The organism is Kluyvera sichuanensis, from assembly GCF_014218705.1.
In the GTDB taxonomy this organism is placed as follows: Bacteria; Pseudomonadota; Gammaproteobacteria; order Enterobacterales; family Enterobacteriaceae; genus Kluyvera; species Kluyvera sichuanensis.
This window is the reverse complement of record NZ_JABBJF010000028.1, coordinates 1-56019: the sequence shown is the minus strand read 5'-3', so window position 1 is coordinate 56019 and position 56019 is coordinate 1. Positions and strand designations below refer to the sequence as shown.

The window sequence follows — 56019 nt, the reverse complement described above, 5'->3', positions numbered from 1 at the left end:
ACGAACTGCCGCCGGTAGCGGCTGCGAAGAAATACGTGGAGTATATGGGCGGTGCCGATGCCATTATGCAAAAAGCAGAAGCTGACTTTGTGAAGGGTAACTACCGCTGGGTAGCACAGGTGACCAATCAGGTGGTGTTCGCCGATCCGAACAATAAAGCTGCGCGTAGTCTGGAAGCCGATGCGCTTGAGCAGATGGGCTATCAGGCCGAGTCGGGCCCGTGGCGTAACTTCTACCTGACCGGTGCGCAGGAGTTGCGTAACGGCGTGGTGAAAGGACCAACGCCGAACACCGCCAGCCCGGATACGGTGAAGGCGATGTCGCCGGAGATGTTCTTTGACTATCTGGCGGTTCACATTAATGGTGAAAAAGCGGCGAATGCCAAAGCGGTCTTCAATGTCGATTTAGGCAGCGATGGCGGCAAGTATAAGCTGGAGCTGGAAAACGGTGTACTGAACCACAGCGCGAACGCGCAGGCCAGCAATGCCGATGCCTCTATTACGCTTAACCGCGCGACTTTGAACAAGATTATCCTTAAGGAAGAGACGCTGAAGCAGGCGGAAAACCAGGGCGATGTGCGCATCTCCGGTAACCATGCCAAAGTGGATGAGCTGTTGAGCTATATGGATAAGTTCGAGTTCTGGTTCAATATCGTGACGCCATAATCGTCTGCCTTCCCGGCGCGCTACGCTTTGCCCGGGCTACAGGATAAGTAGCCCGGGCGAGGCGTTCACGCCGACCCCGGGATCAGGCACCAGAGCTACCTCGCACCACCAATTCCACCGGCAACATCACGTTTGCCTCCACTCGTTCACTGAGCAAAATATCCAGCGCTTCCAGCGCTAGCCTCTGTTTATCCACCGACAGCGTGGTCAACGGCGGCTGCGACCAGGCCGCAGGCTCAATATCATCAAACCCCACCACCGCGACATCTTCCGGCACCCGCAGACCGCGTTCTGCACACACCTGTAATACCAGCAGCGCAGTGGCATCGTTGTAGGCAAAAAGGGCATCCGGCGGTTCAGCAAGGTCGAACAGTTCGTTTATCGCCCGCAGCAGCGACTGCTCGGTATCCAGCTGCGGTAAGGCGATGGCTTCATACTCCGGCGGCATCAGCAGCTTTGCATCGTACAGCGCCTGACGATACCCTTTTTCTCGCTGACGGATACTGTAATGGCCCAGCGTACTGGCCAAAAACGCGATACGCGTGCGCCCTTGTTCCAGCAAATGTCGAGTGGCGAGATAGCCGCCCTGTAGGTTATCCGGGTTGACGCAGGGCAGGCCAGGCGACCAGAGATCGACCAGCACCAGCGGCAGCTTCAACTGTTCGAGCACCGCCAGCAGCTCCGGCTCAAAGAACCCCGCGCAGATTAATGCATCCGGCTGGTGGAGCATCACCTGTTCGGCGACGGCATCACCGGGGCCAACGGACAAAAAGCTCAGCGCGATGCTCTGTTCACGGCAGGCGGACTCCAGCCCCAAAAACAGCGGCGAGTAGAACGGCAGCGCGCGGCTGATATTGTGCTGACGGTGCAACAAAAACAGCACCCGTTTGATCTTCTCGCTGCGCAGGCGGCCAAAGTCGTAGCCCTGCTGCTCCGCCGCCGCAATAATGCGCTGCCGCGTCTCTTCCCGCAGGCCTGGCTGGCCCTTTAATGCGCGGGAGACCGCACCCGGCGACACGCCGCAGGCGGCGGCGATATCTCTGATTCTGACGGCTTTCACCTGTTCATATCCTGTCTTTATGCTTTACGTTGGGCACCGAGCCAGGCCGCGCCGCGGACGCCGCTGCTGTCGCCGTGGCGCGCCTGTAGAATTGGGGTGCAGCACTGTTTACCGAAGACATACTGTGCAATACGCGCCTGTAGCCCGTCATAGAGTTGCGGGATATTCGAAACGCCGCCGCCGATGACAATCGCATCCGGGTCGAGGGTATTAACGACGCCCGCCAGCGCCCGGGCAACCTGATCCTGATAGCGTTCCCATAGTGCAGCAACCGGTTCTTCACCTGCGTTCAGTCGGGCAACGATCTGCGGGACTTTATCATGTTTACTAAACAATTGAGCATGTTGACGTTCAAGGCCGCTGCCGGAGATAAAGCTCTCGATGCAGTTGGTTTGGCCGCAGTAGCACTGCGCCGACTCGCCGTCTTTCGCAGGATGATAGTGTGGCAGTACGTTATGCCCCCACTCACCGGCGCAGGCGTTCGGCCCCGTGATCAGCCGATTATCTACGCACAACCCGCCGCCGCAGCCGGTGCCGAGGATCACGCCAAACACCACGCCATAGCCTTTCCCCGCACCGTCGATGGCTTCTGACAAGGTGAAACAATTGGCGTCGTTGGTCACCGCAACGGGCATATTGAAATGCTGTTCAAGCTGTTGCACAAAGGGTTGCTGGTTCAATACCAGAATATTGGAATTCTTGATAAGCCCGTCGGTGGCAGAGGCGCCAGGTATGCCAAGCCCAATGGATAGTGAGTAAGTGGTTGCCGCTCTAGCGGCGTCAATTGCCGTGATAACCGAGTGGAAAAAAGCATCGTAGCTCTGTTTTTGCGTACTGTAGCGCTGGCGGTAAAGCGTCTCGCCCTGGTCATCTAATACTACAGCCTCAATTTTGGTCCCGCCAATATCCAGCCCTAATCGCATTGCCGTCTTCCCGATAGTCAGTAGGTTAATGGCAACGCAGTGTAGGTATTTTGTTTACTATACAAAAGGGGCGGGCGGTAATTTTGTGACGGCGTCTGGCAAAATTCACCGTGACGGAGGCTGGCGGCTTCTCACCCGCAAGAGTAAGAAGCCGCACGGCAGAGTGGCTTAGAAACGATAGCCGACCCCGATGTTGAAACCGTTGATCTGGTATTTGTCTTCGATATCGGCGGTGGTGCCTTCGTAGCCAACGTTTACCGTCAAGTTTTCGATTGGGTTGATGATGATCCCTGCGCCGTAGGCGAAGGAGGTGGAATGGCGAGACTCGCTCTCACGATAAATTTCGTTATTGCTCGACTCCAGCCATTTCACATCGATATCGGCTTTGGTTCGTGCCGCGCCGCCCAACGCATAAAGGGAGACGTACTCGTTGATGCGGTAGGCCGGGCCGACCATCAGTGAATAATATTTAACGTCAATATTGGTGTTAACCGAATCAGAATCAACATAATAATTACGGTCTTCGCTGCCACTCATATAGGTAAATGAGCCGACAACGCTGAACGGAGAATCAAATTCGTAGCGATATTGTAGGTTAACGCCACGGATATTCTTGAAGTCTTTAACGTCGGCCTGGGCATAACCAATCGAAACGCTTTGGCTATCCGCAATAGCCATTCCACTTGTCAGGACTCCCATAACCAAAACTGCCAGAGATAGTTTTTTCACTTTAAAAATCCTATAAAAATTATTGTGTTGTGTTTATCGATGAGTTTAAAAATCGAGGGGAGTATATCGGCAATGATATTTCTGATGAACTACCTGAATTTATGGGAACAAGAGTGGAATATTGTTTCGGAGACGGTGTTGTGCAGGGATTAGCTAATTTATATTTGTGTTAAGAAAAGTCCTAAAATAAATCCCCCCGCAATCGCGGGGGGGGGGGGGTAAATTTAACGCTGAGGACACCCTGCGCACTGCTTATTCTGAATTTGCTGGAAGAAGTCGTTCCCTTTATCGTCAACCAGAATAAAGGCCGGGAAGTTTTCCACTTCGATTTTCCAGATAGCCTCCATCCCCAGTTCAGGGTAGGCCACACATTCCAGGCTCTTGATGCTGTTCTGTGCCAGAACGGCCGCCGGGCCGCCAATGCTGCCAAGATAGAAACCGCCATGTTGATGGCAGGCATCGGTCACCTGCTGGCTGCGGTTGCCTTTCGCCAGCATCACCATGCTGGCGCCATGGGACTGCAGCAGGTCAACGTAGGAGTCCATACGTCCAGCGGTAGTTGGGCCTAAAGAACCTGAGGCATAACCTTCCGGCGTTTTGGCTGGGCCTGCGTAGTAGATTGGGTGATCTTTTACGTACTGCGGCAACTCTTCGCCGTTATCCAGCAGCTCTTTCAGTTTGGCGTGGGCGATGTCGCGGGCAACGATAATGGTACCGTTCAGCGACAGGCGGGTGGACACCGGGTGAGCGGAAAGCTGAGCCAGGATGTCACTCATCGGTTGATTGAGGTTGATGCTGACCGCCGCGCCTTCACCCTGCTCACGCAGCGCTTCCGGAATGTACTGCGCCGGGTTATGTTCCAGCTTCTCAATCCAGATACCGTCGCGGTTGATTTTGGCTTTAATGTTACGGTCGGCGGAGCAGGAGACGCCCATGCCGATCGGGCAGGAAGCACCGTGACGCGGCAGACGGACAACGCGGATATCGTGGGCGAAGTATTTGCCGCCGAACTGTGCACCCAGGCCCAGATTCTGCGCCTCGATCATCAGCTCTTTTTCCAGATTCATGTCGCGGAACGCCTGGCCGTGCTCGTTGCCTTCGGTTGGCAGACCGTCGTAATAACGGGTTGAAGCCAGTTTGACTGTTTTCAGCGTCACTTCCGCTGAGGTACCACCAATCACGAAAGCGATGTGGTACGGCGGGCAGGCCGCGGTACCAAGGGTGCGCATTTTTTCCACCAGATAGTTTTTCAACTTCGCTGGGGTGATCAGCGCTTTGGTTTCCTGGTAGAGATAGGTTTTGTTGGCTGAACCGCCGCCTTTGGCGATGCACAGGAACTTGTATTCGTCACCGTCGACGCTGTAGAGGTCAATCTGCGCCGGCAGGTTAGTACCGGTGTTCACCTCTTTATACATATCCAGCGCCGCGTTCTGCGAGTAGCGCAGGTTGTCGGAGATATAGGTGTTGTATACGCCTTGAGACAGCGCCGCTTCATCGCCGCCGCCGGTCCAGACGCGCTGGCCTTTTTTCCCCATGATGATCGCCGTGCCGGTATCCTGACAGGTTGGCAGCACGCCTTTGGCGGCAATTTCGGAGTTACGCAGGAACTGCAGGGCAACGTATTTATCGTTTTCGCTGGCTTGTGGGTCACTCAGAATGGCAGCAACCTGCTTCTGGTGGGAAGGGCGCAACATAAAGGCGGCGTCGTGGAAAGCCTGCTGGGCAAGCAGCGTCAGGGCTTCAGGTTCCACTTTTAACACGTCCTGGCCGTCAAACTGACTTACTGAGACGTGCTCACGGCTGAGCAGGTAGTATTCGGTATCGTCGTGAGACAGCGGGAAGGGATTCTGATAGTAAAATGATTTGTTCGACATAGCGCTTCACTCCATAAAAATAAAACCGCCGGAGGTTGCCCCCCGACGGTTATGAATCAGAACATCATAGACATCCATGGGTAGCCGATGACCAGCAGCGCTACCAGGAAGATGCCCCCAAAGATGGTGCCAAGGCGCCAGTAGTCTTTGGTCGGCAGATATCCGCTGCCGTAGTAGATAGGGCTTGGGCCGGTGCCGTACGGGGTGATGATCCCCATGATACCCAGCGAGGTCACCATCAGCAGCACGAAGACGTTCATGTTCATCCCTGGGATGGTTGAGGCGATGGTCAGCATCGCTGGCAGCAGCGCGGTGGTGTGCGCGGTGGTGCTGGCAAACAGGTAGTGCAGCAGGTAGAACGCCAGCAGCAGCACGATGGTTGCCACGCCTGGAGAGATACCGCTCATCAGCATGCCGCCTTCTTTGCCCAACCAGCCGATAAAGCCGGTAGAGGAGAGGCCGTCGGCGAGAGCAACCAGGGTGGCGAACCACACGAAGGTGTTCCACGCGGCCTTGTTACCGGTGATGTCGCTCCACTCCAGCACGCCAGTCCACAGCATCAGGCCGATAATCAGCAGCGCAGCCATTGCCGGTTCAATCCACTGAGCGGCAAAGATCCACATCATCAATGCACAGCACACGAAGACCAGCAGCAGGATTTCGTTACGGGACAGCTTGCCCAGTTTTTCCAGCTCACGGGCAGCCCACAGCGGCACTTCATCGTTCACCTTCACTTCTGGTGGATAGAACCAGTAGGCCAGCAGCGGCATGGTCAGAATTAACAGCAGGCCCAGCGGCAGGAAGGCGATAAACCAGGTGCCCCAGGAGATGTTGATACCGACGATGCTTTTCACCAATGCCAGCGCCAGCAGGTTAGGGGCCAGGGCGGAAAGGAACATAGAACTGGTGATACAGGCGGCGGTAATCGCCACCCACATCAGATAAGAGCCAATTTTACGCGCGCTTGGGTCGTTTGGTTTTGAGCCGTACAGCGGCGGCAGGTTGGCGATAATCGGGTAGATAGTCCCGCCGCTACGCGCCGTGTTGGACGGGGTAAACGGTGCCAGCAGCAGGTCGGCCAGCGTGATAGCGTAGCCGAGCGTCAGGCTGCGACGGCCCAGATATTTCACCAGAATCAGCGCCAGACGGCGGCCGAATCGGGTTTTATCGTAACCGGCGGCGAACATAAACGCACCGAAGATAAGCCAGACGGTAGAGTTGCCGAAGCCGCTGACCGCCCATTTAAAGGAGGCACCCGCCAGTTGGAACTTTGGTGCTGCCATCTGTTCAGGGCTGAACAGCACCCACTGGCTGCACAGGGCAATGGCAACCACCCCGGTCAGGCCGATAACGGCGCCCGGCAGTGGTTCAAAGATAAGGCCGACAATCACGCCGACGAAGATAGCGAAATAGTGCCATGCATACGGTGGAAGCCCGTCAGGAACCGGGACAAAGAGGAGCAGCACGGCCACGATAATAGGCAGTGCCATCATCAGAAGACGGTTTTTCTTACCGTCCTTTGGTTTACTCACCGGAGTCGGCGAGTGCGATGTCGCAGATTTCTCGTTCATATTACGCTTCTATAAGTAGTTAATAATTCGGTTCGCTAAAACTGCCGCTTTGCTTTTTTTAGTTTTTTTACTTTATTTAGATTTCAAAAGTACGGCTGGCAATTTCGTATATAAGGTCGATGTCGCTATATTATTTAGCGCCAGGTTTAAAAAATCTTATATTCATATAATGCGCTTTTGGAGACTATTACAATTGATCGCGATCAAAAAAGCACAACCACAACATTATTTTTATACTTTAATTAATAACCCTATTAGGTTATGGGGTATTAATGGTGTTAGGTTAAATTAATTTCTAAATAAAATGTTATTAATCGTACGCGATATTGCGATAACGCGTTGATTTTGTTGTTGTTTTAAATAATGAAACACTGGTTCGACCACTGTTAAGGAAGTTATAATTGTACTCATATATATTAAATAATTGTGAATAAAACGGAATTAAATTAGTAACACCATAGGAGTATGTGTGTTATTTAAGGGATTAAATAGTTTTATAACTAACGTAATAACTTTAGTAACTAAAATTATCGCTATATTAATATCATGATATCGGCATAACAAATAACTCAAATGCAGCCCGATCCCGAATTCTTAAATTTTAATTTTTAAAAGTTTGGAGTTAACCCTTATGAACAATCATCATCGCGTACTGAGCTCTTGTACCTTACCGAATGGTACCGAGCTTAAAAACCGTCTGTTTATGGCGCCAATGACAACCTGCTCTGGCTATTATGATGGCTCGGTCAGTAGCGAGCTGGTGGAATACTACCGCGCGCGTGCCGGTTTGATTGGCACCATCATCGTAGAATGTTGTTTTGTTGACGACTTAGGTCTGGCGTTCCCCGGTGCGCTCGGCATCGACAGTGATGACAAAATCGCCGGGCTGGCGAAAATCGCTGAGGCGATTCAATCAAAAGGCTCCAAAGCGCTGCTGCAGATTTATCACGGTGGCCGTATGGTCGACCCGAAACTGATCGGTGGCCGTACACCGGTTGGCCCAAGCGCCGTCGCGGCACCGCGTGATGGCGCGGCAACGCCGGTGGCCCTGACTGCTGAAGAAGTAGAAGGGATGGTCGGTAAATTCGGCGATGCCGTACGCCGCGCGATTCAGGCAGGTTTTGATGGCGTCGAGATTCACGGCGCAAATACTTATCTTATCCAACAGTTCTACTCACCAAACTCCAACCAGCGTGATGACGAGTGGGGCGGCAGCCGCGATAACCGCGCGAAATTCCCGCTGGCGGTACTGGATATCACCCACAAAATGGTTCGCCAGTATGCGGACGACGCCTTCATCATCGGCTATCGTTTCTCGCCGGAAGAGATGGAAGTGCCGGGGATCCGCTTTGACGACACCCTGTATCTGCTGGAAAAACTGGCCGCGCGCGGGCTGGACTATCTGCACTTCTCCGTCGGTGCTTCGCTGCGTTCGTCTATCGTGGACACCACCGACCCAACGCCGCTGATTGAAAAATACGTTGCCCAGCGTTCCGAAACGCTGGCGCAGGTGCCGGTGATGGGCGTGGGCGGCGTGGTAAACGATAGCGATATTGATAGCGCAATGGCACACGGCTACGACCTGATTGCAGTTGGTCGCGCTTGCATCGCGTATCCGGACTGGGCCGAACGTATTGCCGACGGCCAGACGCTGGATCTGTTTATCGACAGCACCCAGCGTGAAGCGCTGAACATCCCTGAGCCGCTGTGGCGTTTCTCGCTGGTGGAAGCGATGATTCGCGATATGAGCATGTCAGTGTCTAAATTCAAACCGGGCGTGTTCGTTGAAACCGTACAGGATGAAGCCGGTGAGCTGGTTATTAACGTCAGCCTTGAAACCGACCGCATCGCCGACATTGAACTGACCGGCGGCGTGGATCAGGACGTAGAGTTCGTCACCAGCTTTGAAGAAATTCGTTCACGCATCCTGGATGCTAATACTCCACACGTTGATGCCATTTCCGGGGCAACCAGCCAGAGCGAAGCGGTGAAAAAAGCGGTCTCCAAAGCGATGGTGAAATCCAGCAAAGCGTTGGTGGCAGAAGAGGGTGGTGATACCGCTGCACCGAAATCTTATGATGTAGTGGTGGTCGGGAGCGGCGGTGCCGGTCTGGCCGCGGCTATCCAGGCGCACGATGACGGTGCTCGCGTGCTGATCGTCGAAAAAATGCCGACCATTGGCGGGAACACCATTAAAGCGTCAGCTGGGATGAACGCGGCGGAAACGCGCTTCCAGCGGGTGAAAGGGATTCAGGACAGCAAAGAGCTGTTCTATGAAGAGACCCTGAAAGGCGGCAAAAATAAGAATAACCCAGCGCTGCTGCGCCGCTTCGTGGAAACGGCCCCGCAGGCGATCGAATGGCTGGCGGATCGCGGCATTATGCTGAACGACATCACCACCACCGGGGGCATGAGCATTGACCGTACGCACCGTCCGAAAGATGGCTCTGCGGTAGGCGGCTATCTGATCAGCGGCCTTGTGCGTAACGTCACAAAACGTCAGATTGATGTCATGCTCGATACCTCCGTGGTCGATATTGTCATGGATGGGGGCGAAGTTTCTGCCGTACGCCTGCTAACCGACGAGCAGGAAACGATCACCATTCAGACTCGCAGTATCATCATGGCGACCGGCGGCTTTAGCGCCAACAGCGAAATGGTGGTGAAATACCGTCCGGACCTGGCGGGCTTCGTCACCACCAACCATAAAGGGGCGACCGGCGGCGGTATCGCACTGCTGGAACGCATTGGTGCCGGTACGGTAGATATGGGCGAGATCCAGATTCACCCAACCGTTGAGCAGAAAACTTCTTATCTGGTTTCTGAGTCGATTCGTGGCGGCGGGGCAATTCTGGTTAACCAGCAGGGTAACCGCTTCTTCAATGAGATGGAGACCCGTGACAAAGTGTCTGCGGCGATTATTGCGCTGCCGGAGCACTATGCTTACATCGTATTTGACGAACATGTTCGTACGAAAAACAAAGCGGCGGATGAGTACATCGCCAAAGGGCTGGTGACCAGCGCCAGCACGCCGGCTGAGCTGGCGGCTAAACTGGGTCTGGATGAACAGGCCTTCCAGGCGACGCTTACCCGCTACAACGGCTTTGTCGAAAAACAGGATGACGAAGAGTTTGGACGTAAAACCGCGCTGCGCGCACCGCTGAATGAAGGGCCGTATCACGCCATTCAGATTGCGCCGGGCGTACACCACACCATGGGCGGGGTCACCATCAATACCGATACCTGTGTGCTGAACGTCAACAAACAGGTGATCCCTGGTGCGTATGCCGCCGGTGAAGTGGTTGGCGGTATCCACGGCGGTAACCGTATTGGCGGGAACGCGGTGGCTGATATTATTATCTTTGGTACGCTTGCCGGTCGTCAGGCCGCACAGCGTGCGCAGCAGGTACCCTGGGCGATGCTTGAGTCCGCGTAATTAACCCATGGCACCATCCCGTAGCCCGGCCGAGCGTAGCGACGCCGGGTTGTTACCATCAGCAGAGGGGATATCGATGTCAGACAGTACAAGGGTATACAGCTATTCTGCCGTACTGATGGGGTCACCCATCCTGCTCAAGCTTTTCGCGCATAACGAGGCGCTCGCCTCACGCGTTTTCCGCCTTATCAAACAGTATGAAGACCTGCTTACCGTCAACCGCGCCCAGTCGCAGGTGATGGATATCAACCACGCTGCGGGCCAGCACCCGGTCGTCGTGAGCGCCCCCGTTTATGCTTTGATCAAATGCGCCAAATCGGCGAGCCTGCTGCCGCAAAGCGCATTTAACCTCGCCATTGGCCCGTTGGTGAAGCGCTGGCGTATTGGCTTTAAAGGCGACAGCGTCCCGCCGGCGGACGAAATTTCACACCTGCTGACGCTCACCAATCCTGAGCAGGTGGTGCTGAACGACGACGATAACAGCGTGTACCTGGCGCAAATGGGCATGGAAATTGATCTTGGCGCGATTGCCAAGGGCTATATTGCCGACCGCGTACGCGACTATCTGCGTCAGGAAGGGGTGGAGCAGGGGCTGATTAATCTTGGCGGTAACGTGCAGACGCTGGGCACGCCGGAAGGCGGCTGGTCAATTGGCCTGAAAAAACCGTTCTCCACCTCAGGGGCGATGATTGGCACGCTGGAAATTGAGAATAAATCGGTGGTGACCTCCGGCGTGTACGAGCGCTTCTTTGAGCAAAATGGTCAGCTTTATCACCATATTCTCGACCCGCGTACCGGCTATCCGCTGGATAATGAACTGGACAGCGTGACGATTATCAGCGCCGACTCGATTGACGGCGATATCTGGACCACGCTGATGTACGGCATGGGCGTGGAAAAAGGGTGCGCTGCGCTGCGTTCACGCCCGGATATTGAAGCTATTTTTGTGACTAAAAACAAAGAGGTGGTGCTCTCTTCATCCCACCTCTATCGTTTTACGCTGCTGGACCGCGAGTACCGTCTTACTGGCAGTACTGCTTGAGCAGACCATACTGCTCCTGCAGCAAGCGGTAGCGATAAACCGGGCGGCCGGTCGCACCGTAGTGAATGCTGGTGAACAGAATATTAATCTGCGCCAGCCAGATAAGATATTTACGGCAGGATACGCGAGAGATATTGACCGCCTGGGCCAGATCGTCGGTGGAGAATTCGGTCTCAGGATGCGCATCTATCCACTGACACAGCGTGCGCAGCGTCTGCGGCGTGAGCCCCTTTGGCAGCCGCTTCGTGTCCGCTAATTCTGGCGAACCGCCATGCAGCAGGCGATCGACGTCAGCCTGCTCGTAGTAGGCGTGGCTGCCCATCAACTGCTTTTTCTCACGCCAGCTCAGCAGCGCCTCTTCAAAGCGCGGAAACTGGAACGGCTTGATGAGATAGTCCACCACGCCATAGCGCAGCGACGTCTGCACGGTGGCGGCGTCCGAGGCGGATGAAATCATAATCACGTCGATGGCGCGGCCAGAGTCGCGCACGATAGGCAGCAGATCCAGACCGTTGTCCTGCTGCATGTAGACATCCAGTAAAATCAGGTCGATGGCCTGGGAAGCATCCTGCACTTTATCTTTCGCCTGCTGGAGCGTGGAGGCGATACCACAGCAGACAAACCCATCAACGCGCTCAATGTAGCAGCGGTTCAGGTCGGCCACCATGGCATCATCATCGACAATTAAAACATTTATCACGCGCTTGTCCTCTCGCTATCCCAGGGAATTTGAACAAAAAATTGGGTGAACACGCCCGGCTCGGACTCGACGGAAAGTGTCCCGCCGAGATTCTCCGTCTGCTGACGGGCTAAAAATAGCCCGACACCGCGGTTTTCGCCTTTGGTGGAAAATCCTTTATTAAAGATGGCATCGATGCGGTTTGCCGCAATACCCGGGCCATCGTCGCTAACCTCACCGCTGAGCCAGCCGTTCTGGTAGTGCAGCAACAGGCCAATTTCGCCTTCACCCTGATCTGCCATTGCATCCAGCGCGTTCTCAATCAGGTTACCTAGCACCGTGACCAGCACCGCAACCTGCTCTTCATTTGGGTTGTCCGGGATCAGGCTCTCATCGGCCAGGGTTAGCGCGATCCCGGCATCGCTGGCTCGGTTGATTTTACCGAGCAGGAAGCCGGCAATGATCGGTGATTTGATCTTATGCTGCAAGGTGCCAATGTCGGTCTGGTAGTTTTGCGCGGTCTGCAGGATGTAACCTTCCAGCTTATCGTAGCGCTTCATGTGCAGCAGTCCCAGAATCACATGCAGCTTGTTCATAAACTCATGGGAGTGGCTGCGCAGGGCATCGACGTAGTTGACCAGCCCGTCCATTCGCTGCATCAACTGGCTGATTTCAGTTTTATCGCGGAAGGTGGTGATCGCGCCAATAACGCGACGGTTGTTGAGCACCGGTACGGTGTTGCACAGCAGCAGACGACCGTTACAGCCGATTTCGCGGTTTTCGACGGGCGTACCACTGTCCAGCACCTCTTTCAGACTCGACAGCAGCGGCGCATGCTGGACTGCGCCCAAAGCCGGTGCCTGAGGTGAAAACAGGATCTGCCGTGCGGCCTGGTTAATCAACGTGACCCGGCCTTTGGCATCGACGGCAATGACCCCTTCGCGAATCGATTGCAGCATTGCCTGGCGTTGCTCGAACAGGCTGGAGATTTCGTGGGGTTCGAGACCAAACAGGATGTTTTTAAGCACCCGCACCAGCCCCCAGATGCCCAGAACGCCGACGATGGCGCTAAACAGCACGAATCCAATCGCATTCCAGCGGGCGGCGTTAATCTGCTCATCCACTTTTTGCAACGAAATGCCGACAATCACCACGCCAATCTGCTGCTGGCGGTCGTTATAAATAGGCGTGAACACGCGTACGGCTTCGGCCAATACACCGTGGTTAATCGAGAGGTTCTCTTTGCCTTTCAGCGCAGGCTGGAGATCGGTACCGATAAAATGCTGGCCTATCAGATGCGCGTTCGGGTGCGAATAGCGAACGCCGTCCATATTGGTGACTACGGCGTAAAGTAGGCCGTTGTGCTGCTGCACGGCGCTGGCGATAGGCTGAATGCTATTGTGGTCCGGCGGTTCGCTCAGACCGCGCTTGATATCCGGGGAGTTGGCCAGCGTACGAGCAATAGCAAAGGCGGTATCTTCCACACCGGAGCGGGTGGCTTTGGTTATCTGCACAAAATAGAAGGCGTAAACCACCAGTAATACGGAAATGATGACGCTGCAGACCATCAGCGTCACCAGCGTACTGAGCTTCATCGGGCGCTTCGGTTGGGGCTGAGTTTGCTGCATACCGCGCATTAACACCTTTTATTATCGGAGGTCAAAAACTCATTATCGCCGATGTGCCTGATTTCATAAAGCTATCCTCCCTTACAAAACCAAACCTCTCTTTGTGACCGTTCTCGCAGAGCAATCCATACAAAACACTTTAGTATTGCTTCAGAACCCATAATAAGGAGTCCGTTTATGAGCATTAAGCTTGCCGGTTCAGTCATGGAACGACGCAATTCAACGACGGCTGAGATTGATAGACTGTCCACCCGCGATATGTTGAACGTGATTAATCAAGAAGATAAACGCATTGCTGATGCGATAACTCCTTGTCTCGACGACATTACCCTGCTGATTGATAATGCGGTGGCCACCCTTAGCCACGGCGGGCGCGTGGTGATGGTTGGTGCCGGTGCTTCCGGGCGTAATGCGGTGATGACCGCCAACGAATTCTCCCCGGATGAAAAACACCCGGTCATGGGATTGATTGCCGGTGGGGCGTTGGCGATGCTGCACGATATGACGGGGGCTGCACAGGACTACGATCGTGGGGTGCTGGATCTTCAGGCTATTGGGTTCACGCAAAAAGATATGCTGGTGGCATTAAGCGTCAGCGGCAAAACGCCGTGGCTGTGGGGCGCGCTGCGCCATGCGTGGTCTCTGGGGGCAACACGCGCGCTGATAACCCGTAATCCGCAAAGCGAAGCAACCGATCTTGCCAGTATCGTTATTGCGCCGCAAACCGGCGCTGAAGCGGTGGCAGGTTACGGCAATCCAAAGGCGATTGCCGCGCAAAAAATGGTGCTCTCCATGTTAACGACCGGGCTCGCCATTCGCACCGGACGAGTCTATAGCAATATGCGCGTAGACATCCGCGATACCGGTACGCATATGGTTGAGCGTCAAATCGCGATAGTGATGGAAGCGGGCGGGTGCAGCCGGGCGGTAGCAAAAGCAGCGCTGGAAAGCTGCGATCACCAATGTAAGACGGCGGTGTTGATGGTGCTCACCGGGTTGGATGCCTGGAAAGCGCACGACCTTCTGGCGCAGAACAAGGGTTTTGTGCGGATGGCGCTACAAGAGGCGCCGTAGTTGGCAGCATAAAAAAAGCCCGCTACGCGGGCTTTTTTACACCGGTCGATTAGAACTGATAAACCAGGCCGATAGCCAGGATATCGTCAGTGGCGATACCGTTATCTTTGTAGAACTGTACGTCATCGTCCAGCATGTTGATTTTGTAATCAATGTAGGTGGACATGTTTTTGTTGAAGTAGTAGGTGGCGCCGACATCAATATAGTTCACCAGCGCTTTGTCGGTGTACTCAATGCCGTGACGGCCATCGTAACCGCCCATATCTTTGCCCTTGGAATAAACCCAGGCTAAAGATGGACGCAGGCCGAAGTCAAATTGATACTGTGCCACGGCTTCGAAGTTCTGCGTTTTGTTGGCAATGTCGCCGTTGCCATAACCGGTCATGTTGTTGGTTTCGGCATACATCATCGCCAGATAGACGTCATTAGCGTCGTATTTGGTACCAATGGTCCAGGCTTCAGCGGTATCACCACCGGCGGATTTGCTGTAGCGGTTATGGATTCCGCCAGCAACCACCTGATCGTTGGTACGGTCAGAGCTGGAATAGGCTGCACCCACGCTTAAGCCTGGCAGGAAATCGGTAAAGTTGTAGGTGGTGGACATTGCGAAGCCGTCGCCGTTGCCTTTTGCCAGTTTGCCGCCCGCGCCGTTTACGGTGCCTTCGCCGGAACCACCGTCTTCATTTTTGCCCTGATACTGCAGCGCAAAGTTCAGGCCATCCACCAGGCCGAAGAAATCGTTGTTACGATAGCTGGCAATACCGTTTGCACGACCGGTGAAATAGACGTCGGTCTGGGTGTAGCTGTCACCGCCGAACTCCGGCAGCATATCGGTCCAGGCTTCGATGTCGTAGATGGCGCCGTAGTTACGGCCGTAATCGAATGAACCGAAGTCGCCAAATTTCAGACCGGCGAAGCCAAGACGGGTCCAGGAGTCGTTACCGCTGTCGCTTTCCGGGGTGTTGGCCTGAATGTTGTATTCCCACTGACCGTAGCCGATCAGCTGTTCGGTGATTTGGGTTTCTCCCTTGAAGCCCAGACGCGCGTAGGACTTATCGCCGTTATCACCGCTGTGGTCTGAGAAATAGTGCAGGCCAACCACTTTGCCGTACAGATCCAGCTTATTGCCGTCTTTGTTATAAACTTCAGCAGCATTCGCTGCACCAGCCATCAGTAAAGCTGGAACTAACAGTGCCAGAGCTTTTATTTTCATTATGTTTTCCTTTGCATTATTGCGCATATGAATATAAGTAATGCCATCCGGTGTTACTGTTCTGGATGGTATAGGTAGAGTTCATTTTTATTAAAAATATAAATGTAATAAAATTATATAAAACATTTCAAAATATTTCTTTTATATTTAATTTGATATGTATTTCATCGATTCATTTTGTTTTGTTGTTGTTTTTAATGTAATTATTGTGTTTTGTCATCTTTTCCTCCTTACCATTGATAGGATGGATGTATCTGGTAAAGGCAAAAAAAATCCCGACCGTACTGGCATACGATCGGGAAGGTCAAAAACATAAATATATTGATGCATAACAAAAGGCTAATAACGGAATGGATAATGGCATGGTTGTCATGAAAAATAAAGATACAGAAAAAGACTTTATTATTATTTATTATGTGAATTTAAATTGGTAATTATTATAATATTTTTATTGTTAAAATCGCATGGTTGAGGCGATTCCGCAGAGAAGGGGGCGAAAGATCGCTGCCGCATATCATGAGTACCTCCGTTGGCGTAGATGTCATCTGACAAAATTGCTGGAGATCAAGCTAATGGCAAATTGTTACCGGTAACGTAGAGGTGGACTACCTTGCACCATTTTAATCGTTATAATGTGAGCGATATCACATCAATTGCCAGCGTGATGTCGTGGCAGTGAACATGAATAGCGTAATGAGAGTGTTTTTATGCAAGAGCAAATGGAGCGTGGCCCAGGCGGCAAACTGGCGCTGTGGGTGTTTTACGCGTTTTGCGGTTACTTTGTCTGGGCGATGGCGCGCTACCTGTGGGTCATCAGCGATGTACAGAGTATTCCCGGCGCGACGAACGATGGTGAAATCGGTTCGTCCATGGGGAAATGGATTGGCGCGCTGCTGGGATTTCTGGTGCTGAGTATCGTCGGCGCGCTGCTTGGCGGAATAGCCTGGTATACTCGTCCTCGCCGTCTGGAACAGGAAGAACAGCGCTAAAATTGCTATGCTGGGGGTCAATGTACTCTTATCCGCGGTGAAGTAATGGATATAGCAGCATGGCAGCAGGACGTTGAACGTTGGTTTGAAACCCATTATGTCGGCAGCGATGCGGCGCATGATATTGCCCATTTTCGCCGGGTCTGGCGCACCGCCAGGCGCATTGCTGCCGATGATCCCGTCGACCTCACGGTGATTCTGCTGGCGAGCTATTTTCACGATCTCGTCAGCCTGCCGAAGAATCATCCCGATCGCGCCCGTTCCTCTTTATTATCCGCGCAGCAAACGCTGCTGATTCTACAGCGCGATTTCCCGCAGTTTCCCGTTGAACGCTATGGCGCCGTTGCCCACGCCATTGAAGCGCACAGCTTTAGCGCGCGCATCACGCCGAATACCCCAGAGGCTAAAATCGTTCAGGATGCCGACCGACTGGAAGCGCTGGGCGCAATCGGCCTGGCGCGAGTGTTTGCCGTCTCCGGGGCGATGAACGCGGCGCTGTTTGATGCCGACGATCCCTTTGCCGATAACCGTGAGCTGGACGACAAAACCTACGCGCTTGACCATTTCCAGACCAAACTGTTGCGGCTACCTGAGACGATGCAAACCGAAAAAGGACGCGAGATAGCGCAGCATAATGCCGATTTTCTGGCGCACTTTATGGCGAAACTGAGTGCCGAACTGGCGGGCGACCCGCTCGCCGTGGACGCACAGGTGCTGCAGAGATTCGCGACGCCAGACCCTGGCAACTTATGGTAACCTCAGGTTTATTTTTCTTTTTCTGTATCTGGTCAAATTTATGCAACAACGAGTCTTATCACACGAGGGCGCGCCGTTAGACGCACCGGATGCTCAGACGCTGCTTGAGCATATTCTGGAGATTTACGATTTAAAGACCGTTGTCGCTGAGCTTAGCGCTGTGGGGGAACAGCACTGGAGCCCGGCTATTGTGAAACGCGTGGTGACCCTGTCGCGCGCCAACACGCGTCTGAGTGAAAATGAGTGCACCCATCTGGCCTCTTTGCTGCCGAAGCCGTCGCAGCATCATCCGAAGTATGCATTTCGCTTTGTCGATCTTTTTGCGGGGATCGGTGGCATTCGTCACGGCTTTGAAGCCATTGGCGGGCAATGCGTGTTTACCAGCGAGTGGAACAAACACGCGGTGCGCACCTACAAAGCTAACTGGTACTGCGACCCGGCAGAACATCGGTTTAATGCCGATATTCGCGATGTGACGCTAAGCCATCAGCCTGACATCAGCGACCGTGAAGCTCAGGAACATATCCGGGCGTCAATTCCTCAGCATGACGTGCTGCTGGCGGGCTTCCCGTGTCAGCCGTTCTCGCTGGCGGGGGTGTCAAAAAAGAATGCATTGGGCCGGGCGCACGGCTTTGCCTGCGACACTCAGGGCACGCTGTTTTTTGACGTGGTGCGCATTATTGATGCCCGCAGGCCGCCTATCTTTGTGCTGGAAAACGTTAAAAACCTAAAGAGCCACGATAACGGCAAGACTTTCCGCATCATCATGCAGACACTAGATGAGTTGGGTTATGAAGTTTCTGACGCCGCCGATATGGGGGCCGATGACCCGAAGATCATCGATGGCCAGCATTTCTTACCCCAACACCGCGAGCGTATTGTGCTGGTCGGTTTTCGCCGTGATTTAGGGTTGCACGAGGGCTTTACCCTGCGTGATATCCCGTCGCTCTATCCGGCGCAGCGGCCGACCTTTGGCGAACTGCTGGAGCCGAACGTTAACCCGAAATTTATCCTCACCCCGGTGCTGTGGAAATATCTCTACCGCTATGCGCGCAAGCACCAGGAGAAGGGCAACGGGTTCGGTTACGGTCTGGTGGATCCCACGCGCGCCAGCAGCGTCGCGAGGACGCTATCGGCGCGCTATTACAAAGACGGTGCCGAGATCCTTATCGACCGTGGCTGGGATCGCGCGCTGGGTGAAAAGCACTTTGACGATCCGCAAAACCAGCTGCATCGCCCACGTCGCCTGACGCCGCGCGAGTGTGCTCGCCTGATGGGTTTTGAATCACCGCAGGGCTACGGTTTTCGTATTCCGGTGTCGGATACTCAGGCGTACCGGCAGTTTGGCAACTCGGTGATTGTGCCGGTGTTTGCCGCCGTTGCGCGCCTTTTGCAGTCGCGCATTTTGCAGGCGGTGGCGCTGCGTGATTCGGAAAACGGCGATGGCGGACGTTCACGATAAGGCCACTCGCAGTAAGAATATTCGCGCCATCGGCGCGCAGAATACCGCCATTGAAAAACGGATGGCCGCGCTGCTGGACAGCCTTGGCCTGCAGTGGCTTGCGCAGGACACGCGCCTGCCGGGCCGCCCCGATTTTACTCTCGACGACTACCGCTGCGTGATATTCACTCACGGCTGCTTCTGGCATCACCACGACTGCTATCTGTTTAAAGTCCCCGCGACGCGCACCGACTTCTGGCTAAATAAGATTGGCGCTAACGTTGCGCGCGATGAGCGGGATATGTGCCAGTTGGTTGCTCAAGGCTGGCGTGTGCTGGTGGTGTGGGAATGTGCGTTGCGCGGGCGTGAGAAGCTAACGGACCTTGAGTTATGCGAGCGGCTAGAGGAGTGGATCTGCGGCGGCGAGGGCAGCGCGCAGATCGGCATTCAGGGAATTTCCCGTCTGAGCTTTACTTCTCTGTCTGGCAAGGAATAGCGGTGGCTTTCGCCGGGAAGAGATATTTCCCCAGCGTCACCAGCACCACGGCGGCAATGATGATGGCCAGTGCCAGCCACTCGGTACCGGAGAGGTGTTCACCGTTAAAGCCGGTGCCTAAGAGCACGGCGACCACCGGGTTGACGTAGGCATAGCTGGTTGCCACCGCAGGCGTAACGTTGCGAATCAAATACATATAGGCGTTGATGGCAATAATCGAACCAAAGACCGCCAGATACCCCACCGCCAGAAAACCGTGCAGGCTCGGCAGGGTGGTTAAACGCTCACCGCTGAGCAGCGAGGCGACCATCAGGACAATACCAGCGGCCAGCATCTCGATGGCACCTGCCATCATGCCGGTCGGCAGTTCAATACGCGAGCCATATACCGAACCAAACGCCCAGCTCAACGAACCAATCAGGATCATCAATGCGCCCCACGGGTTGCCGCTGAGGTTACCGCCGCTGTTGAGCAGCACAATGCCCGCCAGACCAATGGCAATCCCCAGCCACTCCAGCTTGCGGGTGGCAATGCCAAAAAAGCGGCTAAAGCAGAGGGTAAATAACGGTACGGTGGCGACCATTACGGCGGCGATACCTGAAGGAACGTTCTGATGTTCCGCGACGGTCACCATCCCGTTACCCACCGCCAACAGCAGGACGCCAATGATGGCGGCATTGATCAGCGGTTTGCGTGCCGGTAAGCGATGGCCGGTGGCGAGCAGAAATCCCATTAACAGCACGCCCGCCGACAGGAAGCGAATACCCGCCATCATTAAGGGGGGCCAGCTGGCAACGCCAATGCTGATGGCAAAGTAAGTTGAGCCCCAGATAATGTACAGCGCGAACAGCGCGCCTATCAGCGGTAACAGTTGTTTAAAACGCATACTTCCTCACGGCAAAATAGCAAGCAGGCAGATAGTAAACGCCAAAACTACCGTGCTGGCGAGTGCTTTAATTCAGGGGTTGATGTTGTCTTTATGTTATAAATATGTATCACTTACGCCCCGGGCGATTTTGCTTCATACTTTGTTATCACTAAAAAAATGAAGGAAGTCGTTTGTGGCAGGAAGTAGCTTATTAACCTTGTTAGATGATATCGCCACCTTGCTGGATGATATCTCGATGATGGGGAAACTGGCGGCGAAGAAAACCGCTGGCGTGCTGGGGGATGATTTGTCGCTGAACGCCCAGCAGGTGTCCGGCGTGCGGGCTAATCGGGAACTGCCGGTGGTGTGGAGCGTGGCGAAAGGGTCGCTGCTCAATAAGGTCATTCTGGTGCCGCTGGCGCTGCTGATTAGCGCGTTTATTCCCTGGGCGGTGACGCCACTGCTAATGATTGGCGGCGCGTATCTCTGTTTTGAAGGCGTGGAGAAGGTGCTGCACACGCTTCATGAACGCAAGCATAAAGGTGACGATGCCGCGCGTCAGCAGCGACTGGAAGCGATAGCGCAGCAGGATCCTGCCCTTTACGAGCGGGATAAAGTGAAAGGTGCTATCCGCACCGATTTTATTCTCTCCGCTGAAATCGTTGCTATTACTCTCGGTATCGTGGCGGAAGCGCCGCTGCTCAATCAGGTGCTGATTTTATCCGGCATCGCCATTCTGGTGACCATCGGCGTGTATGGCCTGGTCGGCGTGATTGTGAAGCTTGATGATATGGGCTACTGGCTGGTGGAGAAGCGTAACGCGCTGGCGCAAGGCGTGGGTAAAGGGCTGCTGGTGGTTGCCCCCTGGCTGATGAAAACGCTGTCGGTGGTGGGGACGCTGGCGATGTTCCTGGTCGGTGGCGGCATTGTGGTTCACGGCGTGGCACCGGTGCATCATGCTATCGAAGCGTTCGCTGCCCAGCAGGGGGCGTGGCTTGCTGCGTTGGTACCGGTGCTCGCTAATCTGGTCCTTGGTTTTATCATTGGCGCGGTGGTGCTGGCGGCGGTGAATTTGGTTTCACGCTGGCGGAAAACTGACGCATAAAAAGTGCGGTTCCGGTACGCAAACTGTCTGTGGATCGGCTAAGGTGAAACAGTTTCACCCTGATACCGGAGGCAACAATGGTCTTTTTGGTCAGTGATGAAGTCCAGCCCAAGAACGGTGGGCCGCGGATGGTTGTAACGGGGTATGCCAGCGGGATGGTGGAGTGTCGCTGGTATGACGGCTTTGGCGTTAAGCGGGAGGCATTCCGCGAGGAAGAACTGATCCCAGGCAAAATTCCTCCGCAGGAGCAAGCTTAGTCTCTACCTTTGCGCCCGGCGTTAGCCGGGCGGTTTAGCGCCGCATTATTCCAGCGCTTTGTCGTAGTATGTCGTCGTGGAGCACCATGAATTATCAGCAGCAGGCAAGTATAGAACGGTATCGGGTGCTCGGCCCTAACGAGAGTGTGGGAGCGCAATTGTGCCTCCCGTGAACGTGACGACAGCAACCCCCACAGGCTGGTGGGCAAAATTAACGCGCCGCATTCGGCCAGACCGGGTGGTGAATATCTGCTTTCTGGTGGTGTTGTTCTTTTCAACGCTGCTGACCTGGCGCGAAACTATCGTGCTAGAAGACGCCTATATCTCCAGCCAGCGTAATAATCTGAAGAACGTCACTAACGATATGGACGCGCAGCTGCAGTTCAATACCGACCGGCTGATGTTTTTTCGCAACGGCATGCAATCGGCGCTGCAAATCCCGCTGGCGTTCGAAGTACTGCGCACCGCCGAGCAAGAGTTTGAGCGTCAGCGCGCGCAGGCCGACTGGCGTATCTCCCTCAATAACAACCGTACGCTGCCGCTGAACGGCGTCTCCGATGCCTTTGTTGAACACACTAATCTGCTCTCGCGCGATAACCCGCTGCTGGGCAACGAGTTTATGGCCACCATCGAGCTTGGCTATCTGCTGCGCCTGTCGGCGATGACGCGTCAGCATCTGGCGCGTTTTGAAACCCATATGCTGTACGTCTCACGTGCCGGTTTTTATCTCAGCACCGAGCCGACGCAGGAAGGCAGCATCACTGAATATTACTATCGTCTGGCAACCAGCCCGTGGTTTATCCAGCAGTCGCAGCGGGATAACCCGGAGCGGGGCGTTAAGTGGCAAACCACCTTTAGCCGCGATAAAACGCCGGTGGCACAGACCGTCACGGCCGCGGTGCCGCTTGATTATCAGCAGTACTGGTTTGGCGTGCTGGCTATTCAGCTCTCGGTCAGCGAAATGACCCAGTTCCTCACGCATGCGGTAGAGGGGGAGGATGAAGGCGAATATCAGCTTTATGACCGACGCATGAACCTGATTGCCTCTTCCGAACCTGATAAATCAAAGCACAGCCAACTGTCGCAGGAAGTCCAGGCGCAGCTGGCGCGGGCCTACGAATTGGAAAATGAAGGCAATGTGCGTGAGTTTTCGCGCTATATCAGCTGGGAGAAGCTGCGGAATTTTGACGGCGTACTGCTGCGCATCCACTCTCTGGAAGAGGGGATTCGCGGTGATTTCGGCTCTATCAGTATTGCTATCACGCTGTTGTGGCTGCTGTTTACCGCCATGCTGCTGATCTCCTGGATGGTTATCCGCCGTATGGTGCGCAATATGTCTTCGCTGCAGGATTCGCTTGAGTGGCGCGCGTGGCACGACATGCTCACTCGCCTCTACAACCGTGGGTCACTATTTGAGCGCGCGGGTATTGCGCTGGCGACCTGTCAGCAGGCCGGTGAACCGCTGGCGGTAATCCAACTCGATCTGGACCATTTCAAAAGCATTAACGACCGCTTTGGCCATCAGGCTGGTGACCGGGTGCTGATTCATATCGGGCGGGTTATTCTGAATAAGATCCGCAAAGACGATATTGCGGGCCGCGTCGGCGGGGAAGAGTTTTGTATCGTGCTGCCGGGCACGTCGCTGGCGCAGGCCGAGGTGATTGCCGAACGTATCCGGGACAGCATCAACAGTCGGGAGATTCTGATTGCCAGAAAACAGACCATTCGGGTGAGCGCTTCGTTGGGCGTTTGCAGCAGCGAAGAGCTGGAACAGTACGACTTCCAGCACCTGCAATCCGTTGCCGACAAGCGACTGTATCAGGCTAAAACCGGTGGGCGAAATCAGGTCTGCGCGAAAGATGGCTAGCAGGGTGATTAATCACGGTATGAAATATAAATTTAACTTATGGAAAACTGGTTAAATGGGATTAATCTTAAAGCCTGGCTGGCGCAAGTCTGAAAATAAAAATGTTATCTTCCTGATTTATCATCATGTTAGCGAAGCGTCTACGTAAGCACGACTACGCTGTCATATTAATTTATTAGGTGAATAATTCTTGTCATTCAACATAAACGACGATAATGTTTCACTCACGTCAGGTTTCCTGATGTAACGAATATTTCAATGCTTCTTGCTTAGGCAAGGTTGATCCCGACGCTCGCGTGTCGGGATTTTTTTTTCCACATTTAGCGCGTGACTTCCGTGACGCTGAAGTCGTGGATATCCAGCTCAAAGGCTTCCGCCAGATCGCGCCAGGTATGGTATTCGCGGCCGTCAACGCTCACGTGATGTGGGTCCTCAGTCGCGCGGTGGATTTCGCTTTCGCTGATTTCATTGATAGCTGCCAGCAGCGCATCAACGTTTACCCCTCGGGGGTCAATCGCCATCTTCATCACAGATACCCTTTATTTCCGTCCCTGTATAAGTATACATCTAATGAATGTTATTGCTCAAAAACTGACCAATTTAGTCAATGTGAATGAGAATTAAGCACTTATGCAGCGGGGCGCTGTCAGCGCGGTCATTTTGTTCTAAACTGGGCTAAACCACTCAGGAGATGACGTTTATGCAAGTTAACGATCGTGTGACGGTCAAAACAGATGGGGGGCCGCGTCGCTCCGGTGTCGTGCTGGCAATTGAGCAGTTCAATGAAGGCACGATGTATCTGGTGTCGCTGGAGGATTATCCGCTGGGGATCTGGTTCTTCAACGAGTCGGGGCACCCTGATGGTATTTTCGTGGAGAGCGAAGCGTAATTGAATCATCTGGCGGTAGCGATACCGCCAGTTTCCCTGCTGTTGTTGTCCTAGCGCATATTGACGTAAATGCCGGAGGTGACATTCTCCGCCAGCCGGACAACATGATAGATAACCTGCTTGTTATGCGTTTTTATTTTCTTTTTAATATTACCCTTATGTGACGATACGGTTTTGGCTTTAATATTCATCTGATCGGATATTTGTATCGTTCCCTGGCCTGACATCCACATTTTCAGCATGCTGGATTCCGTCCGACTTAATGACAGGGTAGAGATATTAGTTTGCTTTACTTCTGCCGTTTCTTTTTTCAGATAATTCCCCAGAATGCTATCGAGCGTTTCGGGTTTTATTGATTTAGAACTAATTAGCAGATTACTGCGCACCATCAGATATTCGTCAAAATGTATATTGGCAATCGCCATAAAAACAATGAACAACGTCCTGGGGTGTTGATTAATGATCTGCTTAATATGCAGACTACTCTGCACATCATGAATGAAGCAGTCCTCATTAATAAACACGACAGCTGGACCGCGAGCAGCACAGATCTCAGCGAGTCCGTCGACGTTATCTACATTGTCAATATCACGTTTTTTTACCCCACGACTGGCCAGGTATCCGGTTAACCCTAGCCGCGTATAACTACATAGATCCATAATAATCGTTGACATGGCATACCCTCACTCAATGCGTAACGATAATTAACCCAGTGCCCTCGAACTTCATCGCCGCAACGAACCTGGAAAAAATAAAAAACAAGAGGATGAAGACGAACAGGCGGCATCAACTATCCCGTAAAGTTACGTATAATTTGCCAGGAATCATCTCAAAGTAAAGTAAATGTTATGTTATGTGAAAGACCTAAAAACAAATAACCCGCGCCAGCGATATGCTGGTAGATGTTTTTTACGTTTGACTTTAGGAATTTCCTCATAATAACCAGGAGGGAATTATGGAGAATTTATGCGTGGTAACTCACTGATAATATCTGCTAATAGATCAAATATCTCACTAAATAAGTGCTCGCAGAACGGTGCGATAAGCGGCATTAATGCGGCCATCAGCAGAATACCGACGGTGAGGGTAATGGGAAAACCGATAACGAAGACCGACAGCTGTGGCGTCATGCGGTTGAGCATCCCCAGCGCCAGGTTAACCGTTAGCAGCAGGGTGATAATCGGCAGCGCGAGCATCAAACCGTTGAGGAAGATCATACCGCCCGCACGGGTTAGCGCCAGAAACGCGTTGCTGTTGATCGGCTCGCCGCCGATGGGCAGGGTGTGGAAGGTGTCGACCAGCAGCGAAATCAACCACAAATGACCGTTAAACACCAAAAACAGCAGCAGGGCGAGCATATCCATAATACGTGCCAGGATAGGCATGTTGAGGTTGCTACCGGGGTCAACAAACGTCGCAAACGACAGCCCCATCTGCAGGCCGATAATCTCGCCGCAGTAGCGTATCGCGGCAAAAGCGAACTGCATGGTAAACCCGAGCGCAATGCCGATAAGAATCTGCTGTAGCGCCAGCCAGAGCGCGGCTGCCGAGAAAATCGGTACTTCCACCACCGGCAAAGAAGGGGCAATAACGAGGGTAATGATGATTCCCAGCCCCACCTTGACGCGTTTAGGCACCGAGCGTTCGCTCAAAATCGGCGCGGTGGTGACCAGCGCCAGCACGCGCAGCAGCGGCCAGAAATAGAGGCTGAGCCAGGAGAGCCACTGGTCGCTGGTAAAATTGAGCATCGCGCTTAGCCGATGATATAGGGCAGGTTGCTGAACAGCGTGCGCACGTAGTCTAGCAGCAGATTAAGCATCCACGGCCCGGCGACGATGATAGCGATAAACACAGCGATGATTTTTGGAATGAACGACAGCGTCATTTCGTTAATCTGCGTCGCGGCCTGCAGAATACTGATAATCAGGCCGGTGACCAGCGACACCAGTAGCAGCGGGGCAGCCAACGCTAGCGCTACCTTCATCGCTTCGGTGCCCATCATCATGACGGATTCAGGGGTCATGGGTACTCCTTAACTGTAAAAACTCTGCGCCAGCGAACCGACCAGCAGCTGCCAGCCGTCAACCAGCACAAACAGCATTAGCTTAAACGGCAGCGCGATAGTGGCGGGCGGCACCATCATCATCCCCAGCGCCATCAGCACGCTGGCGATCACCAGGTCGATAATCAGGAACGGGATAAAAATGGTGAAGCCAATCTGGAAGGCCGTTTTCAGCTCGCTGGTGACGTAAGCCGGGAGCAGAATACGCATGGGTACGGCTTCTGGCCCCTGCATCGGCTGGCTGTTGGCCAACCGGGCAAACAGCGCCAGATCGGCTTCGCGCGTTTGACGGAGCATAAATTCACGCAGCGGCTGCGCCCCTTTTTCCAGCGCATCCTGCATGGTGATTTTATCTTCGCTGAACGGCTGATAGGCGTCGGTATAAACCTTGTCGATGACCGGCGACATAATGAAAAAGGTGAGGAACAGCGCCAGCCCCAGCAGCACCTGGTTAGGCGGCGCGGACGGGGTGCCCAGGGCGCTGCGCAGCAGGCCGAAGACGATGATGATGCGGGTGAAGCTGGTCATCATCAGCAAAATAGCCGGAAGGAAGGTCAGAGAGGTAATAAATACCAGCGTCTGAATCGGCAGCGACCAGCTCTGACCGCCGTTGGCCAGCGGTTGGCTGATAAGGCCTGGAAGTTCAGCAAATGCCGAAGGCGAAAGCAGTAATAGCCCACTCAGCGCAAGGGAATAAACACGACGCATCAGGATCTCCCGGGACGCTTAAGCATATTTTTCATCAGTGAAGCAAACTCAGGCGCAGCGGCCTGCGGCTGGCTATCGGTTGGTGCGGGCGGCAACTTATGCAGCAGCGTGACCTGTTGGGCAGTGACGCCTAGCACCAGGCGCGCATCGTCGACGTTCACAATGACCACGCGTTCGCGAGCGCCAAGTGAAGCGCTGGCGCTCACTTTCAACCCGCTAGCGGCCGGATTTCTCATCGCTCCGGGCATCACGCGTTTGACTACCCACGCGGCGGCCAGAATTAAGACAATAATGCCCAGCAATGCACCGCTCACCTGAATCAACGGCGAGGTCATGGGTTCATTGACATGGGCAACGGTCACCGGCGTGGTGGCCGGTGCTGCCGCCGCACCGTGGCTTGACGGCGCGGCGGCGTGGGCAGTAGGGGCGGATGGCGCAGCGTGGTTGGTACTCATTTTAACGGCTCAGGCGGCGCATACGTTCTGACGGCGTAATGATATCGGTGATGCGTACGCCGTACTTATCGGCCACGACCACGACTTCGCCCTGGGCAATCAGATAGCCGTTGATCAGAATGTCCAGCGGCTCGCCGGCCAGACCGTCCAGCGCCACCACGGAACCCTGCGTCAGACGCAGCAGCTCTTTGATGGTCATCCGGGTGCGCCCCAGTTCAACGGTCAGCTTGACCGGGATATCCATGATCAGGTCAATATCCTGCAGGGTGCCGCTGACGTCGCCGCCGCCCAGTTGCTGGAATACCGCATCGGCAGCGCTTTTGCTGCTGGTCGTTTTCTGTTCGTTCAGCGCGTCAGCCCACAGATCGTCCACGGATCCGCTGTTGTCATCGGGTGGAGTATTCATATCACTCATTTGGGCTGTTCCTCGTTCAGCGAATTCAAAATCGGGTTGATCAAATGTTCTACGCGCAGCGCATATTGCCCGTTAACCGTGCCGTACTGGCTGGTTAGCACCGGCACGCCGTCGACGTGCGCAATAATGCGATCGGGCTTCTCTATCGGCAGCACATCACCGGGTTGTAGTTTGAGTATTTGTGACAGTCGAAGCGAGATATCGGCGAAGTTCGCGACCAGTTCCAGCTCGGAATGCTGCACCTGGCGCACCAGGTTTTCGCGCCAGTTCTGATCCTCATGGCGCGAGTTTTCCAGCGGCGGGTTGACCAACAGTTCGCGCAGCGGCTCGATCATGCTGAACGGCAGGCAGATATTAAACTCGCCGGTCAGGTTGCCTATCTCTACGTGGAACGGGGTATTCACCACAATGTCGTTCGGCGAGGTGGTGATGTTGGTGAACTTCACCTGCATCTCCGAGCGCACATACTCCACTTCCAGTGGGTTAATCGCTTTCCACGCGTCGCTATAGCCTTCCAGCGCCAGCTTCAACATGCGGTTGATGACCCGCTGCTCGGTGTGGGTGAACTCACGACCTTCTACCTTGGTCGGGAAACGCCCATCGCCACCGAACAGGTTATCCACGGCGATAAACACCAGGCTTGGCGAGAACACCACCAGGCCGGTACCGCGCAGCGGCTTCAGATGGATCAGGTTAAGGTTGGTCGGCACCGGCAGGTTGCGGGCAAACTCGTGGTAGGGCTGAATGCGAATCGCCCCCACGGTGATGTCCGGACTGCGGCGCAGCAGGTTGAACAACCCCATACGGAAGTGGCGGGCAAAACGCTCATTGATGATCTCCAGCGCCTGCAGACGCTCGCGGACGACGCGTCGTTGGGTATTGGGATCGTAGGGGCGAATGTCATCTTCGCCCACAGCGCGTGCCTGCGGTTCGTTAGGATTGTCGCTGTCGCCGTTCAACAGCGCGTCAATTTCGGCCTGAGAAAGAATGCTATCGCCCATGGTGCTATCGCAAAATAAAGGCTGTATACAGCACGTCAGTGATGTTCTGTTTCGGCTGACCAGCAATCAACGGCGCGCTCAGCGTCTCTTTAATCTCGGCGGCGAGCTGTTTTTTGCCATCATCAGTAGCAAGCTTAGTTGCATCCTGGCGTGAGAGCAGCAGGAGCATACGGCTGCGAACTTCCGGCAGATAGTCATTCAGACGGGCGCGATCGGCTTCGGTCTTCATGCGCAGCGTCACGCCAACGTACAGCACGCGGTCGGCATCGCCGAGATTGACGGTAAAGGTATCCAGCGGGAAGAAGACCGGCGCGGCGGGCGGCGGCGCTTCTTTCGGCGCGGCGGTTTCCGCTTTGTTGGTTAAATGCCAGTAGCTGTAGCCTGCGGTGGCGCAGGCGGCGAGCGTTACCAGCACCAGCAGGGGGATCCAGAGGGAGCGTTTGCTCTTTTTATTGATAGCGGTGTCAGTCATCTGATGCGGTCTTCCTTTTTACTACTGCTTATCCGATGATTATCCCGCCTCCCGCGCGGGTCAAAGCGTGGAAAAGACGGGAATAATCGTGTTACCTCGGGCGTTTAAGCAAAGATATCTACCGCATTGTCCCCGCGAGCGGCGGATTGCAGGGCGGCAGGGACGGCAAGAAGCTCATTGTCATCCTGATTTTCGCGGCCGTCAGCGTCGCTGCGCGCGGCAAACGACTGTTGGGACGAAGGCTGTTGCTGCTGCCCGGCAAAACCATCGCTGCTGATATTGCTCTGTCCCAGCTGAATACCGCTCTCCTCAAGCTGCGTGCGCAGTACCGGCAGCGCAGCTTCCAGTGCGGCGCGAACGTGGCTGTGAGGCGAAGCCATCTGGATTTGCGCCAGGTTGTCTTCCACCTTCAGCGTAATGTGAACCTGACCAAGCGATTCCGGGTGCAGGCGCAGTTCGGCGGTCTGCTGGCCCGAACGGGTAAACAGCGTGATATGCTGGCTCACGTTCTGCTGCCAGTCCGGTGTGCCAAGCTGGGCGCGAATGTTTGCCGTTGCCGCTGCCGGAAGAACCGGTGCCGCATGGTTCTGGTTGGCGACCGGCGCCAGCGCAGCGGTTGCGGCCGTTGGGCTTGAGACGCTTTCCGATTCGGCTTTCTGCGTTGGGATCACAAAGGCGGAATCGGCGGGCAGCGTGCGAGCATCAACGCCCGTTTGTGTGGTCGGCGTGCCTTTGACATCCACAAAGCCCTGAGATTTTGCACCACCACGGCTGAGTGCGGTGGTCAGCGAACTGAGCGCGTCACCATTTTGCACAGGCGCCGTGACGGTTGCTGCCTGCTGAATCGGCGGAGTGACAGGTAGCATTGCCATCAACGCGCTGAGGCTTTTAAGGTCGTCGTCGCTGAGTTTGCTCTCAGCGGAATCGTCGTCACTTTTGACGTCCGCTTTACCGGTCGTGAGTTCACTTTTTAGATGTGCCGCCAGCGAGCTTAACAAGGCCTGAGCATCACTCGAAGCCGCGAAGTCACCGTCGCTTTCCGCGCTGGCGTTAGCCTGGGTGGCTTCCTGCTGAACCAGCCATTTGGTCAATGACTGTCCCTGAACTTTAATATCGCGCAGGCCTTTAGCATCGTCGCCGCTTAACAGTGCGGTTTTTGCACTACCTGGATCGGCGCTCTGGGTTAATGCGCCTGCCAGCAGCGCCAGAAAATCCTCGGGAGATCCCGGGGTTTTCGCCGTCGCGTCCGCGCCTGCAAGGTTCGCATCGCTAACAGCAAGATTAGGCAGAGTAATCATTCGGGTTTCCTCAAGGTTGCGCGTTGGGCAAACTCATCCATTTTTTTCTGATCAAGACGGTTTTCTGCCAGCAGCGCGGCAGAGGCTTGACGGTCCTGGAGCGTTTGCCATGCCTGCAAGCGCTGTTTTTTCTCGCGCCAGAAGTTCAGCGCCTGCTCCACTTTGTTATTCCACTGAACCAACTGCTGACGGTGCTGATCGATGGCTTTTTCCAGCGTCTGGATAAACTGCTGGTAGTTCTGCCATCGCAGGCTGGCAATGCCCTGCGTCATGTCGTTGTTCAGGCTGTTCTGGTATTCCAGTTGATAGTCCATCAACATCTTGAGCTGCTCTTCCGCCTGCTGGCAGCCGCGGCGCATTTCGCCCAGTACCAGGGCGGCGTTGTCCACGTCGGTTTCTGCCAATTCTTTCAGCGTTGCTAATGCACCGTGCTGCGCCATATTTGTGATCCTCTTGCTTCACTATGACGATGGGAAGATCAATTCCAGGGCCTGGATTGACGATTCCCAGTCTGCTTTTTCAAGAATGCCTTGCTGTAAAAATGCTTCCAGATGCGGCCAGAGCGTAATGGCCCTGTCGAGCATCGGATCGCTGCCCTTGGCGTACGCGCCGACGCTTATCAGGTCGCGGTTACGCTGGAAGCTCGAGAGCAGCTGCTTAAAGTTGCGCACCCGAGCGTAATGCTCTTCGCTGATGAGCGCGGTCATTGCACGACTGATTGACGCTTCAATATCAATCGCCGGATAGTGCCCGGCCTCTGCCAGCCGACGCGACAGCACGATATGACCATCAAGGATGGCGCGCGCGGAGTCGGCAATCGGATCCTGCTGATCGTCGCCTTCGGTCAGTACGGTATAAAACGCGGTGATTGAACCGCCGCCGGTGATGCCGTTGCCCGCACGTTCAACCAGCGCGGGCAGTTTGGCGAACACGGAAGGCGGATAGCCTTTGGTGGCCGGCGGTTCGCCGATCGCCAGTGCGATCTCACGTTGCGCCATGGCGTAGCGGGTCAGGGAATCCATGATCAGCAGGACGTGCTGACCGCGGTCACGGAAATCTTCCGCCACGCGGGTGGCGTAGGCGGCACCCTGCATACGCAGCAGGGGAGAGACGTCCGCCGGGGCGGCAATGACTACCGAACGCGCGCGGCCTTCGGTGCCAAGAATGTTCTCGATAAAGTCTTTCACTTCACGGCCACGTTCGCCGATAAGCCCGACGACAATCACGTCGGCGCGGGTATAGCGGGCCATCATGCCGAGCAGCACGCTCTTACCGACGCCGGAACCAGCAAACAGCCCCATACGCTGGCCGCGCCCGACGGTGAGCAGGGCGTTGATTGGCCGCACGCCGGTATCCAGCACGTGCTCAATCGGCGTGCGCTGTAAGGGGTTAAACGGCGCGGTGATCAGCGCCCCGGTTTCGGTGGTGTCGGGTGATGGCAGGCCGTCGAGCGGTTTGCCGCTGCCGTCGAGTACGCGGCCCAGCAGCGCCGGGCCAAGCGGTAGCTGTTTGCCGCTTTGCAGGCCGTCGCCAGCAATATTGCGGGCATAGACGCGTGCGCCGGGCAGAATGCCTTCCACCTCTTCGAGGGGCATCAAGAACAGGCGATGACCGTTGAAGCCGACCACTTCGGCCTCCACTTCCTGCATCTCTGCCCCTTGCTGGCGCTCAATAATGCAGGTCGCGCCAAGCGGTAGCTGTAGCCCGGTGGCTTCCAGCACTAGCCCGGTAGCGCGAGTCAGGCGACCGTAGCGGCGCACGGCAGGCAGCTGCGCGATGCGCGCTTCGAAATTGTCGAGCGTATTCAGCCAGCGGGTCAGACGCACGGTCATCAGCAGGCTCCCGGTGCCGCCAGGCGGCACAGTTCCTGCCATCGCGTGGCTACGCTGGCATCGAGATCGCCTTCATCAGCGGAGACTTTGCAGCCGCCGGGGTGCAGCGTTGGGTCGCCGCGCAGCCGCCAGCCGTGCAGGTTGAGCGTGGCGCCGAGCATCTCCTCAACGCGCGGTAAATCTTCCGGGCTGACGCGCAGCTGCGGTTTGCCGCTGAACAGCGGTTCCTGCTGCAACAGCGCCTGGATCTGCTTAATCAGCGCGGTGTTATCCACTACCGGTACCTGGCCGACAATCTGTCGCGCCGCTTCCAGCGCCATCTGCATCAGGCGCGAAGCAATCACGCTGTCGAGGGTATCCAGCGTATGCTGAAACTCGCTTGCCAACTGCTGCATTCGGGCGTGAATAGGGGCCTGCTCCTGTTTGGCCTGTACCAGACCCTGTTCGAGCCCCTGCGCCAGACCTTCTTGATAACCCTGCTGCTGACCGGCGGCATGACCTTCATGCAGCCCGGCCTGGTAGCCCTGTTCGTGGGCCTGAATCTGTAACTGAGCCAACTGCTGCTGTTGAAGCTGTTCAGCGGAGATCTCCTCCTGCTCGTCACTCGGCTCGTCGAGGGAGAGCGGGGTAAACTCCATCTCCATCGGCGGCGAGAGATCGTCAGGCTGCCAGACTTTCCACGGCGTGGTATCAGACATAGGTGTCGTCTCCGCTGCCAATCACCATCTCGCCGGTTTCGGCCAGACGACGCACAATAAGCAGGATGGCTTTCTGTTCGTTCTCGACCTGAGACAGACGGACCGGGCCACGGTTTGCCAGATCGTCGCGCAGAATGTCGGCCGCACGCTGGGACATATTGCGCAGGAACTTCTCGCGCAACGGCGGCTCGGAGCCTTTGAGAGCAATGAGCAGCGATTCGGAGTCCACTTCCTGCAGCAGGCGCTGGATGCTGCGATCGTCGACCTCGACCAGGTTTTCGAACAGGAACATCTCGTCGATGATTTTCTGCGCCAGATCGCCGTCGAATTCGCGTACCGCGGTGATGACCGCTTCTTCCTGCTGCGTTTTCATCAGGTTGATAATTTCGGCCGCCGTTCTCACGCCGCCCATTTTGCTGCGCTTGAGGTTCTGGCCGTCGAGCAGGTTGTTCAGCACTTCGGTCAGCTCCGCTAGCGCCGCCGGCTGCACGCCGCCGAAGGTGGCGATACGCAGCATCACATCGTGACGCAGACGCTCGTCGAACAGCGCCAGAATATCTGCCGCCTGAGCACGTTTGAGGTGCACGAGGATGGTGGCGATAATCTGCGGGTGCTCGTCGCGAATAATATCGGCGGCGCTCTGCGGCTCCATAAAGTTGAGGGTTTCGATGCCGCTGGTGGTTTCGCGGGTTTCGAGAATATCCTCCAGCAGGCTGGCAGCACGCTCTTCGCCCAGCGCTTTTACCAGCACCGTACGCAGATATTCGTTGGCGTTGACGCTGAGCGCCGCGAACTGCTCGGCTTCTTGTTCAAACTCCGACAGTACATCGGTCAGTTGCTGATTGGAGATCTGCTTTACGCCCGCCATTGCGGTACTCAACTGCTGTACTTCGCGGGTGCTGAGGTGCTTAAACACCTCCGCCGCGCGGTCTTCGCCAATCGTCATCAGCAGAATGACGCTTTTATCGATTCCAGAAAGGTTACTCATGGTCGTTATTCATCCATTGGCGAATGACCAGCGCCACGACGCGCGGATCGTTATCAGACATTTCGCGGATACGTTGGCTCATGACCTCAGCACCCAGGCGCTGGTTAGCGCGGCGCTGCTGTGTCTGCTCATCTTTGCTGAGGCGAACCTCAACGGCTTGCTGCGTTTCCTGCCGGACTTTCGTCTGTTCGGCGGCTGCCAGCGCGATGGCTTCGCGGCGCTGGAGCTGCGGTTTAATCGCTTTACGCCACAGCAGCCAGGCGACAATCAGCACCAGTAACCAACGACCGGCGGACAACAGCTGATCGATAAACGACTGCTGCTTCCAGAACGGCAGTTCGCCGCCGCTTTCATCGGTTTCATTAAACGGTGAGTTAACCACGTTCAGGGTGTCGCCACGGGTGGTGGAGAAGCCCATCGCCTCGCGGGTCAGATCTTCAATCTGCTTCATCTGATCGCTGGTCAGCGGCAGCGGTTTCCCGTCCGGCAGATTGCGATAGTTGACCACCACGGCCACCGACAGACGCTGGACATCGCCGACGTTTTTCTTGGTGTGCATGATGGTGCGGTCAAGCTCGTAGTTGCTGGTTTCATTGCGCTGCGTATTGCGCGGACCGGTGGTGGTGGTATTCCGGTTCGCGGCGGTCTGGCCGTTAGCTTGATTGGCTGGCGGCGTGGCGATCGGCGCAGAAGGTGCCGGGGCGGGCGTGTTGGCTAAGGCGCCCGGTACGCCGCCCGGATAAGGGCTGCCTACCTGATCGCTTTCGCTGACCTGACGGGAACGCACCGCTGCCTGGCTGGCATCGCCGTTCGGGCGATACTGCTCGTCGGTTTGCTCTTTATTGTCGAAGTTAAGCTGGGCGGTAACCTGCGCATGGACGTTGCCGTTGCCGACAATCGGCCCCAGAATCGCTTCGATACGGCGCTGAACGCGGCCTTCCACGTCGGCCGTGTATTTTAACTGCGCATCGTTGAGGTCGCGGGCGTTGGTGTTAGACTGGGTCAGCAGGTGACCCCCCTGATCGACCAGCGTCACGTTACCCGGCGGTAAACCCGCTACGGCGCTGGAAACCAGATGCACCACGGCAGAAATCTGGCCTTCATCAAGCGCGCGACCCGGTTCCAGGTTGACGGTGATGGAGGCGGAAGGGGATTTTTGTTCACGGACGAACAGCGACGGCTTCGGCATGGCTAAATGCACGCGGGCGCTTTTTACCGGGCCGAGGGTTTCAATGGTACGGGCCAGTTCGCCCTCCAGCGCGCGCTGGTAGTTCACCTGCTCGCTAAACTGGCTGATGCCGAATTTTTCCTGATCGAGCAGTTCAAAGCCGACCGCGCCGCCCTTCGGCAGGCCGATCTGCGCCAGACGCAGACGCAGTTCGTGAACTTTATCCGCAGGCACTTCCAGCGCGCCGCCGTTATCGGCAAAGCGGTAGGGGACGTTCATCTGGGTTAACTGCGTGACGATAGCGCCGCCGTCCTGATCGGACAGGTTGCTGAACAGCGTGCGATAGTCTGGGGTTTTTGCCCACAGCACCATCGCCACCAGTACGGCCACCGCAGCTGCGCTGGCGACCATCAGTGGAATTTTAGGATTCGCGCGCAGGCGGTTGACCCACTCTAAGGTTTTATTTTGTGGCGTAGCCGTAGCACTCGCGCTCATTGCGCACCTCGTCGATCCTGATCAATGGCGTTAAACGTTAACGAAAACAAAGCAGACTCCCAGGTCAGAACACATAAAGATAGCCATGCCATTATTTGTTCCTTTAGGAAATTTGATGGGCCAAATAACCCGTTTTTATGGTGCTATTTAGCGCCTTTATCTTATTGACAAACTGGTAAGCTCGTTCCCAGGTTAAACACAATCCGGGAGTTCATATGGCGATTCAGGGTATTGAAGGTGTTCTGTCACAGCTGCAAGCCACGGCGGCGATGGCGCGCAATCAGAGCGTGGATACGCAACCAAGCATCAGCTTTGCCGGGCAGCTTCACGCCGCGTTGGATCGGGTGAGCGAAACGCAAAACAGCGCGAAGGCGCAGGCGGAGAAGTTTTCGCTGGGAGAGCCGGGCATCGCGCTGAACGATGTGATGACCGACTTGCAAAAAGCGTCGGTCTCGCTGCAGATGGGGATTCAGGTGCGCAATAAGCTGGTGAGTGCGTATCAGGACGTGATGGCTATGCAGGTTTAATCGTTAGTCCGTCCCGAAAACGGTGCCGGATGGCGTTTCGCTTATCCGGCCTTCAACGGTAATCCTCCTTTCTGATTATTCCTTTCATTTCTCAACTCTCCACGCAATGGTCAATTACCGTGAAACGGTAGTCGGTTTAACGCTATAATGTTTCTGTTTTTTTCTCCCGGAACAGGACGAATAATGAAAAAATTAGCCATTGTGGCGGCGATGTTAACGCTGGCAGGTTGTGCGCAGATCACCGATTACTCCGCCGTGGTAAAAGCCCCGGCACCGGCGGGGCTGGCAGGGTACTGGCAGTCGGTTGGCCCGCAAAGCGCGTTGGTGAGTCCCGAAGCGATGGGCAGCCTGATTGTGACCCGTGATGGTGATACCCTGGACTGTCGCCAGTGGCAGCGTGTGATTGCCGTTCCGGGGAAACTGATGCTACGTGATGCGGACGTCTATAACGTCACCGATAAGCTGGACGTTTACGCGGTGAAGCGTGACGGTAATACGTTGAAGTATGATGGGATGACGCTACAGCGCGTCGAACGCCCAACGGTAGAATGTGCCGCTGCGCTGACCAAAGCGCCGCTGCCGTCCGTACTGCCGTAAGGCACTGTCGCTCCGGCACAAACCGTTGCCGGAGCGAACCCTGTTAATGGTTCAGATCGACATTATCCTGAGGCACCAGCACCTGGCCCCCCTGTTTGCCATAGGTCGACATCACCGACTTTTGGATCGACGATTGCCCCACCAGTTTGGCCAGTTCATCCATGCGCGCCTGTAGCAGACGTTTTACGGTGTTTTCATTATCCAGTACCGTGCGCAGCAGCGGACGAAGCTGCTCCTGAACCGGGTCGGTAGGTTCACTTATCTGGGTTAATTGAGCAATCTTTTGCACCGCATTAACGTATTCCATTTCACTGGCAATCAGTTCATCCCATAGTCCTTCCGTAGCAAGTCGCAGCATCCTGTTGCTTTTTTCGACCAGATGTTGGTACGCGAGATAAAGGTGCGGTGCATAGCTCATTAGACGGCGTCCTGAATCAAGTTAGGCGTAAGCAGAGATTCCTTCCAGGCATCGGCGATATTGCGCATGAGGTTTTCCACCTCTTCAACGGCACCGGTGTCATTGTGCAGGTTGGCCTGCAGAAGTCGTCTCACCATATAGGCGTAGAGCGCTAACAGATTCTGCGTCAGCTCATCGCGGCTCTCTTCATCAAGGCCGATTTTCAGACCATTTTCGATGATGTTGATCGCCTTCGACAGGGAAAGCCCTTTACCCTGCAGATTGCCATCCTGCATAAACAGGCGGGCGCGAATCAGCGCGCTGAGCGCGCCGTCGAACAGCATGCTGATAAGCTGCTGCTGGCTGGCGCTCATCACGGCGCTTTCTACTCCAATCTGTGCGTAGGCCTGCGTACCTTTTGCCCCGTACATGATGTCTCTCCTGGTTAAGAATGATTACTTGGAACTGCTGGTAGATTCGAACTGCTGCGTTAAATAGCTGCTGGTGTTATTTAACGAGGTCATCAGCACGTCCAGTTGGGTAAATTGGTCTTTATAACGGGCGACCTTCTGATCGATCAGATCGCTGGCGGCGTTATAGTCTTTGGTCAGTTTGTTCAGCGTTTTGCTGACGCCATCTTTAGCGGCCTGGATGATCCCGGTGCTGGAGAGCCAACTGGTCAGGTTGCTGCCGATGGTGGTGGTGATACCGGTTTTTTTGCCGTCGCCGACGATCAGCGTGCCAACGGCGGAGGAATCTTTTTTCAGCGCGGCGCTGAGTTTGTCGTCATCGACTTCCAGTTGACCGGTGCTTGGGTCAGAAGTGACACCAATCTGGGCCAGCGTTTTGTAAGTAGAAGAACTCAGCGTATTGCTCAGCGCGCTCTTGAGTTGGGTCTGAATGGTGCGCAGCGTGGTGTCGCCAATCAGCGCGCCGTTGTTAGTGCTTTGGCTGTCGGAGCCAGGGTCAACCGCGGTGTATTTGGTCAGGCTGCTGAACGTATCCTGCAGGGCGTTATAGGCCGTCACCCACGCTTTTACTGCCGCTTGCGCTTTTGTCGTATCCTGGGTGATGGTCAGCGTCTGGTTGCCGCTGGTGACGTCATTGAGGTTCAGCGTAATATCTTCCAGCGCATCGCTGATGGTGTTGCTGCTGTTTTCAATCGCAACGTTATTCACCGTAAGCTTGGCGTTTTGCGCCGTCACGCTCTCGGTCATCCCGTTGCCGTCACCGTCTTTGACGCCGTTATAGCCCATAAAGCTTTGTAGCGCGCTGTCGCCGCTGACGCTGAGCGTCATGGCGTTATCTTTGCCGGTGTCATTCGAGGTCACTGACAGGCGATAGGCCCCGCCGACGTTAATAATACTGGCGCTGACGCCCGCTTTGGCGTTGTTGATGGCATCGCGGATCCCGGCTAACGAGGAGTTTGCCGCGCTGATATCAATGGTCACCGGCTTTTTGTCGCCGCCCTGTTGAATCGTCAGGACGCTGTCGCTGGTGGCGATGGCTGTTTTGCTGTCGGCCTGCGTTTTACTGGTGGTCAGCGTTTGCGCCTGCGCCAGCTGGGTCACGCTAATGGTGTATTTACCCGCAATGGCGTTGCCGGTGGTGGTGGCGCTAAAGGCGGTAGTGGTGCTGGCCGTTGTGGTGGCGGTAAACAGGTCCGCTTTAGACAGCGCGGTGTTGGCGGTCTGGAACGCCTCCAGCGAGCTTTTCAACGTGCCGTAGCCGCTGAGCTTAGCGGAGTAGGAGGTTTGCTGTTTGGTAATAGGCGTTAACGTGGCTTTTTCAGCTGCGGTCAGGCTATCCAGAATGTCGCCCAGCTTCAGGCCGGATCCGATCCCCAATGAAGAAATACTTGCCATTTTTATTCCTTAAATGTGTCGACACGTAGAATGAATGTCTGGGTTATCGGCCTGAATGCGTCAAAGTTTACGCTTAATTGTTTTTTTTTAATGGCGAGAATAAGGGCAACAGAAAAGAGTATTTCGGCGGCTAAAAAAAAGCGGGTTTGGTAAAAAAAATTCTAAAGGTTGTTTTACGGCAGACGATAACACCTTTGACGGCGATTGAGCCGACGGGTGAAAACCCAATACGTAATCAACGACTTGAAATATAGGATAACGAATCATGGCACAAGTCATTAATACCAACAGCCTCTCGCTGATCACTCAGAACAACATCAACAAGAACCAGTCTGCTCTGTCCAGTTCTATCGAGCGTCTGTCTTCTGGCTTGCGTATCAACAGCGCGAAGGATGACGCAGCGGGTCAGGCGATTGCTAACCGTTTCACCTCCAACATCAAAGGCCTGACTCAGGCTGCACGTAACGCTAACGACGGTATCTCCGTTGCGCAGACCACTGAAGGTGCTCTGTCTGAAATCAACAACAACTTACAGCGTGTACGTGAGCTGACCGTTCAGGCGACCACCGGTACTAACTCTAAATCTGACCTGGATTCCATTCAGGACGAAATCAAATCCCGTCTGGACGAAATTGATCGCGTATCCGGTCAGACCCAGTTCAACGGCGTGAACGTACTGTCCAAAGACGGTTCCATGAAAATTCAGGTGGGTGCTAACGATGGCGAAACCATCACGATCGACCTGAAAAAGATTGACTCCTCTACACTGAAACTGACCGGTTTTAACGTGAATGGCAAAGGTGAAACAGCCAATACCGCCGCCACACTTAAAGATATGGTTGGTTTAAAACTGGATAATACGGGTGTTACTACAGCTGGGGTTAATAGATATATTGCTGATAAAGCCGTTGCAAGTAGCACGGATATTTTGAATGCGGTAGCTGGTGTTGATGGCAGTAAAGTTTCCACGGAAGCAGATGTTGGCTTTGGTGCGGCACCTACTGCTGGTACGCCAGTTGAGTACACATACCATAAAGATACCAATACATATACGGCTTCATCTTCCGTTGACGCGACCCAACTGGCAGCGTTCCTGAATCCTGAAGCGGGTGGTACCACTGCTGCAACAGTAAGTATTGGCGATGGTTCAACTGCTCAAGAGCAGAAAGTCATTATTGCTAAAGATGGTTCCCTGACTGCTGCTGATGATGGTGCCGCTCTCTATCTTGATAGCAAAGGCAACTTAAGTAAAACTAATGCCGGGACTGATGCTCAGGCTAAACTGTCTGGCTTAATGGCAAACAACACCAATGCAAAAACAGTCATTACAACAGATAAAGGCACATTTACCGCTAATGCGGCTAACGATGGCTTTGATGGCGTAGATATTTCTGTTGATGCTTCAACGTTTGCTAATGCCGTTAAAAATGAGACTTATACTGCAACCGTTGGTGTAACTTTACCATCGACATATACTGTCACCGATGGCACCGCTGCATCAGCGTATTTAGTCGACGGGAAGGTGAGCAAAACTCCTGCTGAGTATTTTGCTCAAGCTGATGGCACAATTACTAGCGGTGAAAATGCGTCTACCAGCAAATCTATCTATGTAAGTGCTAATGGTAACTTAACAACTAATACGACTAGTGCATCTGAGGCAACTACCAACCCACTGGCAGCGCTGGATGACGCTATCGCGTCTATCGATAAATTCCGTTCTTCCCTGGGTGCTATCCAGAACCGTCTGGATTCCGCGGTAACTAACCTGAACAACACCACCACCAACCTGTCTGAAGCGCAGTCCCGTATTCAGGACGCCGACTATGCGACCGAAGTGTCCAACATGTCTAAAGCGCAGATCATTCAGCAGGCCGGTAACTCCGTGCTGGCTAAAGCGAACCAGGTTCCACAGCAGGTTCTGTCTCTGCTGCAGGGCTAATCGCTCTCAACCTGACCAACCCCGCCTCGGCGGGGTTTTTTTGTTGCTGAAATTTCACTTACTCCGCAAATAACCCCACATTTCTCCCACTGTTCCATCGATTAAAACGGCTATAGAAACGGATAATCGTGCCGATAACTCATATTAATGCAGGGCTGTTTATCGTGAATTCAATGTATACCGCTGAAGGTGTAATGGATAAACACTCGCTATGGCAACGCTATGTGCCGCTGGTGCGTCACGAAGCATTGCGCCTTCAGGTGCGTTTGCCGGCGAGCGTGGAACTGGACGATCTGCTCCAGGCGGGCGGTATCGGCTTATTGAACGCAGTTGAACGCTATGACGCTCTGCAAGGTACGGCATTTACGACTTACGCAGTGCAACGCATCCGTGGGGCGATGCTGGACGAATTACGCAGCCGTGATTGGGTGCCGCGTAGCGTCCGGCGGAACGCGCGTGAAGTTGCGCAAACGTTAGGACAGCTGGAGCAGGAACTGGGACGAAACGCGACCGAAACCGAAGTCGCGCAGCGGCTGGGGATCGCGATTGAAGAATACCGTCAGGTGCTGCTGGATACCAATAACAGCCAGCTCTTCTCCTATGATGAATGGCGAGAAGAATACGGCGACAGCATCGAGCTGGTGACGGAAGAGAATCAACACGAAAACCCACTGCATCAACTACTGGAAGGCGATCTTCGCCATCGCGTGATGGAGGCCATCGAGGCCCTGCCGGAGCGTGAGAAGTTGGTGTTAACACTCTATTACCAGGAAGAGCTGAACCTCAAAGAGATCGGCGCGGTTCTGGAAGTCGGGGAGTCGCGCGTCAGCCAACTGCACAGCCAGGCCATTAAGCGTCTGCGCATTAAACTGGGTAAATCGTAGCTTGGAGTAACGTCACGTTAGCGCCAAAAATGCCGCATTATGTAATGAGAACCCGGAGTTATCATAATGATGCAGGTAAAAAGACGGCCATTAAGCCGCTATCTCAAAGACTTTAAACACAGCGAAACGCATTGCGCCCACTGTCATAAGCTGCTCGATCGTATCACCTTAGTGCGTCAGGGGGTGATCGTGAATAAAATCGCCATCTCCCGTCTGGATACGCTAATGGACGACAGCGCCTGGCAGCAGGAGCGTAGCGCCTGGTCCGCGCTGTGCCGCTTCTGCGGCGATCTGCACTGCAAGGAGCAGAGTGCGTTCTTCAATATCATCGGCTTCAAACAATACCTCCTCGAACAAACCGACATGAGCGCGGGCACCGTACGTGAGTACGTCGTACGCCTGCGTCGGCTGGGCAATCACTTCGTCGACAATGACGTCCCGCGCGCGCTGCTGCATGAGCGTCATGCGGATGAGAAGCTCGAAGCCTGGCTGCCGGATACCAGCACCAACAATTATCGTATTGCCCTGCGTAAGTACCTGCGTTTTCAGCGCCACTTACCGCTAAACAGCGAGCAAAATTTCGCAGACTGTGAAACCTCTGATATATATTAAATTGGAATAAGATGTAGCTCATGGTTGTTTGTCATTGATGATGAACGGCTTACACTACGAAAAAAATGATGCTTTTCGGGGGTATAATGAAGCTGAAGTTTCTGGGTCGTCAGGCGCTGATGGGCGCTATGGCCGTTGCGCTGGTCGCTGGGGCAAGCGTGCAGGCGTTTGCTGCAGAGAATTTATTAAACCAGGTTAAAGAGCGCGGTACGCTGCGCGTTGGCCTGGAGGGCACTTATCCTCCGTTCAGTTTCCAGGGCGATGACGGTAAGCTGACCGGTTTTGAAGTCGAGTTTGCCAACGAGCTGGCGAAACACCTGGGTGTGAAGGCAGACCTCAAACCGACCAAGTGGGATGGGATGCTGGCATCGCTGGACTCAAAACGTATCGATGTGGTGATTAACCAGGTCACCATTTCGCCGGAGCGTCAGAAGAAATATGACTTCTCCACCCCGTACACCATCTCCGGTATCCAGGCGCTGGTGAAAAAGGGGAGCGAAGACACCATCAAAACCGCCGCTGACCTGAAAGGCAAAAAAGTCGGTGTCGGTCTGGGGACCAACTACGAAGAGTGGCTGCGTAAAAACGTCCAGGGCGTGGATATTCGCACCTATGACGATGACCCAACCAAATACCAGGACCTGCGCGTAGGCCGTATCAACGCGATTCTGGTTGACCGCCTGGCGGCGTTGGATCTGGTGAAGAAAACCAACAATACGCTGGCCGTTGCGGGCGACGCATTCTCCCGTCAGGAATCTGGCGTAGCGCTGCGTAAAGGCAACGAAGACCTGCTGAAAGCGGTTGATGGCGCCATCGATGCCATGCATAAAGACGGTAGCCTGAAAGCGCTGTCTGAGAAATGGTTCGGGGCAGACGTGACAGAATAATCGTCATGCTTTAAAAAAGGCGCTGATTGAGCGCCTTTTTTTATTTAAGTCGCGCTAACGACTTAACTACCTGATTTGCATAATGCTAACCAGCCACTACCCTAGTTTGGGACACCGTTGGGACATATTCAGAAAGTTGCCTGTTTAGCATCTCCACCTGCAGGGCGTTGCTGTCAGGCATCCATGCGCCATATACCCTGAATACCATCTGGGCGTCTGCGTGACCCATTTGGTTTGCAATGAAGTTTGGGTTTGCACCAGCGGCCAGTGACCAACACGCGTAAGTGTGTCGAGACTGGTATGCTTTACGATGTCGGAGCCCCGCCCGTTTCATTGCTGCGTCCCATGTTTTGTTGATAGAATTCGTCGAGTAGCAATACCCAGCTCGACGTGATTTATCTGCAACCAGTGGGCTGAAGACGAAGGTACAGGAATGGTTGACACTACGCCCGTATTCTCTCGTCATCACCTTTATCTGGTGCTGCTTTCCAAGCCGTGTCAGTTCAGCCTGATCCTTTAGCACGTCGATAACCGGCTGAATAAGATGAACCACCCTGTCAGTACTCGCCAAAGTCTTTGGCAGGGTGAACTCTTTCAGCTTGGTGCGGTTCCTGCGCACTATCAACGTCCCTTCTTTCAGGTCGATATCCTCCCAGGCCAGCGCGCAAATTTCGCCGTGTCTGAGGCCTGTGTACACCGCCAGCACCCAGATGTTTTTCAGCTGCCGCTGGTGGCAAGCATCAATCAACCGGATAAACTCGTCTCTGCTTAAAGGATCCGGTGGCTGCCGTGACTTTTTCAGATGAGAAACACCAGTGAAAGGATTCTGGCCGATATAACCATTATCAACAGCGAACTTGAATACTCCGGATGTTATCGCCAGGTATTGGTTTACTGTCGTAACACTGCGGCCCTTAACAATGGTTTTTCTCCCGCCGCCAGGTGTTTGATAGCCGGTTAGCAATTCCTTTCTAATGAAAAGAATATCTTCCTGAGTAATCGAAGAGGCTAATTTATTTGGGCCCAACATTTTCAGCATATTATCCATTACGGATTCATAGCTGTTTAGGGTTCGGCTGGCTATCTCCATTTCCTTCAGTGAAAGCCACTTCTTCACCAGCTGCGCAACTGTTATTTCTTTACTGGCGATCCCGAATTGATCCAGATTCGGTGATTCAGGGAACCGCGCAGCATAATCAAAATTACCCATGCGAATAGAGAAAATGACGGAGGCGCGCAGTTCGCCAGCCAACTTCCTATTCTTAATGGTGTCAGGGACACCGAGACTTTCCCTGACACGCTTACCTTTATAGTTAAACCAGATGCGTAATGTGCCACCGTGGTTTTCGACGCCTGTTGGATATGTGACTTTATCCATTGATTCCTCCAGACGCCCAAGAGCGATGTGAGCTTACCTTTTTCATGGTGTTAAATCACCCTGGTTGCTTGTTTCTCAGTGATGCGACCCATGAATCAACTGCTTTTCTGTTGTACATACACTCGCTGGACGGCTTTGGGCTTCCGTCAGGGGACACGTGGATATACTCCCGACCAACCAGCCAGCATTCTTTTCTGGCTCTAAGGATGGTTCCAGGCTTAAGCCCGGTGACCGCGATAAGAACGCTCTCGCAAACCCACTCATTCGGGGCGAGTTGGATAACATTGGTCATAATTATTTCTCCAAATAAACCGGCTGCACCCGGTGGAATATTTAGTGTTTGCTGGTGGCTGGGATGAGTTTTTGCCAGATTGCCGAAACATACCTGGCTTGGTGCCGGGCATCAGCAAGAGCGTTGTGAACGACGCCATCAAACGGCATTTCTCGCTTAGGATCGAAACCTATCTGGCGGCCCATTAACACGATGGTGCGCACGTCACTATCATTCCAATACTTCCAGGGACAAGGCTGGCCAGCGCGCTCGTAGGCGCTACGCAGTATGGTGTTGTCGAATGTGGCACCATTGCCCCACACCTTCAGGAATTCCGGATCCGCATTGCGATTAATGAAGTGACTCAACTCAGAAAGAGCCGCGGCGACCGGCAGAGCGTTATCAACGCAAATTGCAGAGCGAGCTTCAGGGCTTTGTTTCAACCACCAGATGATGGTGTCGCCATCCGGTAAGGCACCTTGCTCCATTGCGCTGGCGAGGTTCACCGCGGTGTAAAATTCCTGCCCTAATTCCCCACTTTGCGGGTCGAAGAATACAGCGCCAATAGCGACGATTGCGGCGTTTGGTTTGGTGCCCATAGTTTCAAGGTCGATCATTAAATGGTTATTCATCGCTGCACAAATCCTCGTATTTAACAAATTCACCAAAGCACTGAAGCTCAGCACCAGCCATGAAATACCCCAGCGCACTGGCGCGCTCGGTATCACCCTTGAATGATGCAACGGGGTAACGTTCGTAGAACTTATTAACCAGATTTGCGGGCTTCAATTCCGGCTCCGCTGCTTTCTGGTGTTCCTGAAGATCGCCTAGCTCATCCAGCAAACTTAATACGATGAGCACCCCATACTGTTTCAGTATTTTATCAATCTCACCCGCCGCCGCACCCATATCCTGTTCGGCTGATGGGCTGTCCTGATTTTCTTCATACCAGGAGCGAGTGGATTGATAGTTTTCTACGGCTGTATTCAGCGCCTGGCGCCATTCTGGCAGCTGGTTATTTGTCATTTTCGTAGCTCCCGCTCTAATTCAGATGCTGCGTAATTAAGGGCCGTAGCTGCTGCTACATGACCACGCTTTTGCTGTTCCTCCGCTTTGCGACGTAGGATTTCTATTGCCTCTCTCATTCTGTTTGCGCTCCTTCGACAACCTGGATGCCAGCGGCCGGAGGAGTGATGCCATTAATCTGGTCTCCCTCGGTCACTAGGCGAATCAGCATTGCCAACAGCTGGACAATCTCGCCCTCTACCTGCTGCCACTCCATCCGTTTCTCTGCATAATGGACCCCGGCCTGCACGACCTCGCCAGCTTCCTCCGCAACCTTCAGGAGCACGTAGTTCGGCTGTGGAAACTTCCGCATGGCTTTGTCTGCTGATACACGAGCCATTGCTACCAGAGAGGCAAAGTAATCGCTATGAGACGCGGTGACGGCGCGGGACTCCTGAATACGCTTTAACCCCTGCTCGACCATGCGCAGCTTCGCCATCACCAGTTCGTTAGAAAGCTGCATCATGCCGTTGTGGTGCGGCTGCCTGGCTTCCAGCGCCTCTACCAGCACCAGGACGTTGTCTGGACAAGCTGCTAACTGGAATTCATTGAGGGCATCAATTCGCGTGTAGAAGTCCATGACCGGCGCTTCACCGGCATGTTTCGCTTTCTCTGCTGCCGCTTTCATGGTCGCCATCAGTGCGGTGATATCGTTCATTGGGCCTCCGGTTCTTCAGGCATTGGTGCCCAGTGAGTGATTTCAACATCATCGTTATCGATATCGCCGTTCTGCAATGTCCATTGCCACTGGCCTGTTTCCTTCTGTCCCCATGTCATCCACATCGATCGCCAGCCAATCAGCCACCCCTCGCCGTTAGCATCGAAAATTAGGACCGTATCATTCGGAGATGGAAGGCAGTCATTAACGGAGAATGACTTATTCTTCAGCGAGTCACTAGATGAAAAGGCAGTAAGTCTGCCGCCAAGTATGACCATGCCTGCGTGAACCGCTGGTTCTTTCCCATCTTCATAGTCCACAACGAAAGTAACTTTACTCATTCTCGGCTCCTTGCCGGAGTTGTTCCAATTCGGCTCTCGCTGTCACCAGTTGATCCATAGCCTCAGTCAATGCCACGAATGTTGTATCAAGGCGGCAGGCTACTTCACGCATAACCTGACCTTGTGCTGGTGGCAGTTCTGCAACTGATGCATGCGCTTCAGCCACGAGTTCTTTTACTTTCAGGCGGCGCATTTGCGGATCTCCATCAACTCGTTGAAGCGGTTCATGAAGAGGCCATAAGCCTGGCCTGGGCGAAGCGGTATCACCTGAATGATGTCGGAGCATGGGATACCCTCCAGAATGTCCCACTTCGACCCGTCGTCGATTTCCAGATCACGGCGTTCGGTGGCCAGCAGTACTAGATCCGCATATTTCACGACGGAGGCTTGTTCAAGCGGGATGCCGTATTTGAAGCGGATCAGACCATCAACATGCGTTTCGATACGGCGATAATCTGGCAGCAGGGATTTCAGTGGTGCCGGGATATCCTGGCAATATGCCTCTGCTGCATCGTGCATCAGCGCTTCAAAGGCGAATTCTGGCGGGACAATCTGGCTTACCAGTACAGAGTGCTGGGCCACGCTATAGAACTCCGGCAGGTGCCCGGCAAAGCGGCAAATGTGGGAGAGGGCGGTTGCGATATCTTCGGTGTCGATATCGTCGATAGTGGCGTTCTGGTAGTTAAATTTTTTACCGGATAATGTCTGAATGTAGCTCATTGTTTTCTCCATATTGGCGCGCTGCACCGCGCAGATTTTGGTTGCACGAATCCCTCGCCGGGTGGCGATAATTAACGGAATTACGCTTCACTAATAACCCCCACGGCGGAGGGCTATTAAGGCAGGGCAATTACGCGCTGAATTTACCGATAAAGGTTTCTACTGGCTCACCGTCGAATTTGCTGATCAGCAGATCGCGGAATTCGTTGGCGATCGCTTCTTCCTTGGCTTCCAGCTGCACGATGCGGAGAACGAAGCACGGTTCACCGCTTTTGAGCAGGCTATTGCGCAGGCTGAACGCGTGTTCGCCCAGTCCTTCATACGGTACGCACTTAAACTCAAACGCCACCGGCATTACGTCTTTGCTGCTGGCTTCAATACTTTGCATCAGCGATTTTTTACCGGCGAAATCGCCATCTTCATGATCGGACTGGGTGGCCTGCTGGATGGTAACGCGGCGAACGGCTTGTGCGGCCTGCGTGATCTGCATGGTGTCGCCGTTGGCGTCGAATGCAAGCAGATAGTCTTTCCAGTCCTCAAGCCATTCGGCGATCTGCTTCTGGTTCAGGCGGGTGCCGTCAATAGCCAGCAGTGCACGGAATGGTGCTGTTTTTTTCAGGCCGATCTGCGCAATGTTATCCGCATGCCCTGGGTTCGCCAGCGTGCCGATGTTGAAGATAGAACGGGCGCGCATGTTATCGGCATCAATAAAGCAGCGTGCTGGTGTTTCGGTGCTGGCGTAGCCGGTAGAGTAGCGGGTGAAGTCGTCAATACTGGTGGTTTCCATCGCGCCACGGAAGCGGAAACGCTCCAGGCCAAAGTGCTCCAGGCTTTCAATGCTGACACCATCAGGGATCATGGCGGTCGGGCATGCGGTTTCACGTACTTTATCCAGATGGAAAGCGGAAAGGGTAAGTTTCTGAACGTCCTGGATCGCGCCGCTATTAAGCTGGGTCATAACAATTCCTTAAAAGTAGATGTAGAAAAATTAAACGTGGTCAATCAATCGCGGCCTACTTCGCCGCGCGCAGCTTTCCGTCTGGTTCACCGCCGAGGCTAAACAGGTTCCCCTGATCTTCCTGCAGGATGGTGAGTTTGCCGCCTTTGTTAACCCACATAGGGGTTTCAGTGGTGTCCTCTTCGGTTGCCTTGCCGCGCGGTGTCGGGGTGACGTACTGAAGCTTGTGCTTAATTTTGACGCGCTTCTCTTCTACGGAATTGCCCATGCGCTCAAAGTCAAAGGTAAGCGTAACTTTGCCCTTATTGCCGTTGTTCAGAACGCCGAGCGCGGTGTTGTTAAGCGCCGCGGCGATTTTGTTCATGAACACGCCGGCATCCAGTTCGCCCAGAAAATCGGGCACTACGGTCATGCGATCATTACTCATGGTTACCTCATTGTGACGGCTGCCACCGTCAGTAAGTTATCTCCATACACGAAGTTGTGGTGGTGGTGCCTCCACCTGCCGGGGCGACCATTCCCGGCGACGTACACTAATCAAGAGTCATATTCATTTTTAAGTTGAATAAGCTGGTGGCCTCGTCACGTGCGCATAGCCGCATTACCACAACGAAAAGAGCACTCCGATCTTCTACCAACGCCACGTCGCAGCTTTTTGGCGCATCCACATGGCGCTTGGGTTTCAGCATCGTGTGGCGGGAATGCTCTTATCGTTGTGAGCCTTGAAAAAGCTGGCGGTGACCGCGGACACAAGGAAAACACGGGCCGCCAGAATGTTGATACAAGGCATCTAGTTCACTTAACAAACGGTACCAGTGATTACCTTTTGTGTTTTAAATGTACCTTTAGTTACCAGTATGGTCAAGTGGTGAATGTACTTTATGTTACCTTTTGGGGCGAAAAAAAACCGAGGCTGAGCTCGGTCTTTGTAGTCGGAAGGGGGTTAGATATTTTGAGTAATTTGGACGACTTTACCAACAATTCGGCAATTACCATCGATTTGGATTGGCTTAAATACCGGGTTAAGCGGCATTAGGTAAGAGTACGGGCTATCCCAAACCAATTTTTTGACGGTCGCTTCAGATGTTCCGTCCAATATTGCTACAACAATTTTTCCGTAAAGATCATCAAGCTGCCCATAATGCGGCTCGACAATCACAATGGAACCTTCGGGTATTGACGGGAGTCCTTGCGGGTTGGTCATTGACTCCCCGCGGACAACTAACCCAAACGCTTCATCTGAGACATTGGCTGTTGTTTGAGTCCAGGAAATCACGTCAGTAAGTCTTGAGCAAGCATAGCTTTCCGTCCATAGACCGGCTTGAACTGCCGATATGATCGGTACAGCTACAGGGGGTTTTAAGAATGGCACAACGCGCGTGTCATCAATAACCTCATCACCAGACCCGTAAAGAATCCACTCAGGGGTCGTCGATAGAGCTTGAGCCAGTTGGTGAAGGTTTTCACCATCTGGTTTTGTTGTGCCGTTCTCCCATTTAGTAACCGAAACGCGGCTTACACCGAGCTTTTTGGCCAGTGCTAGTTGGGTTATATCCAGTTGAATCCGTCTGGATCTGATGCGGTCTTTCATCTCTGTTTTCATGTAACCAATGTTACACCCTTTAATGGTAACTGTTGTTTGCTATTTGATGTGCCTTTTGTTACCTTTAGTTCATTCACCACACCGGAGGAACTATGTATAAGTCTGAAGTCGTAAAGCACTTTGGCGGTATTTCTAAAACTGCTGTTGCTTTGAATATTTCTCATCCTGCGGTATGCCGCTGGGGAAAGGTTATTCCAGAGAAACAGGCATTCGTTATTGAGCGAATCACAAAAGGGAAATTGAAGTATGACGCATCCCTTTATCACAAGGTTACGGGCAATTCCGCTAACTAGAAACCACAGATAGAAGGGGATAACCGTGGGTAACGAACCAATGTGGAAAGTTGAACGTCAGCCAGCCTGGCTTGTGGCTGCGATTAAAAAGGTGATTACAGACCTGCCTGGTGGATATGCCGAGGCCGCTGAATGGTTGGGAACTACAGAGAACGGGCTATTTAACCGCCTCCGCTCCGATGGCGATCAAATATTCCCGCTGGGCTGGGCAATGGTGTTACAGCGTGCTAGCGGCTCTAGCCATATTGCAGACGCAATTGCATTCCACACCAACGGCGTCTTCGTAAAGCTCCCGCAAATTGAGCAAATGGGCAACGAGGAACTGCTGACAAAATTTAATGACCTGCTGTCGGCGCTGGGGCGTTTTGCTCAGTTTCACAATGAGTCTACAGCGGACGGCGTATTGGATAAGGAGGAAAACAGAAAGATGAAGGCAAAAGGCTACCGGGTGCAGTCGCTGGTGGCGGAAATCATGGTTGTGACAGAAATGCTGTTTGGGGAAGGTGACGCCCGCGAGTGTGCAGCTCCGGGCGTCATGGCGAACAACTCTACGTGTATGGAGAAATAATCCGCATGGCCAGTTTAACGGCTTTTAACCGTTTACCGCAACTCAGGATGATCCCGGTACCGGGCGCTCCGTTGTTTCGGTATGAACGCAGAGTATCAAACCGCTGGGTGCCGTGTAACCACAGCCGGGCGGTCTCAATTGTGGGGGTCTACTACCGGAGGGCAAAACGCTTATGCGCGAACTTAACCGGCGGTACAGGGACCACCGCGGCATACCAGTCCGAGTTATCCGCTGGGAGCCAGAAACACAGCGCGTTATCTACTTGCGCGATGGCTACCCGCACGAGTGCTTCAGCCCACTCGAACTGTTTCGCCAAAAGTTCAGAAAAATAAGGGACGATCATGAGCACTAAATTAACCGGCTACGTATGGGATGGATGCGCGGCGTCGGGCATGAAGCTGTCGAGTGTGGCAATTATGGCGCGCCTGGCAGATTTCAGCAGCGACGAGGGCGTGTGCTGGCCGTCGATTGAGACCATCGCTCGCCAACTTGGTGCTGGGCCGAGCACCATCAGAACGGCAATCGCGAAGCTTGAAAAAGAGGGCTGGCTTACCCGTACCCAGCGCCGTAATGGCAACCGCAATGCTTCGAACGTGTACCGCCTGAATGTAGCAAAACTGCGGACGGCGGCATTTTCTCAACTGCCAGAATCTGACACGTCAAAATCTGACGCATCAAAATCTGACGCATCAAAATTTGACGCCTCAAAATCTGACCCGTCGAAATCCGGCAATAACGGCGGTTTTGACCCGTCAGAATCTGGCGGGGATCCGTCAGTAAAATCAAAACCAGAACCACAAGTAACTACTAAAACCCCTTGTCCGGTTGCTGCGCAACCCGACCCGGAAGTTGTGGTTACTGACCAGGCCAAGATTGTTTTGGCTCACCTGAACCAGACAACCGGTTCACGCTACCAGGTTTGCAGCTCATCACTGGAAAACATCCGCGCTCGCCTGCGGGAAAAATTCTCGGTTGAGGATCTGTGTCTGGTGGTGGACTACAAAACTGCCGACTGGCGCGAGACTGATCAAGCGCAGTATCTCCGCCCGGCAACCTTGTTCATCCCGAAAAACTTCCCAGGCTATCTCCAGAGCGCGACGAACTGGTCTGCAGCTGGGCGTCCAGAACGCGTGAATGGCAAATGGGCCACAAGCCCAGCTAACCGCGCAAGCTTCCAGAAAGTTGATTATTCACTGCCAGAGAACACGGGGTTCCGTTCATGATGACGAATGCTTACTGCCAGGCTCTGGCGGAAATGCGCAGTAAAAGCGCGCACAAATTGAAAGAAGTTGGCGATCAGTGGCGTACTCCGGATCTGCTTTTTTGGGGCATAAATGCGATGTTTGGCCCGTTGGTTCTCGACCTGTTTGCGGATGACGATAACGCGAAGTGCCCAGCCTGGTACACCGCAGAAGACAACGCTTTAACGCAGGACTGGTCAGCGCGCCTGCAGGAACTCGGCGGAGCCGGGTACGGCAACCCACCATACAGCCGGTCACAGTACCACGAGAAGCAGGCAATCACCGGCATGCGCCACATCATTGCGCATACGCTGGCAATGCGGGAACAGGGCGGGCGCTACGTATTTTTGATTAAAGCGGCAACGGGTGAAGTGTGGTGGCCAGAAGAAGCGGATCATGTTGCGTTTATCCGTGGGCGTATCAGTTTCGATCTTCCTGTGTGGTACCGACCAGAAGAGGGGCAGCCGTCCGAATCATCTGCGGGGTTCAGCGCTGCCATTGCTCTATTCGATAAGTCATGGCGTGGAGAGCGTTTCAGCTACATCACCCGCCCCGCGCTGGAAGAAAAAGGGCGTGCATCTCTGGCGCTGGCCACCTTTGCCGCCGGTAAAGCTCAGCCACCAGCCGCACAGCCAATACAGAAGGAAGAACAAGCCGCGGCACCGCAGGTATTACCGGGAACAGAATCGCGCATCTGGCCGCTTGAGGTCGGGATTGTGTTTAACCAGGTAGATGGCGCTGAATTGCTGGAAATGTCTCAGCAGAACAAGCTAAAAGCCCACATCAACCAGCTTTGGCTGGAGCGTATGCCTACGCCAGAAATTATCGCCGTCGCGAGCGGCCTAGCTGTAAGCATGGGGGTGGCCTGTGCGTGAGATTATCGTTGATAACTTTGCTGGTGGTGGCGGTGCTTCAACTGGTATTGAGCTGGCGATCGGGCGCAGCGTGGATATTGCGATCAACCACGATGAAAACGCCATTGCGATGCACAAGACGAACCACCCGGACACGCTGCATTACTGCGAATCGGTGTTTGATGTGGATCCGGTAGCGGCTACCGGCGGTAATCCTGTCGGCCTAGCATGGTTTAGCCCGGACTGCCGACACTTCTCGAAGGCCAAAGGTGCAAAGCCTGTGAAGAAGGACATTCGCGGCCTGGCGTGGATTGTCCTGCGCTGGGCGCTTGCGAAGCGACCGCGCGTAATGATGCTGGAGAACGTTGAAGAGTTCAAAACGTGGGGGCCGCTGCTGGAGGATGAGATGCGTCCTGATCCAGCTCGTACCGGGGAAACCTTCGCGGCCTTTGTTGGCATGCTTTCCACAGGCATCGCGGCGGATCATCCTGCATTGGCTGAGGTCTGCGAATTTCTCGCTATTGAGCCAGGCAGCACGCAGGCCCAACTGCTGGTGGAAGGGCTCGGTTATACCGTTGATTTCCGAGAGCTGCGCGCTTGTGACTACGGTGCCCCGACCATTAGAAAGCGTTTTTTCATGGTGATGCGTTGTGATGGGCATGCTGTTGAGTGGCCTGCTGCTACCCATGGAGATCCAAAATCACTGGAAGTGCAGAGCGGCAAGCTGGCGCCATGGCGCACCGCTGCGGAGTGTATCGACTGGAACATCCCGGCGCTGTCTATCTTCGACCGCAAAAAGCCACTGGCAGAGAATACGCTGAAGCGGATCGCGCGTGGTATCCAGCGCTTTGTTATCGAGAGCGCATCACCGTTTATCGTGAAGTGCAATCACACCAGCACTAAAACGAGTTACGACTGTTTCCGGGGTCAGGCTCTGGAAGAACCGCTCCAGACCATCACTAAAACTCACGGTTATGCTGTCGCCGTCCCACATCTGACGAAGTTCCGTACCGGCGCAACCGGCCAGCCAGTTACTGAACCGGTACCGACGGTTACCGCTGGCACGTCATCGCGCCCTGGCGGGAATGGGCATGCTCTCGGGGTGGTTGAGGCGGCGCTGACCCCGTTCCTGGCTGGAAACGGAGGCAGTGAGTACCAGGCGAGGCCGCGCCCGGTGGATAAACCTGCGCATACCATCCTGAAAGAGTCCCGAGCTTGTCTCGTTGCGCCGATTATCGCGCGGCAGTTTGGTGCCAGTGTCGGTCACCGGGCCGATGAGCCCAGCGCGACTATCACGGCGGGCGGTGGCGGTAAATCGCAGTTGGTGACGCCAACGCTGATTCAGATGGGGTATGGCGAACGCCCCGGGCAGAAACCGCGCGTGCTGCAACTGGACAACCCGCTGGGCACAGTTACCGCCGGCGGCAATAAATTCGCGACGGTGAGCGCATTCCTTGCGAAGCACTACGGCGGGAATTACTCCGGGCCGGGCGTCGGGTTAGACGAGCCAGCACATGCGGTTACCACTGTTGACCACCATGCGCTGATCAGTGCGCAGGTTGTCGGCGTTGGCGGTCGTGCGGGGCAGAGCCGTCCGAGAGACGTTAGCGAGCCTATTCAAACTCTGACCACCAAAGCAGATAGCGCGATGGTTACTTCTCATCTTATTAAGCTGCGCGGGACTTGCCGCGATGGGCAGCGCCTCGATGAACCAATGCCGACTATCACCGCTGGAGGCCAGCACGTCGGGGAAGTACGGACTTTCCTGGAAACGTATTGCGGGGAAAGCGCGGATGAATGGCTGGTGACCATCGAGGGGGTGAAATACCAAATCGTTGATATCGGTATGCGCATGCTGCAACCGCATGAGCTGTACAAAGCACAGGGCTTCCCTGATGGCTACGTTATCGATCAGGACTACCGTGGGCACCGCTACGCCAAAGACAAACAAGTTGCCCGCTGCGGAAACGCTGTACCGCCACCATTCGCCGAGGCGCTGGTGCGCGCAAACTTACCAGAGCTCTGCGTGAGCAAAGAGGAAATCGCCGCATGATGACTTTAACCACACGCCAGCAGCACGTTCTGGATCTTCTGGTGGCATACCAGCGCGAGCATGGTTTCCCACCTACTAACTTCGAACTGGCGGGGCTGCTGGGATGCAGCTCTCCCAACGCTGCGGCGGATCACCTCCGCGCGCTAGAGAAAAA

The 56019-nt window shown here is 54.3% G+C and carries 63 protein-coding genes (1 of these 63 only partly in view); 25 read left to right on the top strand and 38 right to left on the bottom strand.

Translation table 11 applies throughout. From position 1 onward, the window contains the following. Positions 1-665, top strand: partial view of an alkyl/aryl-sulfatase gene (locus tag HII27_RS21635; protein ID WP_185669484.1) — the end only. It extends 1318 nt beyond the left edge of the window; the window shows 665 of its 1983 coding nt (coding positions 1319-1983); its start codon lies beyond the left edge, outside the window; the stop codon is at positions 663-665. 82 nt (positions 666-747) lie between these two features. On the opposite strand, the gene HII27_RS21630 is transcribed toward HII27_RS21635, so the two are convergent. From HII27_RS21630 to HII27_RS21610, 5 genes are all read right to left on the bottom strand, one after another. Beyond that, a complete protein-coding gene (locus HII27_RS21630) occupies positions 748-1725 on the bottom strand; it encodes a LacI family DNA-binding transcriptional regulator (RefSeq protein WP_185669483.1) in 978 nt (325 codons plus the stop codon). Between the two features lie 17 nt (positions 1726-1742). Beyond that, positions 1743-2648, bottom strand: coding sequence for an ROK family protein (locus HII27_RS21625; RefSeq protein WP_185669482.1), 906 nt, complete (start codon positions 2646-2648; stop codon positions 1743-1745). A 168-nt stretch (positions 2649-2816) separates the two neighbouring features. Then, positions 2817-3377, bottom strand: coding sequence for an Ail/Lom family outer membrane beta-barrel protein (locus HII27_RS21620; RefSeq protein ID WP_185669481.1), 561 nt, complete (start codon positions 3375-3377; stop codon positions 2817-2819). 224 nt (positions 3378-3601) lie between these two features. After that, positions 3602-5251 carry a class I fumarate hydratase FumA gene (gene fumA / locus HII27_RS21615; protein ID WP_185669480.1) on the bottom strand — a complete coding sequence of 550 codons (1650 nt, stop codon included), beginning with the start codon at positions 5249-5251 and terminating at the stop codon, positions 3602-3604. 56 nt (positions 5252-5307) lie between these two features. Then, positions 5308-6822 (bottom strand): DASS family sodium-coupled anion symporter, encoded by a 1515-nt coding sequence (locus HII27_RS21610; protein WP_191092161.1) that lies wholly within the window; start codon positions 6820-6822, stop codon positions 5308-5310. Positions 6823-7453: 631 nt separating this feature from the next. On the opposite strand from HII27_RS21610, the gene HII27_RS21605 reads away from it, so the two are divergent. Beyond that, a complete protein-coding gene (locus tag HII27_RS21605; protein ID WP_185669479.1) occupies positions 7454-10258 on the top strand; it encodes a flavocytochrome c in 2805 nt (934 codons plus the stop codon). Positions 10259-10334: 76 nt separating this feature from the next. Then, entirely contained in the window at positions 10335-11300 is a 966-nt protein-coding gene (locus HII27_RS21600; RefSeq protein WP_185669478.1) for an FAD:protein FMN transferase, read from the top strand. On the opposite strand, the gene dcuR is transcribed toward HII27_RS21600, so the two are convergent. Beyond that, positions 11281-12000 carry a two-component system response regulator DcuR gene (dcuR, locus tag HII27_RS21595; RefSeq protein WP_185669477.1) on the bottom strand — a complete coding sequence of 240 codons (720 nt, stop codon included), beginning with the start codon at positions 11998-12000 and terminating at the stop codon, positions 11281-11283. The two genes, HII27_RS21600 and dcuR, sit on opposite strands and share 20 nt — an antisense overlap. Beyond that, on the bottom strand, positions 11997-13616 hold the full coding sequence (locus HII27_RS21590; protein ID WP_185669476.1) for a sensor histidine kinase: 1620 nt from the start codon (positions 13614-13616) through the stop codon (positions 11997-11999). Before HII27_RS21590 ends, dcuR begins: the two co-directional genes overlap by 4 nt. A 168-nt stretch (positions 13617-13784) precedes the next feature. Between HII27_RS21590 and HII27_RS21585 the strand changes: the two genes are divergently transcribed. Further along, positions 13785-14681: an N-acetylmuramic acid 6-phosphate etherase gene (locus HII27_RS21585; RefSeq protein WP_185669475.1), complete on the top strand. Its 897-nt coding sequence runs from the start codon at positions 13785-13787 to the stop codon at positions 14679-14681. Between the two features lie 49 nt (positions 14682-14730). On the opposite strand, the gene ompC is transcribed toward HII27_RS21585, so the two are convergent. After that, on the bottom strand, positions 14731-15894 hold the full coding sequence (ompC, locus tag HII27_RS21580; RefSeq protein ID WP_185669474.1) for a porin OmpC: 1164 nt from the start codon (positions 15892-15894) through the stop codon (positions 14731-14733). 707 nt (positions 15895-16601) lie between these two features. Here ompC and drpB point away from each other — a divergent pair. The 4 genes from drpB to HII27_RS21560 are packed head-to-tail and all read left to right on the top strand — an operon-like array spanning position 16602 to position 19576. Next, a complete protein-coding gene (gene drpB / locus HII27_RS21575) occupies positions 16602-16883 on the top strand; it encodes a cell division protein DrpB (protein WP_185669473.1) in 282 nt (93 codons plus the stop codon). Positions 16884-16928: 45 nt separating this feature from the next. Then, the gene (locus tag HII27_RS21570) at positions 16929-17639 is read left to right on the top strand and encodes a phosphohydrolase (RefSeq protein ID WP_185669472.1); all 711 of its coding nucleotides are present in this window, start codon (positions 16929-16931) and stop codon (positions 17637-17639) included. 40 nt (positions 17640-17679) lie between these two features. Further along, positions 17680-19101, top strand: a complete 1422-nt coding sequence (locus HII27_RS21565) for a DNA cytosine methyltransferase (RefSeq protein WP_185669471.1) — start codon at positions 17680-17682, stop codon at positions 19099-19101. Then, entirely contained in the window at positions 19082-19576 is a 495-nt protein-coding gene (locus HII27_RS21560; protein ID WP_185669493.1) for a very short patch repair endonuclease, read from the top strand. The genes HII27_RS21565 and HII27_RS21560 overlap by 20 nt, the downstream gene beginning before the upstream one ends. Here the strand turns inward: HII27_RS21560 and yedA are convergent. Beyond that, positions 19551-20462: a drug/metabolite exporter YedA gene (gene yedA / locus HII27_RS21555; protein ID WP_185669470.1), complete on the bottom strand. Its 912-nt coding sequence runs from the start codon at positions 20460-20462 to the stop codon at positions 19551-19553. The two genes, HII27_RS21560 and yedA, sit on opposite strands and share 26 nt — an antisense overlap. Before the next feature lie 175 nt (positions 20463-20637). On the opposite strand from yedA, the gene HII27_RS21550 reads away from it, so the two are divergent. The 3 genes from HII27_RS21550 to dgcQ all read left to right on the top strand — a co-directional run bounded on the left by HII27_RS21550 (position 20638) and on the right by dgcQ (position 23673). Beyond that, a complete protein-coding gene (locus tag HII27_RS21550) occupies positions 20638-21549 on the top strand; it encodes a DUF808 family protein (protein ID WP_185669469.1) in 912 nt (303 codons plus the stop codon). 77 nt (positions 21550-21626) lie between these two features. Beyond that, the gene (locus HII27_RS21545; RefSeq protein ID WP_185669468.1) at positions 21627-21806 is read left to right on the top strand and encodes a YodC family protein; all 180 of its coding nucleotides are present in this window, start codon (positions 21627-21629) and stop codon (positions 21804-21806) included. Between the two features lie 169 nt (positions 21807-21975). Beyond that, positions 21976-23673, top strand: a complete 1698-nt coding sequence (gene dgcQ, locus HII27_RS21540) for a cellulose biosynthesis regulator diguanylate cyclase DgcQ (RefSeq protein ID WP_185669467.1) — start codon at positions 21976-21978, stop codon at positions 23671-23673. A 320-nt stretch (positions 23674-23993) separates the two neighbouring features. Here dgcQ and HII27_RS21535 read toward each other — a convergent pair whose 3' ends face one another. Next, entirely contained in the window at positions 23994-24200 is a 207-nt protein-coding gene (locus HII27_RS21535) for a YodD family protein (RefSeq protein WP_185669466.1), read from the bottom strand. 173 nt (positions 24201-24373) lie between these two features. On the opposite strand from HII27_RS21535, the gene dsrB reads away from it, so the two are divergent. Continuing rightward, positions 24374-24562 (top strand): protein DsrB, encoded by a 189-nt coding sequence (gene dsrB, locus HII27_RS21530; protein WP_185669465.1) that lies wholly within the window; start codon positions 24374-24376, stop codon positions 24560-24562. Between the two features lie 50 nt (positions 24563-24612). Here dsrB and rcsA read toward each other — a convergent pair whose 3' ends face one another. The 14 genes from rcsA to fliF form a co-directional block, all read right to left on the bottom strand. Further along, positions 24613-25236: a transcriptional regulator RcsA gene (rcsA, locus tag HII27_RS21525; RefSeq protein WP_185669464.1), complete on the bottom strand. Its 624-nt coding sequence runs from the start codon at positions 25234-25236 to the stop codon at positions 24613-24615. A 279-nt stretch (positions 25237-25515) separates the two neighbouring features. After that, complete coding sequence (gene fliR / locus HII27_RS21520) at positions 25516-26310, bottom strand: flagellar biosynthetic protein FliR (RefSeq protein ID WP_185669463.1); 795 nt, start codon at positions 26308-26310, stop codon at positions 25516-25518. A 5-nt stretch (positions 26311-26315) separates the two neighbouring features. Continuing rightward, on the bottom strand, positions 26316-26585 hold the full coding sequence (gene fliQ, locus HII27_RS21515) for a flagellar biosynthesis protein FliQ (protein WP_062778154.1): 270 nt from the start codon (positions 26583-26585) through the stop codon (positions 26316-26318). Positions 26586-26594: 9 nt separating this feature from the next. Beyond that, positions 26595-27332: a flagellar type III secretion system pore protein FliP gene (gene fliP / locus HII27_RS21510; protein ID WP_185669462.1), complete on the bottom strand. Its 738-nt coding sequence runs from the start codon at positions 27330-27332 to the stop codon at positions 26595-26597. Beyond that, positions 27332-27667, bottom strand: a complete 336-nt coding sequence (gene fliO / locus HII27_RS21505; RefSeq protein ID WP_185669492.1) for a flagellar biosynthetic protein FliO — start codon at positions 27665-27667, stop codon at positions 27332-27334. The genes fliP and fliO overlap by 1 nt, the downstream gene beginning before the upstream one ends. Before the next feature lie 121 nt (positions 27668-27788). Beyond that, the gene (fliN, locus tag HII27_RS21500; protein WP_185669461.1) at positions 27789-28202 is read right to left on the bottom strand and encodes a flagellar motor switch protein FliN; all 414 of its coding nucleotides are present in this window, start codon (positions 28200-28202) and stop codon (positions 27789-27791) included. After that, on the bottom strand, positions 28199-29203 hold the full coding sequence (fliM, locus tag HII27_RS21495; RefSeq protein WP_185669460.1) for a flagellar motor switch protein FliM: 1005 nt from the start codon (positions 29201-29203) through the stop codon (positions 28199-28201). Before fliM ends, fliN begins: the two co-directional genes overlap by 4 nt. 4 nt (positions 29204-29207) lie before the next feature. Further along, a complete protein-coding gene (gene fliL / locus HII27_RS21490; protein WP_185669459.1) occupies positions 29208-29675 on the bottom strand; it encodes a flagellar basal body-associated protein FliL in 468 nt (155 codons plus the stop codon). Between the two features lie 104 nt (positions 29676-29779). Next, positions 29780-30973 (bottom strand): flagellar hook-length control protein FliK, encoded by a 1194-nt coding sequence (locus HII27_RS21485; protein ID WP_185669458.1) that lies wholly within the window; start codon positions 30971-30973, stop codon positions 29780-29782. Next, positions 30970-31413, bottom strand: coding sequence for a flagellar export protein FliJ (gene fliJ / locus HII27_RS21480; protein WP_106929946.1), 444 nt, complete (start codon positions 31411-31413; stop codon positions 30970-30972). The genes HII27_RS21485 and fliJ overlap by 4 nt, the downstream gene beginning before the upstream one ends. Before the next feature lie 21 nt (positions 31414-31434). After that, positions 31435-32805 carry a flagellar protein export ATPase FliI gene (fliI, locus tag HII27_RS21475; RefSeq protein WP_185669491.1) on the bottom strand — a complete coding sequence of 457 codons (1371 nt, stop codon included), beginning with the start codon at positions 32803-32805 and terminating at the stop codon, positions 31435-31437. After that, the gene (gene fliH / locus HII27_RS21470; protein WP_185669457.1) at positions 32805-33503 is read right to left on the bottom strand and encodes a flagellar assembly protein FliH; all 699 of its coding nucleotides are present in this window, start codon (positions 33501-33503) and stop codon (positions 32805-32807) included. Before fliH ends, fliI begins: the two co-directional genes overlap by 1 nt. Continuing rightward, the gene (gene fliG, locus HII27_RS21465; protein WP_185669456.1) at positions 33496-34491 is read right to left on the bottom strand and encodes a flagellar motor switch protein FliG; all 996 of its coding nucleotides are present in this window, start codon (positions 34489-34491) and stop codon (positions 33496-33498) included. The genes fliH and fliG overlap by 8 nt, the downstream gene beginning before the upstream one ends. Continuing rightward, entirely contained in the window at positions 34484-36154 is a 1671-nt protein-coding gene (fliF, locus tag HII27_RS21460; protein WP_185669455.1) for a flagellar basal-body MS-ring/collar protein FliF, read from the bottom strand. The genes fliG and fliF overlap by 8 nt, the downstream gene beginning before the upstream one ends. Before the next feature lie 215 nt (positions 36155-36369). Between fliF and fliE the strand changes: the two genes are divergently transcribed. Then, a complete protein-coding gene (gene fliE, locus HII27_RS21455) occupies positions 36370-36681 on the top strand; it encodes a flagellar hook-basal body complex protein FliE (RefSeq protein WP_185669454.1) in 312 nt (103 codons plus the stop codon). Positions 36682-36864: 183 nt separating this feature from the next. Then, entirely contained in the window at positions 36865-37278 is a 414-nt protein-coding gene (gene yedD / locus HII27_RS21450; RefSeq protein ID WP_185669453.1) for a lipoprotein YedD, read from the top strand. Positions 37279-37321: 43 nt separating this feature from the next. On the opposite strand, the gene fliT is transcribed toward yedD, so the two are convergent. From fliT to fliD, 3 genes are read right to left on the bottom strand one after another with little or no spacing between them, the layout of a single operon-like run. After that, a complete protein-coding gene (gene fliT / locus HII27_RS21445; protein ID WP_185669452.1) occupies positions 37322-37696 on the bottom strand; it encodes a flagella biosynthesis regulatory protein FliT in 375 nt (124 codons plus the stop codon). Beyond that, a complete protein-coding gene (fliS, locus tag HII27_RS21440; RefSeq protein ID WP_185669451.1) occupies positions 37696-38106 on the bottom strand; it encodes a flagellar export chaperone FliS in 411 nt (136 codons plus the stop codon). The genes fliT and fliS overlap by 1 nt, the downstream gene beginning before the upstream one ends. A gap of 24 nt (positions 38107-38130) precedes the next feature. Then, the gene (gene fliD / locus HII27_RS21435) at positions 38131-39540 is read right to left on the bottom strand and encodes a flagellar filament capping protein FliD (protein WP_185669450.1); all 1410 of its coding nucleotides are present in this window, start codon (positions 39538-39540) and stop codon (positions 38131-38133) included. Between the two features lie 265 nt (positions 39541-39805). Between fliD and HII27_RS21430 the strand changes: the two genes are divergently transcribed. The 4 genes from HII27_RS21430 (at position 39806) to tcyJ (ending at position 43862) form a co-directional block, all read left to right on the top strand. Next, complete coding sequence (locus tag HII27_RS21430; RefSeq protein WP_185669449.1) at positions 39806-41479, top strand: FliC/FljB family flagellin; 1674 nt, start codon at positions 39806-39808, stop codon at positions 41477-41479. 164 nt (positions 41480-41643) lie between these two features. Beyond that, entirely contained in the window at positions 41644-42363 is a 720-nt protein-coding gene (locus HII27_RS21425) for an RNA polymerase sigma factor FliA (protein WP_185669448.1), read from the top strand. A gap of 60 nt (positions 42364-42423) precedes the next feature. After that, positions 42424-42975 (top strand): flagella biosynthesis regulatory protein FliZ, encoded by a 552-nt coding sequence (gene fliZ / locus HII27_RS21420; protein WP_185669490.1) that lies wholly within the window; start codon positions 42424-42426, stop codon positions 42973-42975. Between the two features lie 86 nt (positions 42976-43061). Then, positions 43062-43862: a cystine ABC transporter substrate-binding protein gene (gene tcyJ / locus HII27_RS21415; RefSeq protein WP_185669447.1), complete on the top strand. Its 801-nt coding sequence runs from the start codon at positions 43062-43064 to the stop codon at positions 43860-43862. A gap of 85 nt (positions 43863-43947) precedes the next feature. Here the strand turns inward: tcyJ and HII27_RS21410 are convergent, their stop codons facing one another. The 11 genes from HII27_RS21410 to HII27_RS21360 form a co-directional block, all read right to left on the bottom strand. Then, positions 43948-45240 (bottom strand): tyrosine-type recombinase/integrase, encoded by a 1293-nt coding sequence (locus HII27_RS21410; protein WP_185669446.1) that lies wholly within the window; start codon positions 45238-45240, stop codon positions 43948-43950. Between the two features lie 55 nt (positions 45241-45295). After that, positions 45296-45532: an excisionase family protein gene (locus tag HII27_RS21405; protein ID WP_185669445.1), complete on the bottom strand. Its 237-nt coding sequence runs from the start codon at positions 45530-45532 to the stop codon at positions 45296-45298. Positions 45533-45573: 41 nt separating this feature from the next. Beyond that, entirely contained in the window at positions 45574-46143 is a 570-nt protein-coding gene (locus HII27_RS21400; RefSeq protein WP_185669444.1) for a 3'-5' exonuclease, read from the bottom strand. Next, complete coding sequence (locus tag HII27_RS27250) at positions 46136-46537, bottom strand: hypothetical protein (protein WP_223883270.1); 402 nt, start codon at positions 46535-46537, stop codon at positions 46136-46138. Before HII27_RS27250 ends, HII27_RS21400 begins: the two co-directional genes overlap by 8 nt. Before the next feature lie 115 nt (positions 46538-46652). After that, entirely contained in the window at positions 46653-47234 is a 582-nt protein-coding gene (locus tag HII27_RS21390; RefSeq protein ID WP_223883269.1) for a hypothetical protein, read from the bottom strand. Continuing rightward, positions 47231-47512, bottom strand: coding sequence for a DUF551 domain-containing protein (locus tag HII27_RS21385; protein ID WP_223883272.1), 282 nt, complete (start codon positions 47510-47512; stop codon positions 47231-47233). Before HII27_RS21385 ends, HII27_RS21390 begins: the two co-directional genes overlap by 4 nt. Positions 47513-47567: 55 nt before the next feature. Next, positions 47568-47768, bottom strand: a complete 201-nt coding sequence (locus HII27_RS21380; protein ID WP_185669442.1) for a hypothetical protein — start codon at positions 47766-47768, stop codon at positions 47568-47570. After that, complete coding sequence (locus tag HII27_RS21375) at positions 47756-48295, bottom strand: HD family hydrolase (RefSeq protein WP_185669441.1); 540 nt, start codon at positions 48293-48295, stop codon at positions 47756-47758. The genes HII27_RS21380 and HII27_RS21375 overlap by 13 nt, the downstream gene beginning before the upstream one ends. 130 nt (positions 48296-48425) lie before the next feature. Further along, positions 48426-49253, bottom strand: coding sequence for a YfdQ family protein (locus tag HII27_RS21370; protein ID WP_185669440.1), 828 nt, complete (start codon positions 49251-49253; stop codon positions 48426-48428). Positions 49254-49308: 55 nt separating this feature from the next. Next, positions 49309-49680 (bottom strand): hypothetical protein, encoded by a 372-nt coding sequence (locus tag HII27_RS21365; RefSeq protein WP_185669439.1) that lies wholly within the window; start codon positions 49678-49680, stop codon positions 49309-49311. Between the two features lie 516 nt (positions 49681-50196). Next, complete coding sequence (locus HII27_RS21360; protein WP_185669438.1) at positions 50197-50856, bottom strand: LexA family protein; 660 nt, start codon at positions 50854-50856, stop codon at positions 50197-50199. 92 nt (positions 50857-50948) lie between these two features. Here HII27_RS21360 and HII27_RS21355 point away from each other — a divergent pair, with 92 nt between their 5' ends. The 7 genes from HII27_RS21355 to HII27_RS21325 all read left to right on the top strand — a co-directional run. Further along, positions 50949-51149, top strand: coding sequence for a Cro/CI family transcriptional regulator (locus tag HII27_RS21355; RefSeq protein ID WP_185669437.1), 201 nt, complete (start codon positions 50949-50951; stop codon positions 51147-51149). A 25-nt stretch (positions 51150-51174) separates the two neighbouring features. Further along, complete coding sequence (locus tag HII27_RS21350) at positions 51175-51717, top strand: YmfL family putative regulatory protein (RefSeq protein WP_185669436.1); 543 nt, start codon at positions 51175-51177, stop codon at positions 51715-51717. A gap of 172 nt (positions 51718-51889) precedes the next feature. Continuing rightward, on the top strand, positions 51890-52069 hold the full coding sequence (locus tag HII27_RS21345; RefSeq protein WP_185669435.1) for a DUF4222 domain-containing protein: 180 nt from the start codon (positions 51890-51892) through the stop codon (positions 52067-52069). After that, positions 52059-52940, top strand: coding sequence for a conserved phage C-terminal domain-containing protein (locus HII27_RS21340; RefSeq protein WP_185669434.1), 882 nt, complete (start codon positions 52059-52061; stop codon positions 52938-52940). Before HII27_RS21345 ends, HII27_RS21340 begins: the two co-directional genes overlap by 11 nt. Beyond that, entirely contained in the window at positions 52940-53833 is an 894-nt protein-coding gene (locus tag HII27_RS21335) for a phage N-6-adenine-methyltransferase (protein WP_185669489.1), read from the top strand. The genes HII27_RS21340 and HII27_RS21335 overlap by 1 nt, the downstream gene beginning before the upstream one ends. After that, positions 53826-55865, top strand: coding sequence for a DNA cytosine methyltransferase (locus HII27_RS21330; protein WP_185669433.1), 2040 nt, complete (start codon positions 53826-53828; stop codon positions 55863-55865). Before HII27_RS21335 ends, HII27_RS21330 begins: the two co-directional genes overlap by 8 nt. After that, positions 55862-56019 (top strand): LexA family protein (locus tag HII27_RS21325; RefSeq protein WP_455583648.1); only part of this gene is annotated, 158 nt, incomplete at its 3' end. The genes HII27_RS21330 and HII27_RS21325, both read left to right, overlap by 4 nt.

Coding starts and splice junctions, on each gene's coding strand:
- HII27_RS21625 (WP_185669482.1), bottom strand. CDS start 2,648: ATGCGATTAGGGCTGGATATTGGCGGGACCAAAATTGAGGCTGTAGTA.
- fumA (WP_185669480.1), bottom strand. CDS start 5,251: ATGTCGAACAAATCATTTTACTATCAGAATCCCTTCCCGCTGTCTCAC.
- HII27_RS21610 (WP_191092161.1), bottom strand. CDS start 6,822: ATGAACGAGAAATCTGCGACATCGCACTCGCCGACTCCGGTGAGTAAA.
- HII27_RS21605 (WP_185669479.1), top strand. CDS start 7,454: ATGAACAATCATCATCGCGTACTGAGCTCTTGTACCTTACCGAATGGT.
- HII27_RS21600 (WP_185669478.1), top strand. CDS start 10,335: ATGTCAGACAGTACAAGGGTATACAGCTATTCTGCCGTACTGATGGGG.
- HII27_RS21590 (WP_185669476.1), bottom strand. CDS start 13,616: ATGCGCGGTATGCAGCAAACTCAGCCCCAACCGAAGCGCCCGATGAAG.
- HII27_RS21585 (WP_185669475.1), top strand. CDS start 13,785: ATGAGCATTAAGCTTGCCGGTTCAGTCATGGAACGACGCAATTCAACG.
- ompC (WP_185669474.1), bottom strand. CDS start 15,894: ATGAAAATAAAAGCTCTGGCACTGTTAGTTCCAGCTTTACTGATGGCT.
- drpB (WP_185669473.1), top strand. CDS start 16,602: ATGCAAGAGCAAATGGAGCGTGGCCCAGGCGGCAAACTGGCGCTGTGG.
- HII27_RS21570 (WP_185669472.1), top strand. CDS start 16,929: ATGGATATAGCAGCATGGCAGCAGGACGTTGAACGTTGGTTTGAAACC.
- HII27_RS21565 (WP_185669471.1), top strand. CDS start 17,680: ATGCAACAACGAGTCTTATCACACGAGGGCGCGCCGTTAGACGCACCG.
- HII27_RS21560 (WP_185669493.1), top strand. CDS start 19,082: ATGGCGGACGTTCACGATAAGGCCACTCGCAGTAAGAATATTCGCGCC.
- yedA (WP_185669470.1), bottom strand. CDS start 20,462: ATGCGTTTTAAACAACTGTTACCGCTGATAGGCGCGCTGTTCGCGCTG.
- HII27_RS21545 (WP_185669468.1), top strand. CDS start 21,627: ATGGTCTTTTTGGTCAGTGATGAAGTCCAGCCCAAGAACGGTGGGCCG.
- HII27_RS21535 (WP_185669466.1), bottom strand. CDS start 24,200: ATGAAGATGGCGATTGACCCCCGAGGGGTAAACGTTGATGCGCTGCTG.
- dsrB (WP_185669465.1), top strand. CDS start 24,374: ATGCAAGTTAACGATCGTGTGACGGTCAAAACAGATGGGGGGCCGCGT.
- rcsA (WP_185669464.1), bottom strand. CDS start 25,236: ATGTCAACGATTATTATGGATCTATGTAGTTATACGCGGCTAGGGTTA.
- fliR (WP_185669463.1), bottom strand. CDS start 26,310: ATGCTCAATTTTACCAGCGACCAGTGGCTCTCCTGGCTCAGCCTCTAT.
- fliQ (WP_062778154.1), bottom strand. CDS start 26,585: ATGACCCCTGAATCCGTCATGATGATGGGCACCGAAGCGATGAAGGTA.
- fliP (WP_185669462.1), bottom strand. CDS start 27,332: ATGCGTCGTGTTTATTCCCTTGCGCTGAGTGGGCTATTACTGCTTTCG.
- fliO (WP_185669492.1), bottom strand. CDS start 27,667: ATGACCTCGCCGTTGATTCAGGTGAGCGGTGCATTGCTGGGCATTATT.
- fliN (WP_185669461.1), bottom strand. CDS start 28,202: ATGAGTGATATGAATACTCCACCCGATGACAACAGCGGATCCGTGGAC.
- fliM (WP_185669460.1), bottom strand. CDS start 29,203: ATGGGCGATAGCATTCTTTCTCAGGCCGAAATTGACGCGCTGTTGAAC.
- fliL (WP_185669459.1), bottom strand. CDS start 29,675: ATGACTGACACCGCTATCAATAAAAAGAGCAAACGCTCCCTCTGGATC.
- HII27_RS21485 (WP_185669458.1), bottom strand. CDS start 30,973: ATGATTACTCTGCCTAATCTTGCTGTTAGCGATGCGAACCTTGCAGGC.
- fliJ (WP_106929946.1), bottom strand. CDS start 31,413: ATGGCGCAGCACGGTGCATTAGCAACGCTGAAAGAATTGGCAGAAACC.
- fliI (WP_185669491.1), bottom strand. CDS start 32,805: ATGACCGTGCGTCTGACCCGCTGGCTGAATACGCTCGACAATTTCGAA.
- fliH (WP_185669457.1), bottom strand. CDS start 33,503: ATGTCTGATACCACGCCGTGGAAAGTCTGGCAGCCTGACGATCTCTCG.
- fliG (WP_185669456.1), bottom strand. CDS start 34,491: ATGAGTAACCTTTCTGGAATCGATAAAAGCGTCATTCTGCTGATGACG.
- fliF (WP_185669455.1), bottom strand. CDS start 36,154: ATGAGCGCGAGTGCTACGGCTACGCCACAAAATAAAACCTTAGAGTGG.
- fliE (WP_185669454.1), top strand. CDS start 36,370: ATGGCGATTCAGGGTATTGAAGGTGTTCTGTCACAGCTGCAAGCCACG.
- yedD (WP_185669453.1), top strand. CDS start 36,865: ATGAAAAAATTAGCCATTGTGGCGGCGATGTTAACGCTGGCAGGTTGT.
- fliT (WP_185669452.1), bottom strand. CDS start 37,696: ATGAGCTATGCACCGCACCTTTATCTCGCGTACCAACATCTGGTCGAA.
- fliS (WP_185669451.1), bottom strand. CDS start 38,106: ATGTACGGGGCAAAAGGTACGCAGGCCTACGCACAGATTGGAGTAGAA.
- fliD (WP_185669450.1), bottom strand. CDS start 39,540: ATGGCAAGTATTTCTTCATTGGGGATCGGATCCGGCCTGAAGCTGGGC.
- HII27_RS21430 (WP_185669449.1), top strand. CDS start 39,806: ATGGCACAAGTCATTAATACCAACAGCCTCTCGCTGATCACTCAGAAC.
- tcyJ (WP_185669447.1), top strand. CDS start 43,062: ATGAAGCTGAAGTTTCTGGGTCGTCAGGCGCTGATGGGCGCTATGGCC.
- HII27_RS21410 (WP_185669446.1), bottom strand. CDS start 45,240: ATGGATAAAGTCACATATCCAACAGGCGTCGAAAACCACGGTGGCACA.
- HII27_RS21405 (WP_185669445.1), bottom strand. CDS start 45,532: ATGACCAATGTTATCCAACTCGCCCCGAATGAGTGGGTTTGCGAGAGC.
- HII27_RS21400 (WP_185669444.1), bottom strand. CDS start 46,143: ATGAATAACCATTTAATGATCGACCTTGAAACTATGGGCACCAAACCA.
- HII27_RS27250 (WP_223883270.1), bottom strand. CDS start 46,537: ATGACAAATAACCAGCTGCCAGAATGGCGCCAGGCGCTGAATACAGCC.
- HII27_RS21390 (WP_223883269.1), bottom strand. CDS start 47,234: ATGAACGATATCACCGCACTGATGGCGACCATGAAAGCGGCAGCAGAG.
- HII27_RS21385 (WP_223883272.1), bottom strand. CDS start 47,512: ATGGTCATACTTGGCGGCAGACTTACTGCCTTTTCATCTAGTGACTCG.
- HII27_RS21380 (WP_185669442.1), bottom strand. CDS start 47,768: ATGCGCCGCCTGAAAGTAAAAGAACTCGTGGCTGAAGCGCATGCATCA.
- HII27_RS21375 (WP_185669441.1), bottom strand. CDS start 48,295: ATGAGCTACATTCAGACATTATCCGGTAAAAAATTTAACTACCAGAAC.
- HII27_RS21370 (WP_185669440.1), bottom strand. CDS start 49,253: ATGACCCAGCTTAATAGCGGCGCGATCCAGGACGTTCAGAAACTTACC.
- HII27_RS21365 (WP_185669439.1), bottom strand. CDS start 49,680: ATGAGTAATGATCGCATGACCGTAGTGCCCGATTTTCTGGGCGAACTG.
- HII27_RS21360 (WP_185669438.1), bottom strand. CDS start 50,856: ATGAAAACAGAGATGAAAGACCGCATCAGATCCAGACGGATTCAACTG.
- HII27_RS21355 (WP_185669437.1), top strand. CDS start 50,949: ATGTATAAGTCTGAAGTCGTAAAGCACTTTGGCGGTATTTCTAAAACT.
- HII27_RS21345 (WP_185669435.1), top strand. CDS start 51,890: ATGCGCGAACTTAACCGGCGGTACAGGGACCACCGCGGCATACCAGTC.
- HII27_RS21340 (WP_185669434.1), top strand. CDS start 52,059: ATGAGCACTAAATTAACCGGCTACGTATGGGATGGATGCGCGGCGTCG.
- HII27_RS21335 (WP_185669489.1), top strand. CDS start 52,940: ATGACGAATGCTTACTGCCAGGCTCTGGCGGAAATGCGCAGTAAAAGC.